Origin of the sequence: Cupriavidus sp. UGS-1, from assembly GCF_021213615.1 — a bacterium.
Classification (GTDB): domain Bacteria; phylum Pseudomonadota; class Gammaproteobacteria; order Burkholderiales; family Burkholderiaceae; genus Cupriavidus.
Genome location: NZ_JAJQJF010000011.1, coordinates 57672 through 114432 on the forward strand (window position 1 = coordinate 57672; position 56761 = coordinate 114432).

52 protein-coding genes (2 of these 52 only partly in view) are annotated in these 56761 nt (G+C 66.9%); 14 read left to right on the forward strand and 38 right to left on the reverse strand.

The features are described from left to right. Nucleotides 1-287: the start of a GlxA family transcriptional regulator gene (locus tag LRR16_RS15345; RefSeq protein ID WP_232206410.1), read on the reverse strand. Its footprint begins 685 nt before the window's first position; 287 of the gene's 972 nt are visible here — the first part of the coding sequence; the start codon lies at nucleotides 285-287; its stop codon lies beyond the left edge, outside the window. Between the two features lie 300 nt (nucleotides 288-587). Here LRR16_RS15345 and LRR16_RS15350 point away from each other — a divergent pair, with 300 nt between their 5' ends. Beyond that, the gene (locus tag LRR16_RS15350) at nucleotides 588-1616 is read left to right on the forward strand and encodes a LysR family transcriptional regulator (RefSeq protein WP_232206411.1); all 1029 of its coding nucleotides are present in this window, start codon (nucleotides 588-590) and stop codon (nucleotides 1614-1616) included. 36 nt (nucleotides 1617-1652) lie between these two features. Here the strand turns inward: LRR16_RS15350 and LRR16_RS15355 are convergent, their stop codons facing one another. Genes LRR16_RS15355 through LRR16_RS15365 form a run of 3 tightly spaced genes read right to left on the reverse strand, consistent with a single transcriptional unit; the run spans nucleotide 1653 to nucleotide 4236 of the window. Continuing rightward, nucleotides 1653-2411 (reverse strand): enoyl-CoA hydratase/isomerase family protein, encoded by a 759-nt coding sequence (locus tag LRR16_RS15355; RefSeq protein ID WP_232206412.1) that lies wholly within the window; start codon nucleotides 2409-2411, stop codon nucleotides 1653-1655. Nucleotides 2412-2464: 53 nt separating this feature from the next. Next, nucleotides 2465-3205: a glutathione S-transferase family protein gene (locus tag LRR16_RS15360; protein WP_232206413.1), complete on the reverse strand. Its 741-nt coding sequence runs from the start codon at nucleotides 3203-3205 to the stop codon at nucleotides 2465-2467. Between the two features lie 50 nt (nucleotides 3206-3255). Continuing rightward, nucleotides 3256-4236, reverse strand: a complete 981-nt coding sequence (locus LRR16_RS15365; RefSeq protein WP_232206414.1) for a quinone oxidoreductase — start codon at nucleotides 4234-4236, stop codon at nucleotides 3256-3258. 213 nt (nucleotides 4237-4449) lie between these two features. On the opposite strand from LRR16_RS15365, the gene LRR16_RS15370 reads away from it, so the two are divergent. Together LRR16_RS15370 and LRR16_RS15375 are read left to right on the forward strand one after the other, a co-directional pair. Beyond that, nucleotides 4450-5649, forward strand: coding sequence for a CaiB/BaiF CoA-transferase family protein (locus LRR16_RS15370; protein ID WP_232206415.1), 1200 nt, complete (start codon nucleotides 4450-4452; stop codon nucleotides 5647-5649). Between the two features lie 96 nt (nucleotides 5650-5745). Continuing rightward, nucleotides 5746-6738 carry a tripartite tricarboxylate transporter substrate binding protein gene (locus LRR16_RS15375; RefSeq protein ID WP_064575481.1) on the forward strand — a complete coding sequence of 331 codons (993 nt, stop codon included), beginning with the start codon at nucleotides 5746-5748 and terminating at the stop codon, nucleotides 6736-6738. Nucleotides 6739-6804: 66 nt separating this feature from the next. Here LRR16_RS15375 and LRR16_RS15380 read toward each other — a convergent pair whose 3' ends face one another. Further along, nucleotides 6805-7488, reverse strand: a complete 684-nt coding sequence (locus LRR16_RS15380) for a GntR family transcriptional regulator (RefSeq protein ID WP_023265109.1) — start codon at nucleotides 7486-7488, stop codon at nucleotides 6805-6807. A 313-nt stretch (nucleotides 7489-7801) separates the two neighbouring features. Here LRR16_RS15380 and LRR16_RS15385 point away from each other — a divergent pair, with 313 nt between their 5' ends. Further along, nucleotides 7802-8440 (forward strand): DUF4142 domain-containing protein, encoded by a 639-nt coding sequence (locus LRR16_RS15385; protein WP_232206416.1) that lies wholly within the window; start codon nucleotides 7802-7804, stop codon nucleotides 8438-8440. On the opposite strand, the gene LRR16_RS15390 is transcribed toward LRR16_RS15385, so the two are convergent. The 3 genes from LRR16_RS15390 to LRR16_RS15400 all read right to left on the reverse strand — a co-directional run bounded on the left by LRR16_RS15390 (nucleotide 8349) and on the right by LRR16_RS15400 (nucleotide 11569). After that, on the reverse strand, nucleotides 8349-8819 hold the full coding sequence (locus tag LRR16_RS15390; RefSeq protein ID WP_232206417.1) for a hypothetical protein: 471 nt from the start codon (nucleotides 8817-8819) through the stop codon (nucleotides 8349-8351). The two genes, LRR16_RS15385 and LRR16_RS15390, sit on opposite strands and share 92 nt — an antisense overlap. A 41-nt stretch (nucleotides 8820-8860) precedes the next feature. Next, nucleotides 8861-10543, reverse strand: coding sequence for a hypothetical protein (locus LRR16_RS15395; protein WP_232206418.1), 1683 nt, complete (start codon nucleotides 10541-10543; stop codon nucleotides 8861-8863). Nucleotides 10544-10606: 63 nt separating this feature from the next. Next, nucleotides 10607-11569 carry a tripartite tricarboxylate transporter substrate binding protein gene (locus LRR16_RS15400; RefSeq protein WP_232206489.1) on the reverse strand — a complete coding sequence of 321 codons (963 nt, stop codon included), beginning with the start codon at nucleotides 11567-11569 and terminating at the stop codon, nucleotides 10607-10609. Nucleotides 11570-11837: 268 nt separating this feature from the next. On the opposite strand from LRR16_RS15400, the gene LRR16_RS15405 reads away from it, so the two are divergent. Continuing rightward, on the forward strand, nucleotides 11838-12536 hold the full coding sequence (locus tag LRR16_RS15405) for a GntR family transcriptional regulator (protein WP_232206419.1): 699 nt from the start codon (nucleotides 11838-11840) through the stop codon (nucleotides 12534-12536). A gap of 92 nt (nucleotides 12537-12628) precedes the next feature. Here the strand turns inward: LRR16_RS15405 and LRR16_RS15410 are convergent, their stop codons facing one another. The 3 genes from LRR16_RS15410 to LRR16_RS15420 form a co-directional block, all read right to left on the reverse strand. Then, complete coding sequence (locus tag LRR16_RS15410; RefSeq protein WP_006576340.1) at nucleotides 12629-13381, reverse strand: amino acid ABC transporter ATP-binding protein; 753 nt, start codon at nucleotides 13379-13381, stop codon at nucleotides 12629-12631. Nucleotides 13382-13421: 40 nt separating this feature from the next. Then, nucleotides 13422-14075 (reverse strand): amino acid ABC transporter permease, encoded by a 654-nt coding sequence (locus tag LRR16_RS15415; protein ID WP_006576339.1) that lies wholly within the window; start codon nucleotides 14073-14075, stop codon nucleotides 13422-13424. 186 nt (nucleotides 14076-14261) lie between these two features. Beyond that, nucleotides 14262-15065: an amino acid ABC transporter substrate-binding protein gene (locus tag LRR16_RS15420; RefSeq protein WP_232206420.1), complete on the reverse strand. Its 804-nt coding sequence runs from the start codon at nucleotides 15063-15065 to the stop codon at nucleotides 14262-14264. A 224-nt stretch (nucleotides 15066-15289) separates the two neighbouring features. Here LRR16_RS15420 and LRR16_RS15425 point away from each other — a divergent pair, with 224 nt between their 5' ends. From LRR16_RS15425 to LRR16_RS15440, 4 genes are all read left to right on the forward strand, one after another. Further along, entirely contained in the window at nucleotides 15290-16171 is an 882-nt protein-coding gene (locus tag LRR16_RS15425) for a Ku protein (RefSeq protein ID WP_006576337.1), read from the forward strand. Continuing rightward, entirely contained in the window at nucleotides 16168-17031 is an 864-nt protein-coding gene (locus tag LRR16_RS15430; RefSeq protein WP_232206421.1) for a tetratricopeptide repeat protein, read from the forward strand. Before LRR16_RS15425 ends, LRR16_RS15430 begins: the two co-directional genes overlap by 4 nt. A gap of 823 nt (nucleotides 17032-17854) precedes the next feature. Continuing rightward, a complete protein-coding gene (locus LRR16_RS15435) occupies nucleotides 17855-18715 on the forward strand; it encodes a FapA family protein (protein ID WP_232206422.1) in 861 nt (286 codons plus the stop codon). Between the two features lie 17 nt (nucleotides 18716-18732). Then, nucleotides 18733-19404, forward strand: a complete 672-nt coding sequence (locus tag LRR16_RS15440; protein WP_370646825.1) for an N-acetyltransferase — start codon at nucleotides 18733-18735, stop codon at nucleotides 19402-19404. Nucleotides 19405-19458: 54 nt separating this feature from the next. Here the strand turns inward: LRR16_RS15440 and LRR16_RS15445 are convergent, their stop codons facing one another. The 3 genes from LRR16_RS15445 to hppD form a co-directional block, all read right to left on the reverse strand. Further along, nucleotides 19459-20661: an amino acid aminotransferase gene (locus tag LRR16_RS15445; RefSeq protein WP_232206424.1), complete on the reverse strand. Its 1203-nt coding sequence runs from the start codon at nucleotides 20659-20661 to the stop codon at nucleotides 19459-19461. Nucleotides 20662-20768: 107 nt separating this feature from the next. Then, nucleotides 20769-22154: an amino acid permease gene (locus tag LRR16_RS15450; protein WP_232206425.1), complete on the reverse strand. Its 1386-nt coding sequence runs from the start codon at nucleotides 22152-22154 to the stop codon at nucleotides 20769-20771. A gap of 196 nt (nucleotides 22155-22350) precedes the next feature. After that, a complete protein-coding gene (gene hppD / locus LRR16_RS15455) occupies nucleotides 22351-23424 on the reverse strand; it encodes a 4-hydroxyphenylpyruvate dioxygenase (RefSeq protein WP_023265103.1) in 1074 nt (357 codons plus the stop codon). A 261-nt stretch (nucleotides 23425-23685) separates the two neighbouring features. Here hppD and LRR16_RS15460 point away from each other — a divergent pair, with 261 nt between their 5' ends. Then, nucleotides 23686-24159, forward strand: coding sequence for an Lrp/AsnC family transcriptional regulator (locus LRR16_RS15460; RefSeq protein WP_006576330.1), 474 nt, complete (start codon nucleotides 23686-23688; stop codon nucleotides 24157-24159). Between the two features lie 169 nt (nucleotides 24160-24328). Continuing rightward, entirely contained in the window at nucleotides 24329-25027 is a 699-nt protein-coding gene (locus LRR16_RS15465) for an SDR family NAD(P)-dependent oxidoreductase (RefSeq protein WP_232206426.1), read from the forward strand. Nucleotides 25028-25143: 116 nt separating this feature from the next. Here the strand turns inward: LRR16_RS15465 and LRR16_RS15470 are convergent, their stop codons facing one another. The 15 genes from LRR16_RS15470 to tcuA form a co-directional block, all read right to left on the reverse strand. Further along, nucleotides 25144-26052: a LysR family transcriptional regulator gene (locus tag LRR16_RS15470; RefSeq protein ID WP_232206490.1), complete on the reverse strand. Its 909-nt coding sequence runs from the start codon at nucleotides 26050-26052 to the stop codon at nucleotides 25144-25146. A 79-nt stretch (nucleotides 26053-26131) separates the two neighbouring features. Beyond that, nucleotides 26132-26620 carry a DoxX family protein gene (locus tag LRR16_RS15475; protein ID WP_232206427.1) on the reverse strand — a complete coding sequence of 163 codons (489 nt, stop codon included), beginning with the start codon at nucleotides 26618-26620 and terminating at the stop codon, nucleotides 26132-26134. A 14-nt stretch (nucleotides 26621-26634) separates the two neighbouring features. Continuing rightward, the gene (locus LRR16_RS15480) at nucleotides 26635-28803 is read right to left on the reverse strand and encodes a xanthine dehydrogenase family protein molybdopterin-binding subunit (RefSeq protein ID WP_232206428.1); all 2169 of its coding nucleotides are present in this window, start codon (nucleotides 28801-28803) and stop codon (nucleotides 26635-26637) included. Beyond that, nucleotides 28800-29267: a (2Fe-2S)-binding protein gene (locus LRR16_RS15485; protein WP_370646826.1), complete on the reverse strand. Its 468-nt coding sequence runs from the start codon at nucleotides 29265-29267 to the stop codon at nucleotides 28800-28802. Before LRR16_RS15485 ends, LRR16_RS15480 begins: the two co-directional genes overlap by 4 nt. Before the next feature lie 212 nt (nucleotides 29268-29479). After that, a complete protein-coding gene (locus tag LRR16_RS15490; RefSeq protein ID WP_232206430.1) occupies nucleotides 29480-32644 on the reverse strand; it encodes a CusA/CzcA family heavy metal efflux RND transporter in 3165 nt (1054 codons plus the stop codon). 14 nt (nucleotides 32645-32658) lie between these two features. Next, the gene (locus tag LRR16_RS15495; protein ID WP_232206431.1) at nucleotides 32659-33894 is read right to left on the reverse strand and encodes an efflux RND transporter periplasmic adaptor subunit; all 1236 of its coding nucleotides are present in this window, start codon (nucleotides 33892-33894) and stop codon (nucleotides 32659-32661) included. 18 nt (nucleotides 33895-33912) lie between these two features. After that, the gene (locus tag LRR16_RS15500; RefSeq protein WP_232206432.1) at nucleotides 33913-35205 is read right to left on the reverse strand and encodes a TolC family protein; all 1293 of its coding nucleotides are present in this window, start codon (nucleotides 35203-35205) and stop codon (nucleotides 33913-33915) included. An 80-nt stretch (nucleotides 35206-35285) separates the two neighbouring features. Continuing rightward, entirely contained in the window at nucleotides 35286-35693 is a 408-nt protein-coding gene (gene czcI, locus LRR16_RS15505) for a cation efflux protein, CzcI family (protein ID WP_232206433.1), read from the reverse strand. 430 nt (nucleotides 35694-36123) lie between these two features. After that, nucleotides 36124-37131 (reverse strand): D-2-hydroxyacid dehydrogenase, encoded by a 1008-nt coding sequence (locus LRR16_RS15510; protein WP_232206434.1) that lies wholly within the window; start codon nucleotides 37129-37131, stop codon nucleotides 36124-36126. Nucleotides 37132-37156: 25 nt separating this feature from the next. Then, on the reverse strand, nucleotides 37157-38137 hold the full coding sequence (locus LRR16_RS15515) for a tripartite tricarboxylate transporter substrate binding protein (protein WP_232206435.1): 981 nt from the start codon (nucleotides 38135-38137) through the stop codon (nucleotides 37157-37159). Between the two features lie 291 nt (nucleotides 38138-38428). Further along, nucleotides 38429-39325, reverse strand: a complete 897-nt coding sequence (locus tag LRR16_RS15520; RefSeq protein ID WP_232206436.1) for an amidohydrolase — start codon at nucleotides 39323-39325, stop codon at nucleotides 38429-38431. A 34-nt stretch (nucleotides 39326-39359) separates the two neighbouring features. Then, the gene (locus tag LRR16_RS15525) at nucleotides 39360-40337 is read right to left on the reverse strand and encodes a tripartite tricarboxylate transporter substrate binding protein (RefSeq protein WP_232206437.1); all 978 of its coding nucleotides are present in this window, start codon (nucleotides 40335-40337) and stop codon (nucleotides 39360-39362) included. Between the two features lie 45 nt (nucleotides 40338-40382). Continuing rightward, nucleotides 40383-41171, reverse strand: a complete 789-nt coding sequence (locus tag LRR16_RS15530) for a class II aldolase/adducin family protein (protein ID WP_232206438.1) — start codon at nucleotides 41169-41171, stop codon at nucleotides 40383-40385. Nucleotides 41172-41211: 40 nt separating this feature from the next. Further along, complete coding sequence (tcuB, locus tag LRR16_RS15535; RefSeq protein WP_232206439.1) at nucleotides 41212-42384, reverse strand: tricarballylate utilization 4Fe-4S protein TcuB; 1173 nt, start codon at nucleotides 42382-42384, stop codon at nucleotides 41212-41214. Then, on the reverse strand, nucleotides 42371-43813 hold the full coding sequence (gene tcuA / locus LRR16_RS15540) for an FAD-dependent tricarballylate dehydrogenase TcuA (protein ID WP_232206440.1): 1443 nt from the start codon (nucleotides 43811-43813) through the stop codon (nucleotides 42371-42373). Before tcuA ends, tcuB begins: the two co-directional genes overlap by 14 nt. 392 nt (nucleotides 43814-44205) lie before the next feature. Here tcuA and LRR16_RS15545 point away from each other — a divergent pair, with 392 nt between their 5' ends. Then, nucleotides 44206-46386 carry a DUF6351 family protein gene (locus LRR16_RS15545; RefSeq protein ID WP_232206441.1) on the forward strand — a complete coding sequence of 727 codons (2181 nt, stop codon included), beginning with the start codon at nucleotides 44206-44208 and terminating at the stop codon, nucleotides 46384-46386. Between the two features lie 99 nt (nucleotides 46387-46485). On the opposite strand, the gene LRR16_RS15550 is transcribed toward LRR16_RS15545, so the two are convergent. Further along, nucleotides 46486-47007, reverse strand: a complete 522-nt coding sequence (locus LRR16_RS15550; RefSeq protein WP_006576476.1) for a hypothetical protein — start codon at nucleotides 47005-47007, stop codon at nucleotides 46486-46488. 13 nt (nucleotides 47008-47020) lie between these two features. After that, nucleotides 47021-48142, reverse strand: coding sequence for an XRE family transcriptional regulator (locus LRR16_RS15555; protein WP_052511357.1), 1122 nt, complete (start codon nucleotides 48140-48142; stop codon nucleotides 47021-47023). 240 nt (nucleotides 48143-48382) lie between these two features. Between LRR16_RS15555 and LRR16_RS15560 the strand changes: the two genes are divergently transcribed. Further along, nucleotides 48383-49303 carry a tripartite tricarboxylate transporter substrate binding protein gene (locus tag LRR16_RS15560; protein WP_156526513.1) on the forward strand — a complete coding sequence of 307 codons (921 nt, stop codon included), beginning with the start codon at nucleotides 48383-48385 and terminating at the stop codon, nucleotides 49301-49303. A 107-nt stretch (nucleotides 49304-49410) separates the two neighbouring features. On the opposite strand, the gene pcaD is transcribed toward LRR16_RS15560, so the two are convergent. The 7 genes from pcaD to LRR16_RS15595 form a co-directional block, all read right to left on the reverse strand. After that, nucleotides 49411-50193 carry a 3-oxoadipate enol-lactonase gene (gene pcaD, locus LRR16_RS15565; protein ID WP_232206442.1) on the reverse strand — a complete coding sequence of 261 codons (783 nt, stop codon included), beginning with the start codon at nucleotides 50191-50193 and terminating at the stop codon, nucleotides 49411-49413. A gap of 139 nt (nucleotides 50194-50332) precedes the next feature. After that, nucleotides 50333-50617, reverse strand: coding sequence for a muconolactone Delta-isomerase (gene catC / locus LRR16_RS15570; RefSeq protein ID WP_006576472.1), 285 nt, complete (start codon nucleotides 50615-50617; stop codon nucleotides 50333-50335). A gap of 45 nt (nucleotides 50618-50662) precedes the next feature. Continuing rightward, entirely contained in the window at nucleotides 50663-51718 is a 1056-nt protein-coding gene (locus LRR16_RS15575) for a cyclase family protein (RefSeq protein ID WP_232206443.1), read from the reverse strand. Nucleotides 51719-51796: 78 nt separating this feature from the next. Next, on the reverse strand, nucleotides 51797-52093 hold the full coding sequence (locus LRR16_RS15580) for a YciI family protein (RefSeq protein WP_232206444.1): 297 nt from the start codon (nucleotides 52091-52093) through the stop codon (nucleotides 51797-51799). A 55-nt stretch (nucleotides 52094-52148) separates the two neighbouring features. Further along, on the reverse strand, nucleotides 52149-53492 hold the full coding sequence (locus LRR16_RS15585) for a short-chain fatty acid transporter (protein ID WP_232206445.1): 1344 nt from the start codon (nucleotides 53490-53492) through the stop codon (nucleotides 52149-52151). 299 nt (nucleotides 53493-53791) lie between these two features. After that, a complete protein-coding gene (locus LRR16_RS15590; protein ID WP_232206446.1) occupies nucleotides 53792-54643 on the reverse strand; it encodes an IclR family transcriptional regulator in 852 nt (283 codons plus the stop codon). Then, on the reverse strand, nucleotides 54640-55425 hold the full coding sequence (locus LRR16_RS15595) for an IclR family transcriptional regulator (protein ID WP_232206447.1): 786 nt from the start codon (nucleotides 55423-55425) through the stop codon (nucleotides 54640-54642). The genes LRR16_RS15590 and LRR16_RS15595 overlap by 4 nt, the downstream gene beginning before the upstream one ends. Before the next feature lie 332 nt (nucleotides 55426-55757). On the opposite strand from LRR16_RS15595, the gene LRR16_RS15600 reads away from it, so the two are divergent. Then, on the forward strand, nucleotides 55758-56761 hold the 5' portion of the coding sequence (locus LRR16_RS15600) for an acyl-CoA dehydrogenase family protein (protein ID WP_232206448.1). It continues 151 nt past the right edge of the window; the window shows 1004 of its 1155 coding nt (coding positions 1-1004); its start codon is at nucleotides 55758-55760; the stop codon falls past the right edge of the window.

Below are 56761 nucleotides of genomic sequence, written 5' to 3' on the forward strand. Positions count from 1 at the left end.
TCGATCAGTGACCCGGAGTCCTTCGCAACCTCCAGGATCTTCGGCGAGCCTGGCACGATCACCGTATCGACGGTGCGCGGGTCCAGGCTGTCGAGCGCGACCGACTGCATCGCCGTGCCCTCGACCGCCGCGACGGCACCGCCACGCTCGCTGGCAACGTGGCAGCGATATTCCGGCATGCCGCGCTCGCGCGCATAGTGGGACGCCGCCCAGAACACGGTCTGCGGACCGGCGAAATCGAGCAGGCTCACGTCGGGATACAGCACGAACACGACGTTGCGTGGCATGTCTTCAACGCGTGCGGCGGGGGAGAATGAGCGAATCAATTGCATGGCACCCGGGATGGCGACAACGGATGGTATGTCCGCCCCAAGATGGCATGCAAGGTCGTGTCGATGCCGCAATGCGGCAATGCGATGCTGTTCCCATTTCCGCACCAATTTCGCGCACATCGGGAAAATCACCGGGAAACAGGCTGGCAGCCTGGCAGAAAATCAGGGAACGCTGTCATTTACGATACAGCCGCGCCTGATTAGCATCCAGGCACGCCATATCTCTGCGCGGCCATGCATTCAGGGAATGCTGAAATGAACGAACCGGAAACAGCGGAACGCGCCTTCCGCCTCAGCCTGCCCAATCGCGCGGACGCGCTGTCCACCAGCTTCGCGGCGAGCTATGCCGGCATCATGGCCTTCATGGCCGTGGCCAGCGAGGGCAGCTTCGCCAAGGCCGGCGAGCGCCTGGGCATCGGCCGCTCGGCCGTCAGCCGCAACGTGCAGAAGCTGGAAACCCAGCTCAGCACGCGGCTGTTTCTTCGTACCACGCGCACCACGCAGCTGACGCGCGAAGGTCAGCGATTCTTCGAAAACTGCCATCAGGGCGTCACGCATATCGTCGAAGCGATGAACGACATGCTGGAGCTACGGGAGGGCCCGCCGCGCGGCCTGATCCGCATCAGTTCGACGGTGGGCTTCGGCCGCAAGATCGTCGCCCCGCTGCTGGAGCGCTTCATGAAGGCCTATCCGGATATCGCGATCGACCTGCTGCTCGACGACAAACCCACGGATTTCGCCTCCGAGCAGATCGATGTGGCATTCCGCAATGGCCGCATCGAGGACTCCAGCATCATCGCCAGGCGGCTGATTCCGATGCAGATGGCATTGTGCGCGTCGCCCGCTTATGCGGCCGCGCGCGGATTGCCGCGGACGCTCGAACAATTGTCGGAGCACGACTGCATCAATTTCCGCTTTGCCAGCGGGCGGATATTCGAATGGGAATTCAAGGTCGAAGGCAATGTGCGCAAGGTCTTGCCGACGGCCCGGCTCACCTTCAACGACGCCGATCTGGTGCTCGATGCGGTGCTGCAGGGCTGGGGCATCGCGCAGATGGCCGGATACCACATCTGCGGCCACCTCGCGAACAAGGAACTGGTCGTCGCGCTGGACCGCCATTCGCCCGACGATCGCGGCCACTACATCTGCTACCTCAGCCGCCAGCACCTGCCGACCCGGATTCGGGTCTTTATCGACTTCATGACCGAGCAGATCCGCGCGCTGGATCTCTATTGCCTGACCCAATTCAACGACCACACGTTGGGACGGGAATTGGCGGCTTGAAACCCGGTGCTTCGGCCCGGCGCGCTTCACTGCTCCCTATCGCCCGACAAAGCGCGGCGCGCGTTTCTCCTTCCACGCCAGCGCCCCCTCCTTGATGTCCTCCGATTGCACCGAGCGCTGCATGTCGGCGGTCAACGCCTCGACGTCGAGCACGCCGCGCGCGATCGCGTTCAGATGCTTTTTCATGCCGAACACCGAGATCGGCGCCAGCGAAGCGATGGTGGAAGACAGCTGCTCGACGCGCTCGCGCAGCGCACCGGCCGGCACCAGCTCGGTCAGGAAGCCGCAACGGAACATCGCCTGGGCATCGATCTTTTCGGCGGTCAGGAACAGATGCTTGGCGGCATTCAGTCCCAGCCGTGAGACATAACGCTCCATGCCGCGCTGGTAGAAATGCAGGCCCAGGCGGGCGGCCGGCATGAACATCTCGGTGGCCAGTGTGCCGATGCGGAAGTCGCAGGCGAGCGCGAGATCGGTGCCGCCGCCATAGACGCCGCCGTGAATCTCGGCAATGGTCACCGGGCGGCAATCCTCGAGCGCATTGACCAGCGGCTCGAACCCGGCGCCGCGCTGCCCCGCGGCCAGCTTGCCGATATCGAAGCCGCTGCAGAAGTACTTGCCGCTGCCGCGAATCCGCAGCACCAGCACATCGGCCTCATTGACCGTGTCGACGTGCTGGCGCAGCGCGGCCAGGTCGTCCGGCCCCAGCCGGTTGGCGACGTCCGGCCGGCTCAGCGTGATGGTGGCGATGCGGTCTTCGATCTGGAGGATGGGGAGCGATCCGGTGTCTGACATGGCTGACCTTGTAATGAGAGGGAGTAATCGAATCAAGGGGAAAGGAATGCCGCCTATGCGCTCGCCAGGGCATCGTCGAAACGGTCGATCCGCGCTTGCGCAAAGGCGGGACGGGCCTGCACCCGCTGCCACCAGTTGGCCACGGCGGGAGCGGAATCCGCTGACAGCGCATTGACATCGAGTTCGGCGAGCCGCGCGACGAACGGCACGGCGGCGATATCGGCCAGCGTGTAGCGATCGCCAAGCAACCAAGGACCGCCATCCGCGAGCATCGCCTCCATCTTCGGCACGATGGTCTTCAACTGGTCCAGCGCGGCGCGCTTCTCGTCCTCGGTATAGGGCTGTCGCGCGACGCGCAGCCACGCCTCGCGCCGTTGCGCGGTCGGCACGCGGGCCAGCCGTTCGGCCAGCTCGGCATCGGTCCATTGCGACGCCTGGGCCTGGAACACCAGGCTCCAGTTCAGGATCAGCAGGTTCGGCAGCGCGCGCTCGTCGGTCCAGCGAATGAAATTGCGCATCACGGCGCGCCGATAGGGATCGGCCGGCCGCAGCGGCGGCTGCGGATGCGTGTCGTCGAGGTATTCGCAAATGGTGCTGCTTTCGTGCAGCGCCCGGCCGTCGTCCAGCACCAGCCCCGGCACCACGCCGTTGGGGTTCACGGCCAGATAGGCCGCGGAGTGATGCTCCTGCCGGCGCATGTCGACCGGCACGCTGTCGTAGCGGATGCCCTTCTCCGCCAGGCACAGGCGCACCCGCCGCGACGCGCTGGACAGCCAGCTGTGATAGAGCTTCATGCCGGTTCTCCTCGCTACACCGGCGATGCCGGTTCCATTGATCGTTGGGCCTAAGGAATCAGCACCACGGCGCCGCTGGTCTGCCTGGCTTCGAGCTGACGATGGGCCTCGCGCGCATCGGCAAAGGCAAAGCGCTGCCCCACTTCGAGCCGGACATGGCCGGCGGCAACCGCGTCGGTCAGCGCCGCCATGCCCTTGCGTAACGAGGCGGCGTCGGCAATGAAGGTGCGCAACGTGGGACGACAGACCATCAGCGATTTCGCATGCAGCAACTGCAGGTCGAACGCCTCGACGTCGCCGGACGCGGTGCCGTAGTTGATCGCCATGCCGAGCGGCCGCAGGCACGACAGCGACGGCACGAACACGTCCTTGCCGACCGCGTCATAGACCACCGCGACGCCGCGGCCATCCGTCAGTTCGAGCGTGCGCGCGACGAAATCCTCGCGGCGATAGTCGATCGCGTGATGGCAGCCATGGGCCAGCGCGATCTCGCGCTTGGCCTCCGAGCCCACCGTGCCGATCACTGTCGCGCCCAGCGCCCGTGCCCATTGGCAAAGGATCACGCCCATGCCGCCGGCCGCCGCATGCACCAGCACCGCATCGCCGGCTTGAACCGGTGAAATCCGGCGCAGCAGATATTCCGCGGTCAGGCCACGCAGCAGCGTGGCGCCCGCCACGTCCTCCGGGATCTGCGGGGGTAATGGCACCACGCGTGCCGCGGGAACATTGCGCACCACCTGGTAGGCCCCCGGCTGGAAACACGCCACCGATTGGCCGACCTGCAGTCCGCTGACGCCCGGCCCCACCGCTTCGATACGCCCTGCCCCCTGCGAGCCGAGAACGACCGGGAACGACGTCGGCTGATGCGGGCCGTGGCTGCCGCGCCGTTGATAGATGTCGGCGAAATTGACCCCGATCGCGCGCTGCCGGATCCGGACCTCGCCCTCGCCGGGCGGCGGCACGGCGACCTCGATGAACTCCAGTTCGTCCGGGCCGCCGTTTCTCTGTATTTGTATTGCCGCCGAATGCATACGGTTCCTTGAAGGGAAAAACGCGTCCGCGTACTGAACGTCACTTGCTGGCGCGGGGCCTTGACCGAATCGCAAAGTGTGGACGGGCTGCCGCCAGCCGCACAGCGCAAAGTCTAGGACACGATGTGGTCGTCCGCATCCATATAACCCCTTATTCGTATACACACGATTCTTGTGCGTATACTCGCCGCACCCTCTCATTCCTTCCGCGCCATGGCCCAATCCGACTCCCGACTCCCCCTGCACGGCATCAACGTCCTGGACCTCACTGTCGCCCGCGCCGGCCCGGCCGCGGTCCGGCTGCTTTCGGACTGGGGCGCCAATGTGATCCGGCTCGAGCCTCCGCCGCCGAAGGACCACGGCTCGGTGACGGGCCAGCGCCGCGGCTCGGACGAGCAGAACCTTCACCGCAACAAGCGCAGCATGTGCGTGGACCTGAAGACGCCGGAAGGCGCGCAGATCCTGGCGCGGCTGCTCGAGAACACCGACGTGGTGGTCGAGAACTTCCGTTCGGTGGTCAAGGCGAGGCTCGGGTTGACGTACGAGGCGCTGAGCGCGCGCAATCCGCGCGTGATCCTGGCCAGCATCTCGGGCTTCGGCCAGGACGGCCCGTACAGCGAACGGCCCGGGGTCGACCAGATCGTCCAGGGCATGTGCGGCCTGAGCTCGGTGACCGGCGAGCCCGGGCGCGGGCCGGTCCGTGTCGGCATCGCGATCTCCGATACGACGGCAGGCATGTTCCTGGGCCAGGGGATCTTGCTGGCGCTGTTCCATCGCGAACGGACCGGGCGTGGCCAATGGGTCCATACCTCGCTGATCGAGTCGATGCTGAACAAGCTCGATTTCCAGGCGGCGCGCTACACGGTCGACGGCGAAGTGCCGACGCAGCAGGGCAACGCGCATCCGACCCTGGTGCCGATGGGGACCTATCGCGCCAGCGACGGGCTCGTCAATATCGCGGCCAGCACGCAGCGGATGTGGGCCAATTTCTGCCAGGCGCTGGAGGCGCACGATCTGCTCGACCACGCCGACTATCGCGACGCGCGATCGCGTGCCCGCCACCGGACGCGGCTCGACGAAGCGATCGAGGCCTACACCTCGCGCTTTACCTGCGCGGAACTGATGGCGCGGCTCAATCCGGCCGGCGTGCCTTGCGGCCCCGTCCTCGATATCGGCCAGGCGTTCGAGGACCCGCAGGTACGCCATCTCGGCATGACGCGGTCCGTGCGTCATCCGGTGCTCGGCGAACTGGACCTGCTGCGCTCCCCGATCAATCTGTCCGCCGCGCCCCACCCGGAGCGCTTTGCGCGCGCTGCGCCGGACCCGGGCGAGCAGACCGACGAGCTGCTCGGCGAGTTGGGCTTTGCGCCGGAGCTGATCGCGCAGTGGCGCGACAAGGGCGCGATTGCCTGACGAATAGGCCTGACGAATAGGCCTGACGATCGCCCTGACGATCGACGCGGGGCCGCAGAGCCCGATCGACCCATACAACACGACAAGGAGACACCGATGCACAGCCATTCCACCCGGACTGTCACGTCCTTCGCGGCCCTGGCGGCCGTGGGTCTGATCGGCACCGCCGCATCCGGCCACGCGATGGCCGACGGCTATCCGAACAAGCCGATCCGGCTGGTGATTGGTTACACGCCGGCAGGCGCGGCCGACTTCGTTGCACGCGTCGTCGGCGAGGCGATGTCCAAGGAGCTGGGGCAACCGGTCGTCGTCGAGAACAAGCCCGGCGCCGGCAGCACGCTCGCATCGGCATGGCTGGCGCAGGCGCCGGCGGACGGCTATACCCTCGGGCTCGCTACCGCGACGATCTATGGCATGGACCAGCACCTGTACAAGGTCAAGTACAAGCCCGACAGCTTCACGCCGATTACCCGGCTGACCATCTCGCCGCTGATCCTGGCCGTCAACAAGGACCTCGGCATCGCCGATGTCAAGACGCTGGCCGCCAAGGCAAAGGCGAATCCGGGCAAGTTCAACTATGCGTCTTCAGGCATCGGCGGCTCACCGCATGTCGCGGGGCTGTCGTTCGCGAATGCGATCGGCGTCGACATGACGCACGTGCCGTACAAGGGCGGCGCGCCGGCCTTGCAGGCGGTGGCCGCGGGCGAAGTGGAGTTTTCCTTCGGCACGGCATCGTCGGTGCTGCCGCTCGGCACGCAGGGTGTGGTCAAGATGATCGGCGTCACCACGCCGCAGCGTTCCGCGGTGGCGCCGGGTCTGCCGACCATTGCGGAGTTGGGATTGCCGGGCTTCGACTACACCTTCTGGTTCGGGCTGTTCGGACCGGCGGGACTGCCCAAGGACGTGACAGACAAGCTCTATGCGGCCGCTACCAAGGTGCTGGCCGACCCGGCGATTCGCACGCGTCTTGTCGACAACGGCAGCGAGCCCGCGCCGTCGCGCTCGCCGGCGGAGTTCAAGCAATGGGCGCAGCAGGATGGCAAGGTCGCGCTGCAACGCACGGTGCAGGCCGGTGTGAAGATCGACTGAATGGTCGATTGAATGGCCAATTGAATGGTCGACTGAATCGCGGCGCGCATCCAGGCGCGCCCTCCTTCAGCGCGGCGCCTTGGCGCCGACCGCCTCGTCCGGCATCGACGCGATCATGTCCGCGTAGACGTTGCCGCCGGTCGAGATATGCTCGACCATCGCGCGCGCCGCCGCTTCTTCATCGCCGCGCAGGATCGCTTCCATCACCGCGCCATGCTCTTCGAGCGAGGCGCGAATGCGCGCGGGCTTCTCGAAGCGGTAGTCGCGCATGCCGCGCATGCGGGCCCGCATCGTGCGGATTTGCGCGCTGAGGATCTCGTTGCGGCAGGCATCGTAGATGACCGCGTGGAACCCGTCGTTGGCCTCGCGATAGCGGTCCGCGCTGGCCTGCGCGGCGGCCTGCTGGCACGCCGCGTAGGCCTCGCGCAGTGCCTCCCGTTCGGATTCGGTGATGCGCCGCGCCGCCAGCTGGGCCGCCAATGCCTCGAGCTGGACCAGGATCTCGCTCATCGCGACGTATTCGCGCAGCGTGATCGCCGATACGATCGCGCCGCGGCGCGGCACCAGGTCTACCAGCCCCGCCGACGCCAGCCGGATCAATGCCTCCCGCACCGGCGTACGCGATACCGAGAAACGCGACAGCAATTGCTGCTCGTCGAGTTGGGCGCCGCTGGCCAGCTTGCCGGAGAGGATCTCCTGTTCGATGGTGGCGCGGATCGTTTCCGCCAGACTCGTTCGCTCTTCGGGCATGCGGCAGGGACATCGGTTTGAGTGGGGCCAATTCTACTACGGCGCCCCTCGAAAACGGCTTTTTTGCATGCACTGCGACGCGTTGTGTGTACGGAGCGGAAGACAGCCGCTCCGTACACAGCGGATTCCACGGTTCGAGCGTTTTTACCGCCGCATGCAATTTTTTCGCCGGCGGGCACGCTCGCGAAGGCCGTCGTCGCGGGCGCCCTGCGTTCGCGGGCCTCGTTGCACCGCCTGGCGGCGCGCGGGACCGAGCTGGGCGTGGATATTGCTGAACGAGGCATACCCATCCACGATCAAGGGAGAACATGCCATGCCCATTCGTATCATTCGCACCAAAGCACTCAGCGTCCTCGGTACCGCCGCCTGCTCCCTGCTGCTGTCCTCGGCGGTGATGGCGCAGGGCACCAGCACCGCGCCGAAGAACACGGCGCCCGGCAATATGCCCGCCACGACCGCAACGGATGAGAGCGGCACGCGGGGCACCGCCCGCGATACCAGCAAGCTGGTGCGCGCCGACCGCAGCTTCCTCGAGAACGCAGCACAAGGCGGCCTGGCCGAGGTCGAAGGCAGCAAGCTGGCCGAACAGAAGGCCTCCAGCGCCGACGTCAAAACCTTCGCGGCCCGCATGGTCAAGGACCACACCACGGTCAACGAGGAGCTGACCAAGCTGGCCTCGAGCAAGGGCTATACGCCGCCGACCGAACCGTCGGTCGTGCAGCGCACCGAGCTCAAGGGACTCAGCGCCCTGGACGGCGAGCGCTTCGACAAGATGTACGCCAGCCGGATCGGCGTCGCCGCGCATGAAAAGACGGTCAAGCTGTTCCAGGAAGCAGCCAGGAACGCGAAGGATCCCGACATCAAGGCCTTTGCCGCCAAGCACGTGCCGGATCTGGAGCAGCATCTGCAAATGGCGCGCGACCTGAACAAGAAGGTCGGCAACGACAAGTAAGCTCTCGTCGGGTCAGTAACGCCGGCAGGCCGCCGTCGATGGCCAGCATCGGCAGCCACATCGTCGCCAGATAGGCCGCTACCTGCAAATTCGGCGGCATCGCGGCGGCGGCCTGCAAACCCGGCCCGCACAGCACCGGCATCGCCACGACCATCGCGGCGATCCGCAGCGCCACGCCGATCGTCCCGTCGCGTGTCGGCGCACGCGGCAGTGCGCAACCGAGCATCATTGCGGCGCTGCTGACCGGAAAGGCGCGCAGGTGGTCCACCGTCCATTGCCCGAAGACGGTCGGGTCGATCCACGGCCCCGAGGTGGCGCAGCGCTGCAGATAGAGCGTGGCGCCGTGCCACAGGCCATCGAGAGCGAGATCGGCGGCCATCGCGCCGGCCGCGATGGCAATGGCGAGGGACAGGCGAGCCCTCAATCCGATGCCGCCCCGCCATGGCAGCAGTGGCCGGCCTGAGCCGGCGCGGCATCCTGTACCGCCGAGCCCTCCGTGCCGCAGCAGTTGCCGGGCAGCACCGGCGCCTGCACGCCGCTGTGGTTGCAGCATCCGCCCTTCCACCAGCGCGCGCCCTCGCCTTCGCAGTACTTGGCATCGGCATCCACCATCCGCATGAACATCGGGTGGTAGTTGCGGCAGACCTCCAGCTCCGTCTTGACCCAGTGCAGCGGGTCCTTCGCATAGTGCGACCAGTAGTCGCCCTGCATATTGATGCCGGGCACGGCCGGGTTCCAGCTCTCGTCGAGCCACAGGTCGGGGTCGCCGTACTTCGCGCACAGCTTGCGGATCGCGGGATCGTCGAGCGCCAGCAGCCGGCCGTTCTCGATGATGTTCTCGTTGTCGCCGGACCGTTCGGTCGTGTACGTCGGGAAGTAGAGGTGCAGGTGCCAATGGCCGACCAGGTGCCCCATCCTGGCGGCCTCGCGCTCGGCCATCGACGAGATGATGGTGCCGAAGCCCATATGGATGACGCCGGAGCGCACGCGTTCATACAGGCAATTGACGAAGCCCGACGGAAAGTCCTTGCGCGGCCGATGGATATGCGGATTGGTGCCGATCGACGCCTCCCACCAGTACATCAGGCCCTTGCCCGGGAAGGTCGGATACTGGATGTCCCTGGTCTGCTCCATCACGTTGCGCAGCTTGTCGCCGAAGTCGCCACCGGCGTTGATGCGCGTGATCTTCGAATTCTCGACGACGAGCTGGGTCCAGTCGCACGGCGCGATATGGTTGGTGGTGCCGGCGATCACGCCGCAGCCGTCCTCCTTGAACGGATGGAACATCCACGGACGCCCGGTGATATGGCCCGGCAGATAGGTCTTGCCGAAATGCTCGTTGCCGCGCCAGGTCGCCGCCGTCAGGTCCGGGTGATAGAACTCGCGCCGCGCGTCCCAGTAGTCGTCGTGATTGGTGAAGCTGATGTCGGTGCCTTCGGGGTCCGTAATGCGGGCTCGCCGCGCGGTACGGATCCGATCCCAGGTCCAGCGGTCGATCGCGTTGATCACCTCAATCGGCATCGCGTGCGCCGGTGAGGCGAGGATTTCCGGCGTGATGAACGGCATGCGCTGGATCTTGATGAAGCGCTCGGCCAGCACCGGGCCGCCGTAGCCCATCAGGATCTTGTCGTACTGCTGCTTCTTCTCTTCCTCCTCCCACATGTCCATCCACTGCGCCAGCTCGCGCGTGCGGAACAGGTAGTAGTCGACCTCGTCGGCGCCGACCCAGGTCGGGATCGGACCGCGATCGACCTTCTGGATCTCGTACTTGACCTTGTACGTCTCGAGGATGCGCTGGCACGCCTGGATCGTCAGCTCGCTGTGCCAGTTGTCGACGCGCAGCAGCACGCGCTCGCCCTCCTTCAGGTCCCAGCAGGCATTGAGCCCGTGGTTGTACGGACGACGCGCGACATGCTCGAGATACGGCAGCAGCTGGTCGGCATCGGTGATCTCGACGAACGGCGGGCAGCGCGGACGGCGGCTGTCCTTCAGCGGCGGACGGTCGTAGTGCGGCAGTCCGCTGCGATCGTCGGCGGCGGGCGAGCGGGTATCCGGGCTGGGGCTGAGATTGCGGTCGGCGTTGGTGGTGAGGTTCGCGGTCATGTCTGTCTCGGTTCTTGAGGGATCGAGGGGCGTAGAGGATCGGGCGATGCGAAGATCCGGCGATCAATCGACGCTGGCCCCGGAGCGCTTGACCAGCGCTCCCCAGCGTTCGTATTCGGCGCGGACGAACTGCGCGAAGGCCGCGCTCGATTGCGGTACCGGCTCGGCGCCGCGGTCCAGCAGTTGCTGCCGCAGCGCGGGGTCGGCCAGCGCCTTCTGGATCGCGGCCTGGACCTTGGCGACCACCTCCGGTGGCGTGCCCTTCGGCACGAAGATGCCGTCCCACGCGCTGACCTCGAAGCCGGCCACGCCCTGCTCCGCCACGGTTGGCACATTGGGGAAGCTCGACACGCGCTGTGCCGTCGTCACGGCAAGCCCCTGCAACTTGCCGCCGCGCACCGCCGGCATGACGTTGGGCATCACCTCGATCATCAGGTCGACCTGGCCACCCATCAGATCCGTCAGCGCCAGTGCGCCGCCGCGGTACGGCACATGCACCATCGCAACGCCGGTCGACGCCTTCAGCAGTTCGGACGCCAGATGCGAGGTGGTGCCATTGCCGGCCGACGCGACCGTGTATTTGCCGGGATTGGCCTTGAGCGCCTGCAGCAGCTCCGGGAAGGTCTTCGCGGGAAAGCCGGGACGCGTAACCACCATCGTCGCAATACGCGTCAATTGCGCGACGGGCACGAAGTCCTGCATCGCGTCGAAGCCGGTGCGCTTGTACAGCGCGTGATTGATGGCGAAGGTGCCATTGGTGCCATAGAGCAGCGTGTAGCCGTCCGGCGCCGCCTTGGCGGCGGCCTGCGAGCCGATATTGCCGCCGGCGCCGGCGACGTTTTCGATCACCAGCGTCTGGCCCAGCTCCTTGCCGACGCGGGTCATCACCAGGCGCGCCAGCGTGTCGCCGCCACCGCCGGCCGGAAACGGCACGATCAGGCGGATCGCCTTCGACGGATACGGCTCGGACGCGGCGAGCGAAGGCGCGGCGCCGGCCAGCAGCCCCGACGCGATGGCGATGGCCACCGCTCGGCGGCGCAGGGAAATGGCGGGGAAGCGGGCGAGCAAGCGGGCGGGCGAACGCGAGGCTCGCCGCCCCGGAATCCGGGATGGCACGGTCTTGTCTCCTGTTCGGCATTTAGGCGACGTTTGCATGCAAACATGCTTGCCTATGCCTCGTATTATCGATTCAGCTTTATTTTTGCATGCAGTATTGGCGATGCGGCGAGCTGCGTCAAGCCGTCCCCGTGTCATAATGAAGCCCGGCAAGTTCGCCCTAATGCACTTTTTACCGATGGCCTCTCAGATCGAACGCGTGACGATGGAATTGCGGCGCCGCATCCTGGCGGGCGAGCTGCAGGCCGGCGAACGGATCCGCGAGGTGCAGTTCTCCGGCGAACTGGGCGTGTCGCGCACCCCGCTACGGCTGGCGCTGGGCGAGCTGGAAAAGGAAGGGCTACTGGAGCGGCTGCCCACGCGCGGCTTCCGCGTGCGTCAGGTCACGCTGGACGAAGTGGCGATGGCGATCGACGTGCGCGGCACGCTCGAAGGCATGGCGGCCCGGCTGCTGGCCGAGCACGGCGTCACCAGGGAGGTATTGGCGGAGCTGCAGGCCTGCGTCGGCGAAGGGCGCGTGCTGGTCGAACAGGCGCTGCTCGGCCGCGATACGCCGGTCGATACCGCACGCTGGGCCGCAATGAATGCGCGCTTTCATCGCGCGCTGGTGGAAGGCGCGGCCAATCCCGCGCTGGCCTCGGCGCTCGACCATATCGCCAAGACGCCGATGGCCGGCCCCGGCGCGCTTGGCGCGGCCGGCGTGCAGCCGTCGCTCGAACTGGCCTTCGTGCAGCGGGCCCAGTTCGATCACGAGGATGTGGTGCGGGCCATCGTCGCGCACGAAGGGGCACGGGCCGAAGCGCTGATGCGCGAGCACGCGCGCCGCAGCCGCGACAACAAGCGCGCGCTGGTGCAGGGGCTGCATCCGGCGACGTAGCGGGCCAGCGCCCGCCTCGCCTCGCCTCGCCTCGCCTCGCCTCGCCTTGCTTCGCTCTCGCCGTGCCGTGCCGTGCCGTGCCGTGCCGTGCCTTACAGCATATGGGCCAGAAACTCGCGCGTGCGGGGATGCTGCGGCGCGCGGAAGAACTCCTCGGACGGCGCGCTCTCGACGATGCGGCCCTGGTCCATGAACACGACCCGGTGCGCGACCTCGCGCGCGAAGCCCATTTCGTGCGTGACCACCAGCATCGTCATGTGGTCGTCCGCCAACTGCCGCATCGTGCGCAGCACCTCGCCGGTCAGCTCCGGGTCCAGCGCCGAGGTCGGTTCGTCGAACAGCATGATGTCGGGCTCCATCGCCAGCGCACGCGCGATGGCCACGCGCTGCTTCTGCCCGCCCGACAGCCGCGACGGGTAGTTGTCGCGCTTCTCCAGCAGCCCCACCTTGCGCAGCAGCGCATCGGCGGTCGGCACGATGGCCTCGCGCGCGATGCCCTTGACCGTCATCGGCGCCTCGATGATGTTCTGCAGCACCGTCATGTGTGGGAACAGATTGAACGACTGGAACACCATGCCCATCTTGCGGCAGATGCGGCGTACCTCGGCGTCGGAAACATAACGGCTGCGCTGGTCCGCGCCGGGCTCGGCCAGCGTCTCGCCCTCGATCTCGATGCTGCCGCCGTCGATCGTCTCGAGATGGTTCAGGCAGCGCAGCAGCGTGCTTTTGCCCGAGCCGGACGGCCCGATCACCGCCACCACCTCGCCCTTGCGCAGCGTCAGCGAGACGCCGTGCAGCACGCGATTGGCGCCGAAAGACTTGACGATGTCGCTGGCGCGGATCATCACCGGGCGTTGCTGCCCGTCGCCGTCGCGGCTCTGCGGCTCATTGATCGTGTGCGGCATAGCGTTTTTCCAGGCTTTGGAACATCCAGGTCAGCAGCAGCGTCATCAGCAGATAGAAGGCCGCGGCGACCAGGAACGGCGTGGTGGTGAAGTCGCGCTGCACGATGCCGCGCGCGGTGCGCAGGATGTCGTTCAGCGCCAGCACGTAGATCAGCGAGGTGTCCTTGACCAGCGTGATGGTCTCGTTGCTGACCGGCGGCAGCACGCGCCGCACCATCTGCGGCAGCACCACGCGGCGCATCGTCTGCAGGTAGGTCATGCCCAGCGCCTTGCTGGCTTCGTACTGGCCGCGGTCCACGGACTGGATGCCGGCGCGGAAGATCTCGGCGAAATACGCCGCGTAGTTCAACGCGAAGGCCACCACCGCCGCGGGGAAGTCCGGCAGGCGCACGCCGACCACCGGCAGCAACGGCAGCGCGAAATAGACGAACAGCAGCTGCAGCATCAGCGGCGTGCCGCGCATCAGCCAGATATAGCCGTTGACGGCGACGCTCAGCGGCCGCCATGCCGACAGGCGCGCCAGTGCCAGCGCCAGCCCCAGCGGCACCGACAGCGCCAGCGTGATGAAGAACAGCGAGAGCGTGATCCGCGCGCCCTGCGCCATCGGTCCCAGCAGGGAGAGAACGTAGTCCATGGATCGAAACCCGGCGCGCGGGGGTACAGGAGGAAGAATCGAGACGGCAAGGTCTCGACGACCATCATGTCGTTCCCGCGAAAGCGGGAATCCAGCGTCTGTGGAAGCCGCTGGGTCCCCGCCTTCGCGGGGACGACAGGATGTTACGCCAACAGGCTCTTGCGTTGGCCCGGCGGAACGCCGCGCTTACTTGATCAGATTCGCGCCGAACCACTGCTGCGCGATACGCGCGGCCGTGCCGTCCTGCTTCATCTCGGCCAGCGTCTTGTCCAGTTGGGCCAGCAGCTCGCCGTCGTCCTTGCGCAGGCCCACGCCGTAGTCCTCGGTGCCGAAGTTCTCGTCGAGCACGCGGTACTCGCCGGCGCGCTTGCTGACCAGGTAGCGGCCCACGACCTCATCGACGACGATCGCATCGAGGCGGCCAGCCGACAGGTCCATCAGCGCGGTCACGTTGTCGCCGAAGGTCTTCAGTTCCTTGATGCTGGCGGCGACCTGCGCTTCCTTGCGGATCGCGTCGACCGCGCTGCTGCCGTCCTGCGCGCCGACGATGCGGCCGGCCAGATCGGCCTTGGCCTTGATCGGCGAGGCGCTGCCCACGACGATGATCTGGTGGTTGCTCATATAGGGCGCGGTGAAGCTGATGTTCTTCTTGCGCTCTTCGGTGATGGTCAGGCCGTTCCACAGCACGTCGACGCGCTTGCCGTTCAGTTCGGCCTCCTTGGCGCTCCAGTCGATCGGCTTGAACTCGACCGTCATGCCGAGCCGGCGCGCGGCCTCCTTGGCCATGTCGATATCGAAGCCGACGATCTCATTGTTGGCATCGCGAAAGCCCATCGGCGGGAAGTTGTCGTCCAGGCCGACCACGACGGTCCGGGCGGCCGCGGCCGGGGCGCTGGCGGCACCGGCCGCAGCCGGGGCTTGCTCGGACTTGCCGCAGGCGGCGAACAGGGCCACGGCGGAGACGATCAGGAGGGCTTTCAGTGATTTCATGATGTGAGAGGAGCGGAGCGAGAGAGATCAGAGCAAAGGCGGGCGATGCCCGGGGCCATCCGACATCCCGCTTCGACACGGTGAGATGGCGGCAAACCCGCCATTATACGAAAGACCGATCCGTTCGGAGAATGTGGCGCACAGGCCGGCGTCGCCGGTCCGTGTCGTCTATCCTTTAGCAATGTGCTAAATCCTTTAGCAATGCGAACACGAAAGGTGACGACATGGCCGCACGCTCCATCGCCTCCCTCTCGCTGAGCTTCGGCTTGGTTTCCATCCCGGTCCGGGTCTTTTCCGCGACCGAAAGCAAGTCCGGCGTCGGTTTCAATCTGCTGCACAAGGGCTGCGGCTCGCGGCTGCGGCAGCAGTACATCTGCCAGCGCGAGGGCGTGGTGGTCGAGCGTGCCGACATGGTCAAGGGCTACGAGTTCGAGAAGGACCGCTACGTGGTCTTCACGCCCGAGGAGCTCGATGCGCTGGAGACCGGCGCGCGCCACACCATCGACATCGTCGCCTTCATGCCGACCGGCGCCATCGACCCGATCTATTTCGACAAGGCCTACTATCTGGCCCCCGACAAGCGTGGCGCCAAGCCGTACAGCCTGCTGACCGAGGCGATGCGCAAGACCGGGACCTGCGCGCTGGCCACCTGGGTATGGAAAGGCAAGCAGTACATGGTGCAGGTGCGCGCCAACGACGACGGCCTGGTGCTGCAGCAATTGCTCTATGCGGACGAGGTCCGCTCGATGGCCGATCTGAACGTCGAGCGCACCGACATCCGTCCCGCCGAACTGACGCTGGCCGAGCAGCTGATCGAGCAGAGCACGGTGGAGGCCTACGACCCCGCGGCCTATCAGGACGAGGAGAAGCTGCGCGTGCTGGCCGAGATCGACAAGAAGATCGAGGGCAAGAAGATCACGGTATCGGCGACGGCGGAGCGGCCCAGCGAAGGCGGCGAGGTGATCGACCTGATGGCGGCGCTGAAGGCGAGCCTGAGCAAATCGCAGGCCGCGGCGAAGAAGCCCGCCCGCGAGACGGCGCCGCGCAAGAGCGCCAAGCGCGCCGCGGAGCCCGCGGCCCCGATTCGACGTACCGCCAGGAAATGAGCGCCGTCGGCAAGGACAGCTTCACGCTGAAGGACATCGAAGGCACGTTCGGCGTCTCGCGCGGGACGGTGGCGAGCCTGACGCGCGCGGGCTTGCTCGAACCGGTCAAGGGCAGCCGCGGCGAGCGCCAGTATTCGTTCCAGGACGTGGTGTTGATCCGCACCGCGGATTCGCTGAAGAAGGCCAATGTCCCGCCGCGCCGCGTCACCCGCGCGTTGCAGCGCCTGAAGGCATGGTCGCAGGACCGGCCGCTGTCGGGCGTGCGAATCGCGGCGGTCGGCAATGGCGTGGTCGTCTCGGAAGCGCATCGCCAGTGGGAGGTGGAAACCGGCCAGCTGGTGATGGAACTGCAGCCGAGCCGGTCGCAGCCGGGCGCGGTGCTGTCGATCCAGTCGGCGAGGAAGTCGGACAACTGCGCCGAGGACCGCGCCAATGATGGGACCGATGCCGGCACCGACGCGGGCACGTGGTTCCAGCTCGGCTGCCAGCTCGAAGCGCAGGACATGCGCAAGGCCGAGCAGGCCTACCGCCGCGCGATTGCGATCGCGCCCGACTACGCCGACCCCTATCTGAACCTAGGCTGCCTGCTGACGGAAGCCGGGCGCGTGCAGGAGGCCGAAGCGCTGTATCGGGACGCGGTCGCCGCCATCGGCGATGAGCCGCTGCTCCACTTCAACCTCGGCGTCACGCTCGAGGATCTGGAGCGATACGAGGACGCGCTGCGCAGCTATCACCGCTGCATCGATATCGCGCCCGACATGGCCGACGCGCATTTCAACGCGGCCCGCCTGCACGAGCAACTGGGCGACGCGCATCGCGCGATCCGGCACTTCAATCAGTACCGGAAGTACTGCCGCTGAAGCCCTGTCGCGCACGCTTGGTGCGCCGCAAGGTTGAGACTTCTCAACGGCTATGGGATACTTGCCCTGCTTTCGCCCCTTTTTTCAGGGCCGATGGAGCAAACGCTCCACCGAAAGCCCGCCATTCGCGCCTGCGTCTGGCCAATCTTCCTTCCTTCAAATTCGCGACCGAATGCAAACCGTCCTGCGCCGCACCGCCCTTTTCCAGCATGCCCTGCATGCTGTGGCGGCACGCGCGTACGGCGACGCTTGCGGCTTTGCCGCGCGTCAGGCCATGGTCGCCCGCACATCCCATATTCCCGCCGTGCTTCTCTCAGCCGTGCGGGGAGCCAGGGACTAAGCCACACCACAGTCCCACACCGGTCTCCCTGGCACGGCACATTGCCCGGGGATCGCCATCCATCGATGGCGGTCCACTGTTCAACGTGCAAATGGGAGAGCGCATGTCCGCCAAGACCAAAAAATCCGCCGCCGTCTATTACCGCGCCGTGCTCGCCATGGCCGGGATTGCCGCGCTTTATCTGGCGGTTGAATTTCTCGTGCTGAATCCGCTGTAGGCGGTTTGGGCGTGTTGCCCTCTCCCCCCCAGCCCCTCTCCCGCAGGCGGGAGAGGGGAGCAGGCCATCGGCACGCAGGAATGCAGTCGCGATCCCGGGCTCCCTCTGCCGCTCGCGGGCGCGGGAAGTCATCAGCCGACACGCAAGCCTTGATACCGCGCCGGCCTGCCCTCTCCCGCTTGCGGGAGAGGGTTGGGGAGAGGGCAACCCCCATCGCCCACAGCACGCCAGCCTCCCTTTCACCGACTACCGAGATCCCGATGTCCATGGAACTCACCCAGAATTTCGTCAAGGCGAAACGCCCCTGCGCCGACGGCTACAAATGGTTCCTGCGCAACCGGCATGACGGCAGCGACTACCAGCGGCTGCTCGATGCGCTGGTCGATGCCGGCCGCGTCGGCGACGCATGCTGGCTGCTGGACCAGTTCGGTCCCACCGATGCCGTGCTGACGCTCGATGCGCTGAACGCCGGCGCGCTGGTCTTCGCCGGCACGCTGGTCGTGCGCGGTGCCATCGATGTCGATTCCGTGGTCCGGGCCGGACGCACGATCCGCGTCGGCGGCGGCATTCGCGCCGGCACCGCGATCATCGCCGGTGAAGATATCGATTGCGCGGGCAATTTGTACAGCGGCGGCGCGATCGAAGCCGGCGGCGACATCAAGGCCGCGTGGGGCATCGACGTCGCGACCTTTCTCGATGCCAAGGGCAGCGTGCGCGCGGGCTGGGACATCAGCGCGGGCGAGCATATTCACGTCGGCCGCAATCTGCGCGCGGGCGACAGCATCGCCGCGCAGCACGCGATCCGCTGCGGCGGCACGCTGAAGGCCGACGGCGATCTGCAAGGCCACGGCATCAGTGCCGGCCAGGGCATCGAGGCCGGCGGCACGATCCGCAGCAGCCACCATATCGAAGCCGGCTGGGGCATCAAGGCAAGCGGGTCGATCGTCGCCGATAGCGCGATCAAGGCCGGCGAAGGCGTGCAGACCGACGAAGAGATCGTCACCGGACCGGGATACGGCATTCATGCGGGACTGAACGTGCGGATCGATATCTGGGACGTCAGCGCGCGCATCGTTGCCCGCACCAAGCCGCAGAACCTGGTCAGCGGCGCCTGGCAGACCGGTTGACCGCCGCCATGTCATCGATGCTGGCTCACGCGGCGTTCGGCGCCGTTGCATGGCGCGGTTCCCCGCGCCGGCGGCACGCAAGCCGTCCTGCCCTCGCCCGCCTGCTGCGCGCCATCGAGCTGCGCATCGACGTCGAGCACGCGCCCGACACGCTCGAGGCCGAATTGCAGGCGCTGTACGACCGGCTCTACCAGCCCGGCGACTGCCTGCACGACATCGCGGCAACACCGTCCGCGCTGCCCGGCCTGGTCGTGCGCTACCGCGAAGCGGATGGCGAGTACTACTTCTATGTCGAAGATACGGTGCGGCGCCGCCTGGCTGGCTATACCGTCTTCAACCGGCTGGTCGAACTGGACCGCCGCGCCGACCGCCATCTGCGCGCACCGCATTCGAAGTTCGCCCCGCCCTACCAGCGCCGCGGCCTGGCCTCGGCGATCTATCGCTCGTATCTGGACGCGGGACACTGCCTGATCACCGGCGCACGGCAATCGCCCGGCGCGCATGCGCTATGGGAGGCCCTGGCGCACAACTACGAGCGCGGCTATGTCGATCTGCGCAGCAAGACGCTGTGCTATCTGGGGCCGGAGGTCTGCGAATCGGTGCTCAGCGATCTGCATACCCGGATGGTGCTGCTGGGAAGAGGATGGACAATTCCGGCGCTGGCTTCTGCGACCGGGATGGTGATGTAAACGAAGAAAGGCCAGCGCACTTCCGTACGCTGGCCCTTCCCTGGCGCTGCAGGATCAGCCCTTCGCGCCCATCACGCCGGCGATCGCCTTCGCGACCACCGCCACGTTGCCGTGGTTCAGGCCGGCGACGCACATGCGGCCCGAGCGCACCAGATAGACGCCATGCTCGGTGCGCAGCGTATCGACCTGCTCGGCCGACAGGCCGGTGTAGGTGAACATGCCGCGCTGCGCAAGATAGCGCGACAGGTCCGCACCGCCGGCCAGGCGCTGCAGATTGTCGTGGATTGCCGTGCGCATCGCCGCGATGCGGTCGCGCATGGCGGCCAGCTCGGCCTCCCACGACTGGCGCAGCGCCGGGGTCGTCAGCACCTTGCCGACGATGCGCGCGCCGTGCGTCGGCGGGTTGCTGTAGTTGGCGCGCACCGCGCCGGTCAGCTGGCCCAGCACGCGGCCGGCTTCCTCGGCGTTCGCGCAGACCACCGACAGGCCGCCGCAGCGCTCGCCGTACAGCGAGAAGTTCTTCGAGAACGAATTGGCCACCAGGCACGGCACGCCTTCGCGCACGAGCTCATGGATCACGAAGGCATCGTCGTCCAGGCTGGTGCCGAAGCCCTGGTAGGCCATGTCGACGAACGGCAGCAGGCCGCGCGACTTGAACACGGCGATGACCTCGCGCCATTGCGATTCGTTCAGGTCCACGCCGGTCGGGTTGTGGCAGCAGGCGTGCAGCAGCACCACATGACCCTTCGGCACCTGGCGCAGCGCGTCGATCATCGCGTCGAAGCGCAGGCCGCCGGTGGCGTCGTCATAGTAGGGATAGCTGTTGACCTGGAAGCCGGCGCGCTCGAACACCACGCGATGGTTGTCCCAGCTCGGATCGCTGATCCACACCTGCGCCTCGGGGAAATAGCGCTTCAGGAAGTCGGCGCCGACGCGCAGCGCGCCCGAGCCGCCCAGCGTCTGGATCGTGGCCACACGGTTCTCGGCCAGCGCGGCGCTGTCCGCGCCGAATACCAGCTGCTGCACGGCCTGGCGATAGCCGGGGATGCCGGCCATCGGCAGATACGGGCGCGGCCCCTGGTCGGCGACCAGCGCGGCTTCGGCCTCGCGCACCGCGGCCATCAGCGGCAGGCGGCCTGCGTCGTCGAAGCAGACGCCGATCGTCAGGTTGACCTTGTCCTGACGCGGGTCTTGCGCGAAGTTCTCGTTCAGGGACAGGATGGGGTCGCCGGGGTAGGCGTCGATATGAGCAAACATGAAAACCTCAGGCCAGATTTGAGACCGATCCAAATTCAGTGATGACGCGCGGCGTGGCGAGCGGCGCGGGGGCGCCGCATCGCATTGCCGTCACCGCCATTACTGGTTCAGCGTACCGGCGCGCCTTGCGGCAGCGCTTGCGCGGCGTCCTTGTTCCGCAGCCGGTAGCACACTGCCAGCACGCCCAGCCATACCGGGATCAGATAGACCGAGAGGCGCAGGTCCGGCGTCAGGTACATGATCACCAGGATGCCGGCCATGAAGACCAGGCACAGGTAATTGGTCAGCGGGTAGCCGAAGCTCTGGAAGCGCGTGGTCACGCCGGCGCTGCGCTTGTGGGCGCGGAACTTCAGATGGATCACGCTGATCATCGCCCAGTTGATGATCAGGGCCGACACCACCAGGCCCATCAGCAGCTGAAACGCCTTGCCCGGGATCAGGTAGTTGATCAGCACGCAGACCGCCGTGGCAGCCGCCGAGGCGCCCAGCGCCACGACCGGAATACCGCGCCGATTGACCTTCAGCAGTGCCTTGGGCGCATTGCCCTGGCGCGCCAGGCCGAACAACATGCGGCTGTTGCAGTAAACGCCGCTATTGTAGACCGACAGCGCCGCGGTCAGCACCACCACGTTCAGCACGTTGGCGACCCAGTTGCTGTTCAGCGCATGGAAGATCAGCACGAACGGGCTGCCGCCGCTGGCGACGTTTTCCCACGGGTACAGCGACAGCAGCACGCCGAGCGCGCCGACATAGAAGATCAGGATGCGATAGATGACCTGGTTGGTCGCCTTCGGGATCGTCTTCTCGGGCGAATCGGCTTCGGCCGCGGTAATGCCCACGAGCTCGAGGCCGCCGAACGAGAACATGATCACCGCCATCGCCATCACCAGGCCGGACAGGCCGTTCGGGAAGAAGCCGCCGTGCTGCCACAGGTTGGCCACCGTGGCCTGCGGGCCAGCCTCGCCGGACACCAGCAGATAGCCGCCGAAGCCGATCATGCCGATGATCGCCGCGACCTTGATGATCGAGAACCAGAACTCGGCCTCGCCGAAGGACTTGACGCTGGCCAGATTGACCGCGTTGATGATCAGGAAGAAGGCCAGCGCCGACACCCAGGTCGGAATCTCGGGCCACCAGTACTGGACGTAGATGCCGACCGCCGACAGCTCGGCCATGCTGACCAGGATATAGAGCACCCAGTAGTTCCAGCCCGACATGAAGCCGGCGAAATTGCCGTAGTACTTGTTGGCGAAATAGCTGAAGGAGCCCGCCACCGGCTCGTCGACCACCATTTCGCCGAGCTGGCGCATGATGAAAAAGGCGACGATGCCGGCAATGGCATAGCCCAGCAATACCGAGGGGCCGGCCATCTTGATGGTCTGGGCGATGCCCAGGAACAGGCCCGTGCCGATGGCACCGCCCAGCGCGATCAGCTGGATGTGCCGGTTCTTCAGGCCGCGGTGGAGCGCGCGGTCCGTATTGTCTGCATGCATGAAGTGTTTCCTCTACCCATTCTTTTGGAATGATAGCCGGGCGCCTCTATCGGACGGGCGCTTGTGGCTGTGCGCTGCCGCGGCGCGGGTAGCGCCGGGCAGTCGGTGGATATGACCCTGTGAATAGTCCCGACGCGATCGTCGGGCTCGCAGCCGATCCGTGGAATCAGACCGGCCCGACCGATCGATCAGACGATCAGACGGTCAGCACGCCCCGCTCGATCTGGTCGCGCTCGAGCGATTCGAACAGCGCCTTGAAGTTGCCTTCGCCGAAGCCTTCGTCGCCTTCGCGCTGGATGAACTCGAAGAACACGGGGCCGAGCAGCGGCTTCGAGAAGATCTGCAGCAGCAGGCGGCGCTGACCGCCTTCGGTGGTGCCGTCGAGCAGGATGCCGCGGGCCTGCAGCTGGTCGACCGGCTGGCCATGGCCGGGCAGGCGCTTGGCCAGGTTGTCGTAGTAGTACTGGTTCGGCGCGGTCGCCAGCGGCACGCCCGACAGTTGCAGGTTGTCGATGACCTCGATCAGGTTGTCGCACAGGAAGGCGATGTGCTGGATGCCTTCGCCGTTGAACTCCATCAGGAATTCCTCGATCTGGCCGCCGCCCTTCTGCGATTCCTCGTTCAGCGGAATGCGGATCTTGCCGTCCGGCGCGGTCATCGCCTTCGAGGTCAGGCCGGTGTACTCGCCCTTGATGTCGAAGTAGCGGATCTCGCGGAAGTTGAACAGCTTCTCGTAGAAGTCAGCCCAGTACGCCATGCGGCCACGGTAGACGTTGTGCGTCAGGTGGTCGATCAGCTTCAGGCCGTGGCCGACGGGGCGGCGGTCCACGCCTTCGACGAATTCGAAGTCGATGTCGTAGATGCTCTTGCCGTCTTCGAAGCGGTCGATCAGGTACAGCGGCGCGCCGCCGATGCCCTTGATCGCCGGCAGGCGCAGCTCCATCGGGCCGGTCGGGATCTCGATCGGCTGCGCGCCCAGCTCGAGCGCACGGGCGTAGGCCTTGTGCGAGTCCTTGACGCGGAACGCCATGCCGCAGGCGCTCGGGCCGTGCTCGGCGGCGAAGTACGCGGCCAGGCTGTTCGGCTCGCGATTGACGATGAAATTGACGTCGCCCTGGCGATACAGCACCACGTCCTTGGAGCGGTGGCGGGCCACCAGCGTGAAGCCCATCTGTTCGAACAGGGGCTCGAGCACGTTCGGCGTCGGCGAGGCGAATTCGACGAATTCAAAGCCCATCAGCTGCATCGGGTTGTCAAAGAGATCGCTCATATCGTCTTCTGGCAAGTGGGTTGTGGGTCCGGGATGCCGGGGCATCCCCCGGGGAAATATTATTTCGGCTTCGCATGCGTCCGGCGGCACTGGCGCGCGTCGGCCCCTCGGGGCCTCGGCATGTACCCGGGACAGTCGGCGGCATGCAGCGATGCGATGCAGTTTATATTTCGGGGCGCCAAATTGGATTTCGTTAAAACCACAGGGAAACCCTAGGATGTGAGATAACATTTCATCCATACGCGCCTTGGAGAAATAAAGATGCATTCGATCGAACTGGACCGTACCGACCGCCGCCTGCTGGACGTTTTGCAGGAGCACGGCCGCGCCTCCAACCTGGAACTGGCCGAGGCCATCAACCTGTCGCCGGCGCAGACTTTGCGGCGTCACCGGCGCCTGGAGGAAAGCGGCATCATCAAGCGCTACGAGGCGCGGCTCGACGGCGCCATGCTCGGCTTCGGCGTAGTGGCATTCATCCATGTGACGATGGAACGCGGCCATATCCGCGACCTGTCCAAGTTCAAGGGCCTGGTCACCGAGCTGGCCCAGATCCAGGAGTGCTTCTCCGTGACCGGCGATATCGATTACGTACTGAAGGTGGTCGCGCGGGATCTGAAGTCGCTGTCGGATTTCCTGCTCGATACGCTGATGCGGATTCCCGGCGTCAGCGGCGTTCGATCCAGTGTATGCCTTGACGAGATCAAGTGCACCAGTGCGATGCCGCTGGAGCTGTAGGCGGGCCCTCGGCCCCGATATCGGCGCCATGCCGCAATTTTCTGCCGCGACACAGGGTTAGCCCGAGCCGCAATCGCAACATCCTGTTGGGCGCCCCGCCATACACTGGGCGCCGACCGCATCGGCGCCGGCCGTCGGCGCCACGCAACGTATATCCAGGAGATCCGACATGGCATTCGACTTCCACGACAAGACCGTCCTCATCACCGGCGCGGCCGGCAACCTCGGCCGCGCCGTCGCCGACGCCTTTGCGCGTGCCGGCGCACGGCTGGTGCTGGTCGACCGCCCCGGTGTGAGCCCCGCCCTTCCCGCCGGCGAGCATCTCGCGGTAGAAGCGGACCTGCTGGACGCGGCCGCGGTCAAGCGCGCGGTCGAACAGGCGATCGGCAGCGCCAACCGTATCGACGTGGTGTGCAATCTGGCCGGTGGATTCGGCATGGGCCCGGTCGTCGGCGAAGGCGCGGATGCGCAGTGGGAGCGGATGTTCGACCTGAACCTGCGCACCGTGCTGAACGTGTCGCGCGCGGTGGTGCCGCACATGATCGCGGCCGGCGGCGGCAGGATCGTCAATGTCGGCGCGAACTCCGCCGCGCGGGGGCTCGCGCAGATGGGTGCCTACTGCGCGTCCAAGGACGCGCTGGCGCGGCTGACCGAGGCGCTGTCGGCCGAAGTGCGCGACCAGGGCATCCATGTCAACGCGGTGCTGCCCAGCGTGCTCGATACCCCGGAAAACCGTGCGGCGATGCCGGACGCCGACGCCTCGCGCTGGGTCGACCCCGCGGCGCTGGCCGACGCAATCCTGTTCCTGGCCTCGGACGCCGCCCGCGCGATTCACGGCGCGCTGCTGCCGGTGGTGAATCGGGCCTGAGGCCGGGCCCAGGCTTGCCTGGGGCGATGCAGTCGCCTGCGCCGCTTGCACCGCCGCGCCCTCTCCCCAGCCCTCTCCCGCAAGCGGGAGAGGGCCGCCCCGCGCGCCAACCGTCGCTACTTCAGCGGCCCGAAGCGCTCCTCGTACAGCGCCGCGACCCAATCGACGAACGCGCGTACCCGCGGCGCCAGCTGGCGCTGCGACGTGTACATGACCGAGATCGGCAGTTCCGGGCACGGCCAGTCCGCCAGCACCTGCACCAGCCGCCCCGCGCGCAGATGCTCCTCGAGACGGAAGCGCGGCACCTGGATCAGCCCGCAGCCGGCCAGGCCGGCCTGCGTATAGCACTCGGCGTCGCTGACGGTGATCCAGCCTCGCGGCAGGTATTCCACGACCTCGCCGTCGATCCGTACGGTGAACGGGTAGCGATAGTCGTGATTGCGCGAGAAAAAGCCCACGCCCTGGTGCTGCGCGAGCTCGTCGGGATGGCGCGGCGTGCCGTGCCGCTCCAGATAGGCCGGGCTGGCACAGATGATCTCGGGCAGATTGGCCAGGCGGCGCGCGACCAGCGACGATTCTCGCGGCACGCCGGCCCGCACCACGCAATCGATGCCCTCCCCGACCAGGTCGACCAGCCGGTCGCCGCTGCTGATCACCAGCTCGATATGCGGATAGCGCCGATGGAAGTCGTCGATCCGCGGCAGGATGATCATCGCCGCGTGGATGCCATGCAGATCGAGCCGCAGCGTGCCGCGCGGATCCGATACGTGGCTGCTCAGCGAGGTCTCCGCATTTTCGAGCTCGGCCAGCACGCGCTTGCTGCGCTCGTAGAACGCCTGGCCGTCGAGCGTCGGCCGCACCTGGCGCGTGGTCCGTTCCAGCAAGCGCACGCCGAGCCTGGCTTCCAGTTCCTTGATCGCATGCGTGGCGGTCGCGCGCGGAATATTGAGCGCGTTGGCGGCACCGGAGAAGGTGCCCAGTTCCACGATGCGGGTAAACAGTTGCAAGGCGTCGAAGCGGTCCATGCCGTTGGGATCGATCTGCATTGAAGGTCCGGCAGAATTAACAGATCGATCCGCGCCGCGTCAATCCCGCCATGCCAGCCTATGATCGGCGGCGCGCCGCCAGCAGGGCGTCCACCGACCAGCGCCCGCCGCCGCGCGCCGCCACCAGCAGGGCCACCGCGAGCAGCACCAGCGGGTACTCCATGCCCCGATCGATCCAGGCGAAATGCTGGCGGTGGATATAGCAGATCGCGATCATCTGCAGCGTCATCAGCGCGGCCAGCGGGCGGGTCAACGCCCCGGCGATCAGCATCGCGCCACCGAAGGTCTCGAGCACCGCCACCAGCCACGCCAGCACCGGCGCACCAGGCAGGTGCAGCACGTCCGCGATCAGCCGCGTCGCCCCGGCCATCGGGTCGGCCATCGAACCGTGGCTGGTGCCCAGCAGCTTCGGCACCCCGTGCGTCATCATCACGATGCCGAACACGGTCCGCATCAGCAGGTAGGCCAGCGGTTCGAGCCGGGAGGCCGGCAGGCTGGCAATGACGCCGCTGGGCGCCTGGGCATGCGAAGGAACTTGGTTGGACATGGAAGGCTCCTGGTTCAGGCGTTCGGTCGAGTCCGAGCGCGCGGGGGCAAGGTCAACGGCAGTTCGCGCAGCCTGGCGCCGGTCAGCTGGAACACCGCATTGGCAACCGCCGGCGCGATCGGCGGCGTGCCGGGCTCTCCGGCACCACCGGGACTCTCCGCACTGTCGACGATATGGACTTCGATTACCGGCATCTCGGCCATCCGCAGCGCCGGGTAGTCGTGGAAGTTGGATTCGCGCACCGCGCCGTCGACGATCGTCACGCGGCCATGCAGCGCCGCGCTGAGCCCGTAGACGATCGCGCTCTCCATCTGCGCGCGCACGTTGTCGGGATTCACCGCCACGCCGCAATCGATCGCGCAGACCACGCGATGGACGCGGATGGCGCCGTCCCGCACCGAGACTTCGACGGCCTGCGCCGCCACGCTGCCGAAGCACGCGTGCACGGCAATACCGTGCCCTCGACCGGCTTGGGGCCGACGCCCCCATCCGAAGCGCTGCGCGGCGAGTTCCAGCACGCGCCGATGGCGCGGTGCGTCCTTCAGCAGTCGGAGGCGATAGGCGACCGGGTCTTGTCCGCTGGCGTGCGCCAGTTCGTCGACCATCGACTCCATCGCAAAGGCCGCATGACTATGACCCACCGAACGCCAGTACCACACCGGCACCGCGGTGCGCGGGGAATGCGCGACGACGCGGTGCGCGGTGGCACCGAGCACATAGGGGGAGTCGACCACGCCCTCGACCGAGGTCGGATGCACGCCTTCGCGTTCGGGATGGTTGGACTGCCCGGCGATGCCGTGCCGCCACGCCAGTGGCCGGCCGTCGCGATCGAGGCCGACGCGGATCCGATGCACGAAGCCGGACCGGTAATAGCCGCCGCGGACATCGTCTTCACGCGACCACACGGTCTTGACCGGCGCGCCCGCGGCGCGGGCGACGTGCGTGGCCTCCGCGATGAAGTCCTGCACCGCCCGCCGCCCGAAACCGCCGCCCAAAAACGTGGTGTGGATCCGTACCTGCGCGGGCTCGACCCCGGCGATCTGCGCCACCGTGCGCTGCGCCAGCGTCTGCATCTGCGTGCCGACCCAGACATCGCAGCCGTCGGGCCCGAACCGCACGGTGCAATTGAGCGGCTCCATCGGGGTGTGCGCGAGATATGGCAGCCGGTACTCGGCCTCGACCGTGCGCCGCGCCTGCCCCATGCCGGCGTCGACATCGCCGGCCTCCAGCGCGATCGGCCCCGGCTCGCGCGCCAGCCTTGCGAAGTGTGCCATCAGCGCGGCGCTGCCCAGCGCCTTGTCGCCGCCCTGCCATTCGACCTTCAACGCATCGCGCCCACGCTTGGCGGCCCAGTAATGGTCCGCCAGCACGGCCACGCCGCTGGGCACTGCCAGCACCTGCCGGACGCCAGGCACGGCGCGCGCAGCGCTGTCGTCGAAGGAGACCAGCTTCGCGCCGAACATCGGCGCACGCGCGACCACCGCGGTCAGCAGGCCGTCCAGCTTGACGTCGATGCCGAAGCGGGCACGGCCGGTAATCTTGTCGGCGGCATCGAGGCGCCGTGCCCCCTTGCCGATCCACTTCCAATCGCCCGCGTTCTTCAAGCGCAGCGCCTCGGCGGCAGGCACCGGCAGTGCCGCGGCCTCGTGAACCAGTTCGCCATAGCGCAGCCGCCGGCCGTCATGCACGACCGCCCCACTGTCGGTGCGCAGCACGTCCACCGGGACCTGCCAGCGCACTGCCGCCGCCTGCACCAGCATCGCGCGTGCCGCGGCGCCGGCCTGCCGGTAGCGCAGGAATTCGCTGCGCACGCTGCGTGAGCCGACCGTGCCCTGCATGCCGCCGAGCATCGCAATGCCATAGGCCGGTGCAGCAGGAGCATGTTCGACGCGAATGCGGGTCCAGTCCGCATCGAGCTCTTCGGCGATCAGCAGCGCGAGCGAGGTCCAGACGCCCTGCCCCATCTCGGAATGCGCCAGCAATACCGTCACGCTGTCGTCGGCACCGATGCGGAGGAAGGCGTTGGGTGTCCACGGTGCCGGCTCCGCAGCCATGGCATCGTCGACGGCCCCATCCGCCAGCCGGCGCATCGACGGCACCGAAAATCCGATCACCAGCCCGCCGCCGAGCACCGCGCCGGCGGCCAGGAAACGGCGCCGCGAAACGTCGAGCGGGGCCTTCACGATGTCCGCTCCCGCGACAGCTTGGCGGCCCGGTGAACCGCCGCGCGGATGCGCTGGTATGTCCCGCAGCGGCACAGGTTGCCCGACATCGCCGCGTCGATGTCCGCGTCCGTCGGCGCGGGGTTCTGACGCAGCAGCGCCGACGCCGACATGATCTGACCCGACTGGCAATAGCCGCACTGCACCACGTCCAGCTCGGCCCAGGCCCGCTGCACCGGGTGATCGCCGCCCGCGGACAGTCCCTCGATGGTGGTGATCCGCGCTCCTTGCACCGCCGAGATCGGCAACACGCAGCTGCGCTGCGCCACGCCGTCGACGTGAACGGTGCAAGCACCGCACTGCGCCATCCCGCAACCAAACTTGGTCCCGGTCAGGCCGGCCACGTCTCTGAGGACCCAAAGGAGGGGCATGTCCGGGTCGACCTGCAGGTCGTGCTCGGTGTCGTTGATCGTCAGCTTCATGATTCCGTTCTCCGCCGCGGCACCCTGCCGTCGTTGGCGCATTCTGTCGGCTGCGCCGCGGGCCCACAATCCGGCTGCCGTTGCCAGGTCTATTCAATGGAGACGAACAATGGCGAGCGGCCCTCGGATGACGCCGATATCAGGAAACGGATATGGGAGATGCCGCCGGCGATCGCCAGCGGCTTGCACAGAAGGAAGACGGAGGGCCTTCGCGCTCAGGCCGGGTGGGACACCGCCGCGGCCGCCAGAGCCTCATCGCGCCGGTGTGCCAGGCGATACAACACCGGCAGCACCAGCAGCGTCAGCGCCGTCGATGACAGGATGCCGCCGATCACCACGGTGGCCAGCGGCCGTTGGACCTCGGCGCCGGTGCCGGTCGCGATCGCCATCGGCACGAAACCGAGCGAGGCGACCAGTGCCGTCATCAGTACCGGCCGCAGCCGCGTCAGCGCGCCGAGCCGGATCGCCTCGTCGAGGGGCTTGCCGTCTTCGCGCAGCTTGCGGATGAACGACAGCATCACCAGTCCATTCAGTACCGCGACGCCCGACAGCGCGATAAAGCCGACCGCCGCCGTGATCGACAGCGGCAGGCCGCGCAGCCACAACGCGAGGATGCCGCCCGTCAGCGCGAACGGGATGCCCGTAAACACCAGCATGCCGTCCTTGATGTTGTTGAACATGACGAACAGCAGCACGAACACCAGCAGCAAGGCCACAGGCACGACGATCTGCAAGCGTTCCGTGGCGGAGCGCAACTGTTCGTAGGTACCGCCCCAGCTCATCCAATAGCCGGTGGGCATCCTCACCGCGCTGTCGATCGCCGCCTGCGCCTCGGGCACGAAGCTGCCGATGTCGCGGCCCCGGACATTGGCGCTGACGACGACGCGCCGCTTGCCGTTCTCGCGCGATATCTGGTTGGGCCCCGGCGAGATCTCCAGCGTGGCGACCTCGGCCAGCGGGATATAGCTGACCCGCGCGTCGGCCCCGCCGCCCTTCGGCAACGCGATCGGCAGCCGGCGCAGCGCCTCGATGTCCTGCCGGACCGCATCGGGCAGGCGCACGATGATGTCGAACCGCCGATCGCCCTGATAGAAGATGCCGGCCTCCTTGCCGCCGATCGCAATCGCCACGGCGTCCTGGATATCGCTCAGGTTGAGCCCGTAGCGCGCCGCCTTGTGGCGGTCGATGTCGACGGTCAGCATCGGCAGCCCGGTGGTTTGCTCGACCTTGACCTCGGACGCGCCCGGCACGTTGCGCAGCACTGCCGCGATGCGCTCGCCCGTCTGGTCGAGCACCGCCTGATCGTCGCCGAACACCTTGACCGCCACGTCGGACCGGACACCCGAGATCAGCTCGTTGAAGCGCAGCTGGATCGGCTGCGAGAACTCGTAGCGGTTGCCCGGCAGCTTCGCCACCTCCGCCTGCATCGCTTCGAGCAGCGCCTCCCGGGTCCTGACCGGCTTGGGCCACTCCGATTGGGGCTTCAGCATGATGTAGCCATCGGAGATATTGGGCGGCATCGGGTCGGACGCCACCTCCGCGGTGCCGGTACGCGCAAACACGCGCTCGATCTCGGGGAATTTCACCATCAGCGTCGTTTCGAGCTGCTTCTGCATCTCGACCGACTGCGACAGGCTGGTGCCCGGGATCCGCAGGGCCTGGATGGCAATATCGCCTTCGTTCAGGTTCGGGATGAACTCGCTGCCCAGGCGCGACGCGATGGCCAGGCACAGCACGACGGCGACGCCGGCAAAGGTCAGCACGACCGGCGCGTTCGCCAGCGACCGCTCCAGCCAGTCCGCATAGCGCTGCTTCGCCCATGCCATCAGCCGGTTTTCCTTCTCGGCGATGCGCTCGCCGATGAACAGCGCAACGGCGGCGGGCACGAAGGTCACCGACAACAGCATCGCGCCCAGCAAGGCCAGCACCACGGTGAAGGCCATCGGATGGAACATCTTGCCTTCCACGCCGGTCAGCGCAAAGATCGGCAGATAGACGATCATGATGATCAGCTGGCCGAACAGCAGCGGCCGCCGTGCCTCGCGCGCGGCGGCGAACACTTCTTCGAAGCGTTCGGAGCGCGTCAGCGGCCTGCCTCGATGCGCCTGCGCATGGGACAGCCGCCGCACGCAGTTCTCGACGATCACCACCGCGCCGTCGACGATGATGCCGAAGTCCAGTGCGCCCAGGCTCATCAGGTTCGCGCTGATCCGGTAGCTCACCATGCCGGTGAAGGTGAACAGCATCGACAACGGAATCACCAGCGCCGTGATGATCGCCGCGCGGATATTGCCGAGGAACAGGAACAGCACGACGATCACCAGCACCGCGCCCTCTAGCAGGTTCTTCTTGACGGTGGCGATCGCCTTGTCGACCAGCCGGGTCCGATCGTAGACCGGCACGATGCTGACGCCCTTCGGCAAGGTGCGGTTGATCGCCTCGACCCGCTCGCCGACCGCCTGCGCCACCGCGCGGCTGTTCTCGCCCATCAGCATGAAGACGGTGCCGAGCACCACCTCCTTGCCGTTCTCGGTGGCGGCGCCGCTGCGCAGCTCCCTGCCGATGCCGACCTCGGCGATATCGCGCACGCGAATCGGTTGTCCTTGCGCGCTGCCGACGATCACTTCGCCGATCTCGGCCTCGCTGCGGACCTGCCCCGGGGCGCGCACCAAATACTGCTCGCCGCTGCGCTCGATATAGCCGGCCCCGACATTGTCGTTGTTGCGATAGAGCGCGCTGACGACGTCGGCCAGCGTCAAGCCGTACGAGGCCAGCTTCTCCAGGCTCGGCGCGACCAGGTATTCCTTGTCGAAGCCGCCGATCGAGTTGACCTCGGTGACACCCGGCACATTGCGCAGTTGCGGCTTGACGACCCAGTCCTGCAGCTCGCGCAGATCGGTCGGCGTGTAGGGCGAACCGTCCGGCTTGCGCGCGCCCTCCTTGGCCTCGACGGTCCACAGATAGATTTCGCCCAACCCCGTGGAGATCGGGCCCATGGCCGGCGACACGCCGGCGGGCAGCCTTTCCTTTGCCTCCTGGATCCGCTGGTTGACCAGCTGGCGCGCGAAATGGATGTCCGTGCCTTCGTTGAAGATCACGGTGACCTGCGACAGCCCGTAGCGCGACAGCGAACGGGTCTGCTCGAGGCCCGGCAGGCCCGCCATGGCGGTCTCGATCGGATAGGTGATCCGCTGCTCGGTCTCCAGCGGCGAATAGCCGGGCGCCGAGGTATTGATCTGGACCTGGACGTTGGTGATGTCGGGCACGGCGTCGATCGGCAGGCGCGTGTAGCTGTACGCGCCCAATGCCGCCATGCCAAGCACCGCGAGCAGCACCAACCAGCGCTGTGCGATGGCGAAACGGATGACACGTTCGAACATGGCGATCTCCGGTGTCAGTGCTGGTGCCCGGCAGCGTCCTTGCCGAGATCGGACTTCAGCACGAAGCTGTTGCGCGCGGCATAGCGCGTGCCAGGGCGAAGGCCTTCGCGGATTTCGACCAGTTGGCCATCGCTGCGTCCGGGCACGACGCGCTGCGCGACAAAGCCCTTCGGACCGGCAACGAAGACCACGCTGTTGCCGTCGACGTCCTGCACCGCATCGGCCTGTACCGCGACCGGTACCGTAGCCTTGTCGGTCAGCACCTCGACGGTGACGAACAGCCCTGGCCGCCAGGCCAGGTTCGGGTTCTTCAGCGTGACGCGCGCCTTGGCCGTGCGGGTCTGCTCGCCCAACAGCGAGCCGACATACGAGACCTTCCCTTCCGCCTTGCCGTCCGACGCGGCCGAGCGGATCAGCGCGGTCTCGCCGACCCGTACGCGCTCCAGGTCCCTGGCCGAGACGACGAACTCGGCCCAGACCGTCGATAGATCCGAGATCGTGAAGATATTGGCGTTGTCGGCCACCGCCTCGCCCAGCGCCAGATGCTTCTCGACGATGACGCCGTCGAAGGGCGCGCGCAGCTCGAACTGATTGAGCCGCGCCGACGAGGCCTTCGCACCGACCGCGGTCAGCTTCTGCTGCGCATTCTGCACGGCGATGCGGGCCTCCTCCAGCGCCGCCTTGGCCTGCAGATAGTCCTGCTCGGCGGAGATCTTCTCCTCCCACAGCTTGCGTTCGCGCTGATAGGTCGCGCTGGCCAGCTCCATGCGGCGTTGCGCGGCCAGCAGTTCGCTGCGCTGATCCGACAGCGCGGTGCTGGCGATCACCGCCAGCAATTGCCCCTTCGTGACCCGCTCGCCCAGCGTGGCCGGCACGCTTTCGGCAACGCCAGCCAGACGCGGCACCACATGCGCGGTGCGGTCCTCGTTGAAGCGGATTTCGCCGGGAAACTGCAGGCCCGACTGGATCGTCGCAGGGCCTGCGGTCTCGATGGTGATGCCGGCGCGCTGGATCTGTTCGTCGGTCAGCGCGATCGGGGCATCGTGGTCGGCATGCTTGTCGGCTGCCGCGGTTGCGGCTGGGGTTGCCGCCGCTGTGGATGCCTGCTCGCCACCATGTCCATGCCCGTCGCCATGGGCGTCGTGCGTGTCCATGCCGGCGCGGCCGGACAGCAGCACGGCAGCCGTCGCCAGCGTACCGACCGCGAGAATGGCCGCGATGGCGGCCTTTTGCTTCGATGTGATTGCCATGATCGAAATCGGTCCTGGTTAGCGTCCGACGATGCGGTCGATGGTGGTGGCCGCCTGATAGGCGCGGGCCAGCACGCCGAGATAGCGAATGCGCGCCTGGAACAGCGTCCTCTGGGCGTCGAGCACGTTCAGGAAGTCGAACTTGCCGGCTTCGAAGCCACGCGTCGCGGCGTCGTAGGCACGCTCGGCCGCGGGCAGTACCGTTTCCTTCAGCGCCTGTGCCGAGCTGCGCGATACGGCCAGCTGGTTGCTCGCCTGTTGCAGTTCGTTGGCCAGACGGATCCGGTTGGCCAGGAATTCGTCCGCGGCCTTGTCGGCGCGCCGGATCGATTCGTATAGATTGCCCTGGTTGCGGTCGAACAGCGGCAGCGGTATCGCCACGCCGAGCACCGGCATGGTCCGATTGGCCTCGTTGTCGCGCTTGGTGCCGACGCTGACGGTGATGTCCGGATAGCGGCGGCTGCGTTCTACGTCGACCAGCGCCTGCCGGCGGCTCACTTCGAGACGGCTTGCCAGCAGCAGCGGCGAGTCGTCGAGCGCGGCCAGCAACTGCGCCGGCGCGGGACGCGACGGCAGCGCATCGAGGTCGCCGCGGACTTCGGTGAATTGTGGCGAGGCATTGCCCCACAGCGCGGCCAGCGCCTGCCGGGACGACTGCAGTTCCGCCGTGGCGTCGGCCAGTTCGAGCTCGGCATTGGCCTGCTCCACCGCGGCGCGCGTCTCCTCCAGCGGCGAGACCTTGCCCGCGGCGACGCGCCGTGCCGCGGCATCGGCGCCCTTGCGCGCGATATCGACCGAGGCGGCGGCCAGCCGTACGCGCTCCTGGGCCACCGCCACGCCAAAGAAGGCGGCGATCACGGTCGCACGCAGATCGGCCTGCGTGCTGCGCCATTGCGCCTGGGCGACGTCGCGGCCCCGCTCCGCTGCCGATAGTCGTGCGGCACGTTTGCCGCCCAGTTCGATTGGCAGATTCAGTTGAGCCGTGGTGGTGCGGGATTCGCGCCGCGTGTCCTCCATGGCAACCGCCACTTCGGGATTGGGAATGGTCCGCGCCTGCCGGATCGCGCCTTCGGTGGCGTCGATCTCCCTTGCCGCGGCGGAAAGAGAGAAATTGCCGGCCGCGGCCAGCGCCAGCGCTGTCTCCAGCGTCAGCGGCTCAGCGGCCTCGCTTGGCCGCGCGGAAGCTTCGATCGCGGGCAGCGGTGGTTGCGGATATGGCTGCTGGAATGGCTGTGGGTATGGCTGTGCCCCAGCCCGGCCGGGGCCGAAGAGAATGGCCGCCATGCACAGCGGCACGATGTATCGTCGCATCGAATTGCACCTGGAAAAGACACCAAGGGAATTCGGCGAGACGGGAAATCAGGAAGGAATCGATCCGGTCGTCTCGCCGCTCAAGCGAGACGAAGCCACTGCGGGCGATCGGGGGCGCGGGGATGGAGCGAGGTGTAGTGGAAATCGTGCGTCACCAGCACGGTCCGCGGCAGCCGCAACACCGGCACGTCGGTCGGTTCGGGACGCGCGAACGGCAGCGAGGCCAGATGGCAGGTGCCGCAGTCGGCATCGAACAGGCCTGCGGCGTCAGTGTCCTTGGCGGCGTCGGCCTTGGCGCTGGCCTTGTTATCGGCCTTGTTGTCAGCCTGGAAGCTGGTGCTGCCCTCGCCGCGATGTTGATGCTGATGATGGCCCAGGTGCCATTGCGCCGCCGGCCGCTGTTCGTGCCCGCAATAGGCGGCGGCCGCTGCCCAGACGGACTGGAGCGGCAACAGCATGACCAGCAGGATCAGGAAAAACCGGCGCATCGCGAACAGGATCTTGGGGCGGCTCGCCGCCGGCAATGAATGCCGGTCAGCACGATGGACGGGCCGCGCGCCGCACAGTGTACCGCAAGCGCCAACCTGTCGTCCCCGCGCATGCGGGGACCCAGTGGCTTTGATCTACCGTCGAACGAGAGTCGCTGGGTCCCCGCCTTCGCGGGGACGACAGCGTTTTGACGCTCGACTGGCCGATCCCCCGTCGTCCCCGCGCATGCGGGGACCCAGTGGCTTTGATCTACCGTCGAGCGAGAGTCGCTGGGTCCCCGCCTTCGCGGGGACGACAGGATTTAACGCTCGACTGCCGATCCCCCGTCGTCCCCGCGCATGCGGGGACCCAGTGGCTTTGATCTACCGTCGAACGAGAGTCACTGGGTCCCCGCCTTCGCGGGGACGACGGGGTTTCCATTGCGCAGGGTCAGAGCCGCGCGTCGGGATCGCCGTGGGCAGCCCAGGCGCGCAGCTTGCCAAGAAAGATATCGACGACCCTGGCCGCGTTGCCATCGGAGAAGCCGGCGCTGTGCGGCGTCACGATGACGTTGGGCATGTCCCACAGCGGCGAATCCGTTGGCAGGGGCTCGTGGGCGAACACATCGAGATAGGCGCCGGCCAGCCTGCCCTCGCGCAGCGCCGCGATCAGGGCCGGCTCGTCGACGACTTCGCCGCGTGCGACGTTGACGAGGTGCGCGCCCTGCGGCAGCCGGGCCAGCGCTTCGGCGCCGATCAGGCCGCGGGTGTCTTCGGTCAATGGACATGCCAGCACCAGCCAGTCGGTGCGCGGCAGCACCTCGCCAAGCGTCCGGTATGTCACGGTCTGATAATCCGGGCCGGCGGAGTCGGGACGTTGCCGCACCGCCACCACGCGCATGCCCAGCGCGTGCAGCACCGCGCCGATCTGCTGGCCGATCGGTCCCCAGCCGACGATGGCCGCCGTCTGGCCATGCAGATCGCGCGGCATGCCGGTCGCAATCAGCGGCACCCATTGCCGTTCGCGCTGCGCCGCCAGCATCCGCGGGAAATGTCGAGCCAGCGCCAGCAACCCGGCCAGAGCAGTCTGCGCCACCACGCTGGCATTGGCCCCCGATGACGTGGTGACCTTGACCCCGCGTTCGCGCAACTGGACATAGACCGGGCGGTCGGCGCCGGCGGAATGCACATGGGTCCAGCGCAGCGACGGCGCTTCCAGCAGTGCGGTATAGAAGCGCTGCGTCGACGGCAATACCTCGTGCTTGGTCGACAGGCCAGTGACATCGCGCGAGACGAACGCGATATCGGCATCGATCGCGTGGGTATCGTCGATGGCGGGCGCCAGCACCGCGGTCCACGGACGGTCCTGCAGCACCGCGGCGATGGCGTCGCCATGGGCCCGCAGGGCCGGCTCGGACAACAGGATGCGCAAGGGCGCGGGACGCGAGGAAACGGTCATGGTGTCGAGATATCCAGCCAGGGCGTCAGTCTACCGAAGCGCCCGAGGCGCGCACGACGGCCTTCCACTTCTCGTATTCGGCGCGCGTGAACTTGCCGAACTGCTGCGGCGAGCCGCCGACCGGATCGGCGCCCTCACGGATCATCTGTGCCTGCAGCGACGGCAGCACCTCGTTGACCGCCTGGTTGATCTTCATCACGACGTCCTGCGGCGTGCCCTTGGGCGCGAAGAAGCCGAACCACGAGCCGGCCTCGAAGCCGGGGAAGCCCTTCTCCGCGACCGTCGGCAGGTCGGGCAGCGAGCGCGAACGCCTGGCGCTGGTCACCGCGAGCGCACGCAGCTTGCCGCTCTGGATATGCGAGATCACGGACGGGATGGTCGCGAACATGAACTGCACGCGGGCGGACAGCAGGTCGTTCAGCGCATCGGCGCCCTTGTAGGGAATATGCGTGGCCGGCGCGCCGACCCGCTCGGTCAGCATGAAGCCCGACAGATGCGACGACGTGCCGACGCCGGTCGAGCTGTAGTTGAGCTTGCCGGGATTGGCCTTCAGGTAGGCGACGAACTCGTCCAGGTTCTTGACCGGCAACGAGGGATGGACCACCAGCACGTTCGGCACATCGGCGATCTGCACGACCGGCACCAGATCGGTCAGCGGGTCGTAGCTGAGCCGCTTGTACAGCGTCTGGTTGATTGAGATCGGCCCGACCGAATTGACGAGTAACGTATAGCCGTCGGCCGGCGCGCGGACGACGAATTCCGTGCCGATATTGCCGCCGGCACCGGGACGGTTGTCGACGACGAACGACTGCTTGAAGCGCTGCGCCAGCTGCTGGCTCACATTGCGCGCCAGGATGTCGGTGGTGCCGCCCGGGGTAAAGGCCACGACCACACGCACCGGCTTGGTCGGATAGTCGGCCGCATGGACTTGCGGGGCAAGGGCCGCGGTGGCGGCGATCATCGCTGGCGCGATGGCTCGGACGAATGGGTTGGCGAAGCGGAACATGGATGTCTCCTCGTTGCTTGTTGTGTATGGTTGCCCGTTGCAGGTCACGGGTTTGAAGCGGTTGCGGCTCTCAGGCGGCAGCGGCTAGCCGGCCGCAGGGGCTGCCCTCTCCCCAACCCTCTCCCGCAAGCGGGAGAGGGAGCAGACCTGGGGCATTCGATGGGGCTGCCCTCTCCCCGGCCCTCTCCCGCAAGCGGGAGAGGGAGAAAACACGAGGCACAGGCGGCACGTTGAGGCGGCTCCCCTCTCCCGCTTGCGGGAGAGGGGTTGGGGGAGAGGGCAAGCGTGTCATCACGGAAAGCCGTAAAGCCGCGCCGGATTCGCGACCAGCACCCTTTCGCGCGCCGCCGCATCCGGCAGCCAGCGCGCCAGCAGGTTGAACAGCACGCCGTCGTCCGGCATCAGATGCGGCTCGAAGTAGTTGATATGCGGCCAGTCGGAACCCCAGACCACCTGGTCCGGATTGGCCTGCAGCAGCGCCGCGGCGAACGGGTCCACCTCGTAATAAGGCGCCCCGCCGGGGTTGAGCCGATCGGCGCCGGAGATCTTGGTCCACGCCGTGCCCTCGGCCAGCATTGCGCACAGCGCCTGGAAACCAGGGTCCGCAGCTCCGCGCGCGGTCGACATGCGGCCCATGTGGTCGACCACCAACGGCAAGCGAAGCGCTTTCAGCCGTGGGCCGAGTTCGACCAGGTCCGGCGCGTGAATCCAGATCTGCGCGTGCCAGCCGCGTTCGCGCAGGCGCGGCGCGATCGCCTCAAGCACATCGATGCCGACACCGTTGCGGTACACCGCATGGCCATCGACCTGATACAGGTTGATGCGAACGCCCCGCACGCCGGCCTCGTGCCAGGCATCGAGTTCGGTGTCCGTGGTATCGGCGGCCGGCACGGCGATCCCTCGCAGCCGCGCCGGATAGCGCCGCAGCGCGTCGAGGACCACGGCATTGCCGGCGCCGGTGCCGCTGGCGCTCGCGGTCACCAGCACGCCCCGCGACAGGCACAGCGCATCGAGATGCGCGATGAACGCCTCGGCCGGATAGGCCGCCGGCGTATAGCTGCGATCGTCAGCCAGCGGAAAGCGCTCGAACGGGCCGAAGACATGGGCGTGGCTGTCGCAGGCACCCGGCGGCGCCCGGAAGGCCGGCGGCGTGATGCGTTCGAGGACGGGGAGACAGGGGCGCGTCATCGCAGCGGCTCGCAATACAGAGAAATGCCGGCGCTCATTCGGCCGCCTTCAGCCGGCCCGCGGACGCCAGCGTCTGCGCTCGCGCGTCCTCACGCTGCAGCAGCGTCGACAGTTCCTGCGGCGACGACGGATGAGCCACGCTTCCGACCGTCAGCAAGCGGCTCTTCACCGCGCCTTCCGCCAGGGCCTTGCGCAACGCCGCATTGATGGTGTCGACCACCCCTGCTGGCGTGCCGGCCGGCGCCAGCAGTCCAGTCGCGGTGGTCGCATCGAAGTTGGCCAGGCCCGCCTCGCGCAGCGTCGGCACCTTGGGCAAGGCCCCATCGCGCTCGCGCGACATCACGGCCAGCGCGCGCAGCGCGCCCGACTGGATATGCGGCGCCGAGCTGGTCAGCTGGTCCACCACCATGTCGATCTGCCCGCCCATCAGGTCGACCAGCGCCGGCGCCGATCCCTTGTAGGGCACCTGATTGAGGCGAATGCCGGCCGCGTCTTCCAGTTGCAGCATCGCCATATGATTGGTCGTGCCGGGACCGGCATGGCCGGCCGCGAGCTTGCCCGCGTTGCCCTTGGCGTAGGCCAGCAGCGAATGGATATCGCCAAAGCGCTTGTCGCCGCCCTTGACCACCACCACCAGCGCGGTGGTCGACACCAGGCCGACCGGGTTGAAGCTGGCCAGCTTGAAGTTGGTTCGCGTCATGCGCGGCAGCACCACGATGGCGTTGGGCGTGGTGACCAGCAGCGTGCTGCCGTCGGGCTCGGCCCGCGACACCAGCGTGGCGCCGATCACGCCGCCGGCACCGGGCCGGTTGTCGACGATCACGTTGCGGCCCAGGCCCTGCTCCAGCGCCGGCGCGATCGCGCGCGCGACGACATCGAGATTGCCGCCGGGCGCAAACGGCACGACCAGGGTCACCGGCTTGTTGGACAGCGACTGCGCACGCGCGGCGCGCATCACCATCGGGGCGGCGCCAAGCGCCAGCATCTGCGCCAGCAGGCGTCTGCGGTTCATCGTGGTCTCCATCCTGCGAAGTGGTTCTTGTGGGGTGCGCGGCGCTCAGTCGCGGTAGCTCGGGTCGATCCGGTCGAGCTTGCGCAGCAGCGCCGGCCACTCCATCACGCCATAAGGCCGGCGCGTGCCGGGCTGATAGTTGTTCCAGGTGGCCTCGAGCACGTCCTGCCCGACCTGCCGCAGTGGCGTGTTGCACGACAGCGCGCCGATCTGCGCGCGGCAGGCCAGTTCGAGCCGGTGCATCCAGTTGAAGGCCTCGCCGACGGTATTGCCGACGGTCAGCGCGCCGTGATTGCGCAGGATCAGCGCCTCGCTGTTGCCCAGATCCTCGATCAGCGAGGCCTGCTCGGCGGTATCGAGCACCACGCCCTGGTAGTCGTGGTAGCCGATCTTCAGGAAGCGCATCGCGGTCTGCGTGATCGGCAGCAGCCCGCATTCCAGCGCCGACACCGCCATCGAGGCCCAGCTGTGGGTGTGGATCACGCAGGCGACTTCGGGGCGCGCCTCGTGCACGGCGCTGTGGATCACATAGCCAGCCTTGTTGATGCCGTAGTTCAACGCGCCGAAATCGGGCTTGGACAGGATGTTGCCGTCGTGATCGACCTTGATCAGGCTCGATGCGGTGATCTCCTCGTACATCATGCCGTAGGCGTTGATCAGGAAGGCGTTCTCCTCGTCGGGCACGCGCACCGAGATATGATTGGCCATCATGTCGGCCATGCCGTAGAGCTCCACCAGCCGGTAGCAGGCCGCCAGATCGACGCGGGCCTGCCATTCGGCGTCGCTGCAACGGTCGCGCATCGAGGGGATGTTCAACACGCCGGGTTTGGTCATGGTCTCTCTCTCCTTGTGTTCGTTCGTTCGTTCGCCGGGATCAGTCCGACCCCAGGGCCAGATCGCTGGGCCGGCGTTTTTCGATATGCCATTTCAGCAGCGCGGCGCTGCGATAGATGGCGTGCGCGAACTTGCCGTAGGGCAGCGTCAGGAACAGCGCCATCACGATGCCCAGATGGACGGCCAGCAGCGCCGCCATCGCGCCGGTATCGCGCCAGGCCAGCAGCGCCAGGCCGCTCGCGCTGGTCAGGAACAGCAGCGCGATGAAGCCGCGGTCCATCGGGCGCTGGTCCGGATCGCCGGTGCGCGGATCGCGCCGCAGGTTAAGCCACAACAGCCCCGCGGGCCCGATCAGCAGTCCGATGCCGCCCAGCGTGCCGAGCACGACCGGCAGGCTGGTATACGCGTACGGCGCATGCAGGCCCAGCGCATAGTGGTAGAACGTGGCCACCGTCGTCGCGGCAAAGCACAACATGAAGCCGTAGAACGTGAAATGGTGGAAGCGCCGGCGGGCCAGCGTGAAGGCGTCGTCCTCGTTGTTGCAGCCCTCGCCATGGCCGCCGTCGAGATAGCGCAGGCGCAGCGCGTCGCCGGCGGCGCCGGTGGCAGCCGCGGCGCGTGATTCTCCCGGCCGCGTGCCCGGTGAGACCTGCCGCCAGAACCGCGTCACGCCGACGCCGAGCGCGAGGATCGCGAATAGGAAGACGATGCCGAACATCGCCGCCAGCAGGTTGTGCGGGAAGATCGCGTAGAAATTGCCCGCCATCGGCGCGTGCCACAGGCCGCCGCCCATCGCCACCGCCATCAGCAGGAACAGCGCGAGGCCCGCGGCCAGCGCCAATGACGTGGCCAGCCCCGCGCGGCGGTACAAGCCGCCCAGTGCGGCCGGAAACGCGTAGTCGCCATAGGTCTGCACACGGACCTTGGCCATCGCCTGCGGAATATTGACGGCGAACTCATGCGGCGGCGCGTACTGGCACGCATGGAAGCAGGCGCCGCAGTTGTGGCACAGGTTCGACAGATAGTGGATGTCGGCCTTGCCGAACTCCAGCCGGCGCGTCATTGCCGGGAACACCGCGCAAAAGCCTTCGCAATAGCGGCAGGCATTGCAGATCTGCAGCGTTCGCGCGACTTCGTGTTCGTCGGCGGTCAGCGGCAGCGCGGCCTGCGCCAACGCCGCCGCCTCGCGCGTCAGCGCTTCAAGATGTTGCATGTTGCTGTTCCAGAGATTCGCTACGAACGGGCACGGTGGCGCCCCGTAGTGCGACGGCGGCCTGCGCGGCCTGGGTGCCGGCGATGCGGCCGAACGCGGTGCCGATCGACATGCCGACGCCGGCGGTATAGCCCTTGCCGAGCACGTTGCCCGCCATCATTTCGCCGGCCACGAACAGGTTGGCGCTCGGCTTGCCGCCGAAGTGCACCGCGGCCTTGTCGTCGACCTTCAGGCCGAGATAGGTAAAGGTGATGCCCGGCCGCAGCGCATAGCCGTAGAACGGCGGCGTGTCGATCGGACGGGCCCAGTGGGTCTTCGCCGGCGTCAGGCCCTCGGTATGGCAGTCATCGAGCACCGTGTGGTCGAAGGTGCCGACGCGGCAGGCCGCGTTGTAGTCGCCGACCGTGCGCATGAAGGTCGCCTCGTCCAGGCCCAGCTTGCGCGCCAGCTCGGGCAGCGTGCGGGCCGTGACGCCGGGAAAGACCGGTGGCATGAAACGGCCGATCGCCTTCGCATCGATGATCGAGTAGCCGATCTGCCCGGGCTGCTGCGCCACCAGGCGGCCCCAGATCGCATAGCGCTTGGGCCAGAAGTCCTCGCCTTCGTCGTAGAAGCGCTCGGCGTTGGCGTTGAGCACCACGCCCAGCGACACGCAGTCGATGCGCGTGCAGATGCCGCCGTCGTACAGCGGCGCCCGCGCGTCGATCGCCACGCAGTGCGATTGCGACGGATCGCCGATGGCGTCCGCGCCGGCGTCGATCATGTACTTGAGCAGCACGCCCTGATTGAAGCGCGTGCCGCGGATCAGGAAATTGTCGGCCGGCCATTCGCCGCGCTCGTTCTGGCCCCAGGCCTCGCGCAGCCACTCGCGGTTCGATTCGAAGCCGCCGGCCGCGAGCACGCAGGCGCGCGCTTCGATGCGTTCGCTGCCAATGCGGGCGGCAACGAAGCGGTCGCCGTCGAGCTCGATCGCGTCGACCGGTGCCTCGTAGCGGATCTGCACGCCGAGCCTCTCCGCGCTTCGGTAGTAGGCATTGACCAGCGCCTTGCCGCCGCCCATGAAGAAGGCATTGGTGCGCGCGACATGCAGCGCGCCCGACAGCGGCGGCTGGAAGCGGACGCCATGGCGGCGCATCCAGTCGCGGCAGTTCGACGACGCGCGGATCACCAGGCGGGCCAGGTGCTCGTCGGTGATGCCGCCGGTCACCTTCAGCAGGTCCTGCCAGTACTCCTCTTCGGGATAGGCGTCGACGAGCACGTCCTGCGGCGCGTCGTGCATGCAGCGCAGATTGCGCGTGTGCTGCGAATTGCCGCCGCGCCATTCGCGCGGCGCGGCCTCGAGCAGCAGCACGGAGGCGCCGGCTTCGCGCGCCATCAGCGCGGCGCACAGGGCGGCATTGCCGCCGCCAATGACCAGGACGTCGATCATGCGGCGTCCTTGAACGAGGGCATGGGGAAGAAAGGCACGGTTCGGTCGTATCGATGTTTGACGCGACTGTACCGATACCTTTGGGCGCTGCTAAGGCGCCGGACGGAATGGGGGCTTCACGAATCGTGAAGGGGTACGCCCGGGAGGCGCCCCCGGCCGTTCAGCGGCCGGCCTCGGCGCCCCGGAGGCGCGCCATGTACCGTCCCCGATATCCGCTGTTGGTCAGCTTTCCTCGACATTGTATTTGGCAGGACCGGACACTAAGCTCGTCGTACGCATGCATGTCGGCGCAAGCCCCGAGCGGCTTGCAACCCCCCACGACTCACTACGAAAGAGGAGTCGACGACATGAACATCCTACGGCGATGGCCCAGGATGGCGCTCGCATGCGCCATGCTTGCGGCCCTGACGGCATGCGGCGGCGGCCACGACGATGACGACGGCCCCGAAGCGGCACCGACCATCCAGCTGCTTTCCTCCTCCCCCGACCACGTGACCGGCGGCAACGCGTTGATCGATATCACCGTGCCGCGCCAGATCAAGCTGGACCGCCGCCCGCTGCGGATCGAGCTCAACGGCAACGACATCACGCGGGAATTCCGTCCGCTGCTGGACGACCTTCGCCATCTGCAGGCCGTCGTGACGGGTCTGCGCGACGGCGAGAACACGCTGACGGCCAAGATCGGCCGCGAAACGGCCACGCTGCGGATGACCAACTATCCGATCACCGGCCCGGTGATTTCGGGGCCGTGGCAGACGCCGTTCATCTGCCAGACCGAGAGCTTCGTGCTGCCGGACGGCTCGCGCCTCGGTCCACCGCTCGACGCCAACTGCAGCGTCGCCACGCGCGTGCACTACCTCTATCAGAAGAACACCGGCGGCGCGCTGGTGCCGATGCCGAGCACGACCTCGCTGCCCGCCGACGTCGCCAACACGACCACGCTCGATGGCCACACCGTGCCGTTCGTGGTACGCGTGGAAACCGGCACGGTCAATCGCGGCATCTATCAGAACGCGGTGCTGCACGATCCGACCAGGGAGTCGGCCCCCACCCCGCTGAAGCCGCCGAAGGCATGGAACAAACGGCTGATCGCGGTCGAGGGCTTCGGCTGTACGGGCGGCTGGTACATCCAGGGAGCGGCGCAGGGCAATATCTCGGTCGCCGGCTTCGACTTCACGCTGCTCAATGTCAGGCGGCTCGGCGAGGGCTACGCCACGTTCGCCAATACGCTGCAGCACGCGTCGAACAACTGCAACGCGGTGCTGGCCAGCGAGGCGGCGATGATGTCGAAGGAGGCGGTGATCGAGACCTTCGGCGTGCCGGTCTTCACCGTCAGCGCGGGGTGCTCGGGCGGATCCTATGGCAGCTCGCAGCCGGCCGACCGCATTCCCGGCCTGTTCGACGGCGTGCTGATCGCCTGCACCTTCCCCGACCCGCTGTCGATCGCCCTGTCGGGTTCGGACGGGCACCTGATCACGCATTACCTGATGGGCAATCCGAACGCCCTGACCGACGCGCAGATCGCCGCGGTCACCGGCTACAAGAGCCGCAAGGCCTTCGAGGACGCGGCCAATCAGGCCGGGCGCATCGATCCGGTGCCGGCAAGGCAGGACTTCCCCGGCTACAACTCGGGCGTGTTCAATCCCGCCGTGCCGCAGGAGCTGCGCTATCACCCGGTCAATAACCCGACCGGTGCGCGGCCGACGTTGTACGACGCCGCCAGAAATATGTACGGCATCGACAAGGCCACCGGCTTCGCATTGCGTCCGTTCGACAATGTCGGCGTGCAATACGGGCTGGCGGCACTGAACGGCGGCGCGATCACGATCGACCAGTTCCTCGACCTGAACGAGAAGGTGGGCGGCTACGACCAGGATGCCAACTACGTCCCCGCCCGCTCCCTCGGCGACCTGGGCGCGATCCTGCGAGCGCAGCAGTCCGGCCTGCATCTGGGCGGCAACGGCGGGCTGGCTTCGATCCCCGTGTTCGACGTGACCGGCGTCTATAACGAGGACGCCGCCTATCACTACCAGTGGTTCCATTTCGCGCAGCGTGAACGGATGCTGAAGGCCAACGGCGATACCGCCAACCACGTGATGTGGCGCGGCAACCCGGTGCCGGCCGATACCGCGTGGGACACCTTCATCCGCTGGGTCGCGGCCTACAAGGATGACAAGTCGCCGGCCTCGCAGAAGCAACGGGTCGTCGCCCACAAGCCGCAGAACGCGGTCGACGGCTGCTGGCGGTCCCAGACGGATTTCGTGGCCGAGCCGCAGACCCTGAGCAGCACGCCGGACACGACCTGCAATTCGCTGTTCCCGTCGTGGACCGCACCGCGCATCGCCGCCGGCGGCCCGGTCTCGGCCGACGTGATGAAATGCACGTTGAAACCGGTCAATCCCGCCGACTACAGCGTGCCGTTCACCCCCGATCAGCTGAACCGTCTGCGCGCGATCTTTCCGAGCGGCGTGTGCGACTGGACCAAGCCCGGCGTCAACCAGACGGGCGTCGTGCCGAACGGATCGTTCGGCCCTTCGCCGGTGAATCTGGTGTTTGACATCACGAAGTCGTGAGGTTGGCGGCCGGTACGGGAGCGAGGCCACTCGGCCGCTCCCGTATCGAGCCGTATGCTGGTTTATTGCTGGCCGGCTGGCAGACCATGGGGAACACCGCTACGGAAGGATACCGAGGCGTATCTTCATCTTGATTTCCCCCAGCCAATCTTCCCTGTAATGCCGGGCGAGGTGGCCAGTCTGCGCCGGCGTGATGCCCGACGTTCTAGCGAGATGTTCGAGGGACGTTAGTGAATCGATCCACCCCAGACGTTCCGCTGCAACGATTGCCGCCTTGTCAGCGGTTGACAGCAGGATCAGCGCTTTCGGCACCAGCTTGTTTGCATGCAGCCAGGCGAGCAAATGCAGTTCTCCGTCGTCCAATGCCTGGCAGTGGGGATAGGCTAGTACCAGGTCAACCAGCTCCCGCTTTCCGACGACATGCCGTCCACTGAGCCCAGACACCAGCGCGTTGCGGTCCACCGGAATGCGGCGCGGTTGGGAAAGATCACCGGTAAGCGCCTCTTCCACGCACTTCTCTACCGTCTCAATTGCGTAACGCTCGCAGATGGGGGACCAGCACCCGGCCCGGAACGCTTCCAGGATGATGTTGGTGTCGACGAACACCCGGACCTTCGCCATGCGATGTTGGGCCTCATAGCTCGAACGGCGCCGGCAGTGAGTGCTCGGCGAACAGGTCGCTCAGCATCGGCAGGCTCATTCCCATCGCCTTTGCCGCCTTGCGGGCGGAAAGCTGCCCGCGGTCGATGGCCGTATGAAGCATGCTGACGAAGCTGTTCGAGAAACGCTTCGGTTTGCGACCCGCGCTGGATCGTTGCCGCACCTTGCGAAGCTGGTCTCGCGTAGCGGCGTCGATGCGCTTCATGTTGTACAAACGCCAGGCCAACGCAATGGGACAAACGCGCAATTGATCGGCAACATCCGCGAGATGGCGAATATCCGAGCCTCTCCGCGGGTCGATCAGTTGCTCGAGAGACGGCCTGGGCATCAACAATGCCGCGGCGAAATTGTCCGCAAGTTGTTCGACGCGCTTTGCCCTGCCGCGCGCTTCGAACGAGTTCGACTCTCGGTGGTCCGGCTTCATGGCGTCCCATGTCAACGCATGGAACAGTTCGTGGGCGAGATCGAAAAAGCGGCGAGCCTCGGATTCATTGCGATTGATCAGAATCACCCCGAGATCCTGCAGGTGACAGGTGGCGCCCGAGATGGTGTCGCCTCGAGCCGAGTCTACGGCCTCGACGAAAAGAACCGGGATGTCCAGTTCACGCTCGATACACTGTGCAAGCTGCTCCGCTGGAACCGTGCCCAATTCCAGCGCTGCAACCAACGCCTCGGCCCGCGCGGCGGCATCTTCGAACGATGCCTGCGCGTTCAGCCGCAGACTGTGCTTGAGCGGACTGGTACCACCGCCCTGCCCTTCGCGCAGCCAGCGCAATAGGCCGATCCATTTTCCCGCCCTCGATTCGAAGCTGTCGAGCTCCTGTTCCGGCACGCTCGACGCCGCCCGCCAGGAAAATTGGGCCTCGCCCGCGACCGCGAACGGGTCGAGAAAAAAATCGACGTCCCGGTCCAGCAACTCTGATAAAGCCAGCATCTCGTCCGACTTCAGGGCACGCTTGCCATTTTCGATGTCGGACACTGACTGCCGGTCGTTGAGGCCGAGCACCTGGGTCAGCTGATCCTGGGTCCAGCCCTTCGCCTCGCGGGCCGCCTTGACGCGGTAGCCGATCAACTTTTGCGAGATCCGTTCGACCATCGTCCTCTCCGTGTGGCATTCCATTCTATTCTTGCGAATGGCCGTTCGCAAGATTTCCCGGCGATCCTTTATTCGCAAGAGCGGCCGATGCAGCGGGCCACGGCCCGTTCCGGCGGCAACTTGGCCAAATCGGAGGGCAGGTGCTATCGTCGCCACTTGGCCTTTCAGGCCGTGCATAGAACCTGTTGGAAGGAGACAACCTTGAAGCCACGCATCACGTGCCTGGCGGCGATCGCCTTGATGGCGAGCGCCGCGGCACACGCCGCCTACCCTGAACGCCCGATCAAGCTGATCGTGCCCTTTCCGCCCGGTCAGGCGACCGACATCTTTGCGCGGGCGCTCGGCGAGCGGCTCGGCAAGCAGCTTGGGCAGTCGGTGGTGGTGGAGAACCGTGCCGGGGCCGGCAGCAATATCGGCATGGAACTGGCCGCTCGCGCCGCGCCCGATGGCTATACGCTGGTGATGGCCGGCAGTGCGATGGCGATCAACCAGACGCTCTATGCGTCGATCGGCTACGATCCGCGCCGCGATTTCCAGGCGATCTCGGGCGTGTTCTCGGTGCCGCTGGTGTTCCTGTCGACGCCGGCGTCGGGCATCACGTCGCTGCGCGATCTGGTCGGCAAGGCCAAGGCGGCGCCGGGCAAGCTCAGCTACGCGAGCGCCGGCATCGGCGGCACGCAGCATCTGTCGGCCGAGATGCTGAAGGCGCGCGCCGGCATCTTCATGGTCCATATCCCGTACAAGGGCAGCGGCCCGGCGCAGGCGGACTTCCTGGGCAACCAGATTCCGGTGATGGTCGACTCGATCACCGCCGCCCTGCCGCTGATCCAGTCGAAGAAGGCCGTGCCGCTGGCCGTGACCGCGGGCAAGCGCGTGCCGCAGCTGCCGAACGTGCCGACGGTGCAGGAGCAAGGCGTGCCCGACTTCGAGGCACTGGGTTGGGCGGTGCTGATGGCGCCGGCCGGCACGCCGCCGGCCATCGTGTCGCAGCTCAATGCGGAAACGGTGAAGGCGCTGCAATCGCCGGAGCTGCAGAAGTTCATCGTCGACCGCGGATCGGAGCCGATGCCGATGTCGCCGGAGCAGACCGCGCGGTTTGTCGACAGCGAGATCCGCAAATGGTCGACGGTGGTCAAGCGTTCGGGCGCGAAGGTCGACTGAGTCTGCCCGTCGCCACTACGAAGGCGGAGCCGGCGGCCGCTGAAGCCACCGAGTCCCCGCCTTCGCAGGGACGACGGTGAACCGTCGGCGCCGTACCCCCGTTACGCTCAGGCCGCGGTCAGAAAATCGACCACCGCCTGCGTGAAGCGCTCCACCTGCTGCAGATTCGACAGGTGGGCCGCCTCCAGTTCGACATAGGACGCGCCCGGAATCGTCTCGGCCATGTAGCGGCCATCGGCCGGCGGCGTCGGAATATCGCCCGAGCCGGCGATCACCAGCGTCGGCACCGCGATCCGATGGATCTCGGCGCGCAGGTCGTTGTCGCGGATCGCGCGGCAATTGGCGGCATAGCCCGCCGCGTCCGTCGCGCTCAGCATGGCGCGCAATTGCTGCACCAGTTCCGGATGCGCGGCGGCGAAGTCCGGGGTCAGCCACCGGTCGACGACCGCGGCCGCGATCGACCCCACGCCATCGCGCTCGACCGCCGCGGCGCGGTTGGTCCAGTTCTCCGGCGGGCCGATGTAGGCCGCTGTATTGCACAGCACCAGCTTGCCGAGCCGCTTGGTGTGGTTCAGGCCCAGCCACATGCCCGTGATGCCCCCCATCGACAGCCCACAGAAATGCGCGCGCTCGATGCGCAGCGCATCAAGCAGCGCGATCACGTCGCCACCGAGCTGGGCGACGGTATAGGGACCGGCCGGCACCGACGAGCCGCCGTGGCCGCGCGTGTCATATCGCAGCACGCGGAAATGCTGCGTGAAGGCCGCGATCTGCGGCTGCCACATATCGAAGTTGGTACCCAGCGAATTGGACAGCACGAGCACCGGCAGGCTCGGGTCGCCATCGAGCTGGTAGTGGAGGCGGACGTCGGAAAGGTCGGCGAAGGGCATGGCGGAAGCGGATCTCAGCGGTTGACGGCGGTACTCAGTGATCCTCATCGGTACCGGGCAGTACTCGGCAGTACTCGGGACGAGGATCGATCGATGCCCCGCGCGGCGCGGCATGCGCCCGCGCGGAGCGGCACAGGCATCAGTTCTGCGCGATCGCGGAACCGTGCTGCGCCAGCGGCGTGACCTTCATCTCCATGAACGGATACAGCGGCAGCGAGGTCAGCAGCGTGTGCAGCTCGTCGTTGTCCTTGACGTCGAAGATGCTGACGTTGGCGTACTGGCCCACCACGCGCCACAGGTGGCGCCACTTGCCTTCGCGCTGCAGCTGTTGGGACAGCGCCTTCTCGTCGGCCTTGAGCTTCTCGACGGCTTGCGGGTCGGCGGATTGGGGAATGCGGACGGTCATTTCAACCATGAACAGCATGGCGATCTCCTTGTTGTAGCAGTACGGTCAATGGGGTAAGCGAGGTCATACCGTGGCGATCGGCGTCACGGGAGAGCCCATCGCGCCGGGCAGGCGCAACGGCGGCGCGGTCAGAAAAAAGCGCGAGCGCCGCTCGGCGCGCAGGCAGGCGGCAAGCTCGCGCAGATACCACAGCTCGCCCAGCGGCAGGCCGAGCTTGAACAGGCAGTGATGATGCAGCGGCAGCATCGGCACCGCCCGCTGCCCCGGCTCCGGGGGCCGTGCCGGGAAGCGTTCGACCGCGTAGTTGTCGGCGGCCAGCGCGGCGATGCCCGCCTCCGCGATCCATTGCAGCAGCCGCTCGTCGCGGCCGTCGAGCGCGCAGCAGCTGTGATGCAGCGCATGCGCATCGGGCCTGCCGCCCATCTCCAGCACCATCTCGGCGAAGCCGGTGCGCAGCACCAGGATATCGCCGGTCTCGACGGCGACCCGATCGGCGTCCATCACGCGCATCAGGTCGTCGTAGCCGACGGTGCGGAACTCGCGGCCGAAGTGCTCGGCCAGATCGACCAGCACGCCGCGGCCCTGCACACCGTGTACGGCCAGTGTCTCGATGCCGAGCGCGTCGGCGTGGCTGTGGTCATGTCCGCACGGATGCGCGGCGAAATCGTCGGCCTCGGCATAGTCCACCGGTCCGACGATCTCGGCGTTGGGCCGGAAGCCGTTGTAGTAGACGCGTTCGGCCACACCGTCGCCGTCGGCATCGAACAGCGCACCGACATGGGCCAGCGAATCCCATTGCGTCGAATACTGCAGGGACAGCAGCACCTGGTCGTCGCTGAGCACGTCGAGCGCATTGGCGTCGACCTTGGCCAGCGGGAAATTGACGTAGGGAATGTCGTCGCGATAGGTGGGCCGAAGCACCGGCGGATGCCGGCGCACGTTCAGCGCATTGCCGCCCGGCAGATCGAGTGGCAGCGACAGGCAGAACGTGCGGCCGCTGCGAATCTCCTGCGCGGCGGCGCGTACCTTGTCCGTGGTGATCAGATTCAGACGGCCGAGCTGGTCGTCCGGGCCGAAATCGCCCCAGTTGGAGCCTTCCGGTCGTTGTTTCCATCGCATCGGGGATAACCTCCGGCACGGACGCGCCGCGGTGCCAGCGTGAATGCACCGGCCCGCGCGGTCCGATCGATCGGGATGTCAGAGACAGCAGACGCCGTCGAGATAGGCCTTGCGCCAGCGCGTGATCCGCACTTCGGCGAACAGGCCCGCCTTGTGGAACGGATCGGCCTCGATCAGCGCCTGCGCGGCCTCGCGGCTATCGACATCGACGATATAGACACCGCCGCCGGCATCGCTGCCATCGTCGTTCAGCTTGGCGCCGCAGGCGAGCAGCAGCGACTTGTTGGCTTCGAGGAAGTCCAGATGCGCCGGCCGCTCGGCCTTGCGCACGTGCTGGTGGTCGGGCTTGTCGAACGTCTCGATGATGTACGGCATGGTGTCTCCTGTGTTGTTGTCGGGAAAGCGTTTATCGATGATCAACCGGGGATCGTCAGATCTGCGCGCCCCACGCCAGCATGGCGACGATGTAGATCAGGCCGACCCAGAACATCATGATCACGGTGTAGCCCATCACGTCCTTCAGCTTCAGCTTCGACAGCGCCAGCGCCGGCAGAATCCAGAACGGCTGCACCAGGTCGTTCCAGGCGTTGCCCAGCATCACCGACATCGACGTCTGCGCCACCGAACTACCGATGGCCTTGGCCGCATCGATCATGAACGGACCCTGAATCACCCAGTGCCCGCCGCCCGACGGCGCGAAGAAGTTGATGAAGAACGAGCTGACCAGGCCCCAGAACGGCAGCGTCTGCGGCGTCGCGATATCGACGAACACGCGCGAGATCGTGTCGACCAGGCCCGATCCGGCCATCACCGCCATGATGCCGGCATAGAACGGATACTGCAGGATGATGCCCGAAATCGTCTTGATGCCCTCGTTCAGCCTGGCCACGTAGTTGGCCGGCGTGCCGAGCAGCAGCACGCCGATGAACAGGATCAGGAAGTTGATCAGATTCAGGTCCAGCGTGCCGCCCTGCGTGAAATAGAGCCCCGCATAGACCAGACCGCAGACACCGATCACCAGGCTCAGCAGCCGGCTGTTGTTCATCCGCGTGGCCAGCGTGTTCTCCAGCCCCATGCTGTGGCCGCCGGCAGCGCCGCCCCGCTCTCCGCGCGTTTCGGCTTCGACGTTGATTTCGGTGATGTCCTTGGGGTCGCGCGGGTGCAGCATCGCGTTGAGCAGCGGCAGCGTGATGATGACCGCCAGGCTGGTCAGCAGCATCGGCGTCGAGAAGATCGTGTCCTTCAGCGCGATCACGCCCATCAGCTTTTCCATCGGATGGCCCGGCGTGGAGATCAGTACCGGGATGCTGGCCGACAGGCCGAGGCCGTACAGCGTGAAGCCGCTATACGCCGCCGCGATGATCAGCGGATAGTGGACGCCCTTGACCTTTAACGCGAGCTTGCGCGCGACGATGCCGCCGATCACCAGCCCGAAGCCCCAGTTCAGGTAGCTGCCGATGCCGCCGACCAGCGTGGCGACGATCACCGCGCCGCGCGGCGTGGCCACGCGCTCGACGATGCGATCGAGGAAGCGGTCGATCAGCGGCGCGGTAGCCAGCACGTACCCCATCGCCAGGATCACAGCCATCTGCGTGGTGAACGCCAGCAGGTTCCAGAAGCCCTTGCCCCATTCGAGAATCACGGCCGGCGCGGCCTGTCCTTGCACCAGCATGGCCATCGCCATGCTCAGCAGCGTCAGTCCGATGGCGAAAACGAAAGGGTCCGGCAAATACCGGCGCATCAGTTCGGTAAAGAACCCGGCGACCTTGCTCAAGATCTGTCTCCCAAAAACATGCCGAATGGCATCTTGAATTGCCGCACTTCGAACTATCGTTCTACATACGAACACGTTGGCTATAGGGAGGCGATCGTAGAGGCGTGTTTGCGCAAGGTCAAGTCAATGAATGGGCTTATTGAATCGGATTCCGCAATGACCGCGCCCACGCAGAATCCGCCGCGCCATTGCTGCGATGCAGAATAAAAACGCGGTGACCGGGGCCCCGGCCATGCCAGTTTGAAAGCGGACGCTTGCCGCGCTGCAGCAGGCCGGACTACGAAACGGTTCGTTCCGGTCTATCGCAACCCCAGCATGCGTTCGATATCGAGCATCAGCGCCCGCAACTGCGGCCCGGCCTGTTTCTCGATCGCTCCGAAGCTGCCCTGCCCGACCGGCACGCCGCAGTTCAGCACGAACAGCTGCGAGCCGACCGGCTGGCACATCGGTACCGCGAAGCCGTAGACCTCGGGCCGCCATTCGGCGCGGTTCGAACAGTACCCTTGCCGCTCCAGATCGCGGCGAGCGTCCGCCAGCCGCGGTTGGGCGTAGGCGAAGGCTTTCGGATCCTGCAGCCGCAGCTGGTTGAGCACCGCATCGCGTTCGTTCGCCGGCGCGCGGCACAGCCAGGCGCGGCCGATGGCGGTGGTCAGCATCGGCAGCGCGGCGCCGATCTCCGGCGTCACGATCAGGCTGTCTGTCGAGCGCGCGGTCTCGACATAGATCATCTGCGTGCGGTCGCGGATGCCCAGCGACACGGCGCCGCACAGCCGGTCGGCCAGCGCCTTCATCATTGGCCGCGCCAGCTGGCGCAGATGCATGCTGGCCAGCAGCGGATAACCCATCGACAGCACCGCCGCACCGAGCCGGTATTTGCGCAGCACGGTGTCGTGGCGCAGATAGCCCAGCGCCGTCAGCGTATGCGTCAGCCGGGCCACGGTCGTCTTGGACAGCCCGGTACGCTCGGCGAAATCGCGATTGCCGAGCATCGCGTCGCCGCTGTCGAAGGCCAGCAGGATGTCGATGCCGTTGGCCAGCGTGGCCGCGTACTGGCGGTCCTTGTCGGCCGGCTCCTTCGTGCGCGAAAGAGATTGCGGCACGGATTGCGCCGCGCTGGTACGCGAACCGAGGCGCGAACCGGGGCCGTTCATCGGCTCTTCCTCAGCGCGGCCTCGATCCTGGCGACCATTCGCAGAAGGCGCGGCCCCATCTGCCGCTCGAGCTTGCGCGGCGTCATCCGCGCGCCCAGCACGCCGCAGTTGAACACCATGACCTCGCCATCGATACGCGTCGGCAGCGGCGCCGCCACGGCATGGATGTCGCTCTGCCATTCGCCGCGAGACGTGCAGAAGCCGAACTCGGCCATCTCTTGCCGTGCGTGTTCGAACGCAGGCGCATGTCGACGGAATTCCGCCGGATCGGTCTTGCGCAGCGCCGCCAGCACCGGCCCGCTTTCCTGCTGCGACGCATGGCACAGCCAGGCCCGGCCAATCGCGGTGGGCAGCATCGGCAGCGTCGCACCGATATCCGGCCGGAACGCCATCGCATCGTGGCCGCGGCTCGTCTCGACATAGACCATCTGCGTGCGGTCGCGCAGGCCCAGCGACACGGAGCCATCGATCTCGTCGGCCAGCTGCTTCATCAGCGGCCGCGCCAACTGACGGATGCGTAGCGTGGCCAGCAGCGGGTAGCCCAGTGCCAGCGTGGTTGATCCGAGCCGGTAGCGGCGCAGTTGCGCGTCATAGCGCAGCAGGCCGCGTGCGGCCAGCGTGTACGTCAGCCGGCTGACCGTCGCCGGCGACAGGCCGGTGCGCTCGGCCAGTTCCTTGTTGCTGAGCACGCTGTCACCAATGCCGAAGCACTGCAGCAGCGACAGCCCGTGCGCGAGCGTAGTGGCGAAGGCCGGATCGGGATGATGAGAGCGTGGAGCCATCGGGGGCGGCGTTCGGGGATGAATCGAAATGTTGGGTTTCAGCAGGGCATCGACATCGCTGTCGCCCCCGCGAAGGCGGGGGCCCAGTGTCTTTTCTCACTCGCGGCCAAACAAGTCGCTGGGTTCCCGCTTTCGCGGGAACGACAGGATGTACGGCATCTGGTCGGCGTCGATCATAACGCGCCGGGCCCGTGGGCAAACACCATGTCGTTCAAGATAGCGAAACAACGATCCACTATTTCGCCCCTTATTGCTACGCTGCCTCTCCATCCGATGCCGGTCCGCGGGCATGGCCCGCGATCCGCCGCCAACCGCAACAGGAAGCCGTAGCGATGATCCGAGACCCCGACACCTATCCCGCATTTCTGGCGCAACTACGCCGCTTCGTGCAGCAGCGACTGGTGCCGCGCGAGGCCGAGGTCGCATCGCGCGACGAGGTGCCGGCCGACCTGGTCAAGGAGATGGCCGACATCGGGCTGTTCGGCTTTTCGATCCCCGAGTCCTATGGCGGCGCCGGGATGACGACCGAAGAGCTGGTGCTGGCCGCGATCGAACTGTCGCAGTGCTCGGTGGCCTTCCGCGCACGGGTCGGGACCAATACCGGCATCGGCTCGGAAGCGCTCGTCGCCGACGGCACGCCCGAGCAGAAGCAGCGCTATCTGCCCCGCCTGGCCAGCGGCGAGATCACCGGCTCGTTCGCGCTGACCGAGCCGGAGGCCGGATCGGATGCGACGGCACTGACCACGTCGGCGCGCCGCGACGGCGACCACTATCTGATCAACGGCACCAAGTGCTTCATCACCAATGCGCCTATCGCCGGGCTCTTCACAGTGATGGCCCGCACCGATCCCGATACCACCGGCGCATCCGGCATCTCGGCCTTCCTCGTCGAGCGCGACACGCCGGGCCTGCGCACCGGGCCGGCCTACCGCAAGATGGGCCAGGAAGGCTCGCCGGTGTCCGAGGTGCATTTCGACGATTGCCGCGTGCCGGCCGCCAACCTGATCGGCGGGGTCGAAGGCCAGGGCTTCCGTACGGCGATGAAGGTGCTGAACAAGCAGCGCATCCATCTGTCGGCGCTGTGCATCGGCCCGGCCATCCGCATGCTGGACGATGCGATCCGCTTCGTCAGCACGCGCAACCAGTTCGGCGAACCGCTGTCGAGCTTCCAGCTGGTGCAGGCGATGATCGCCGACTGCCAGACCGAGATCCATGCGGCCCGCGCGCTGGTGCTGGAGACAGCGCGCCAGCGCGACCGCGGCGAGGACGTGACGATGCAGGCTTCGATCTGCAAGTACTTCGCCTCGGAGATGTGCGGACGCGTCGCCGACCGCTG

Coding starts and splice junctions, on each gene's coding strand:
- LRR16_RS15350 (WP_232206411.1), top strand. CDS start 588: ATGAACGAACCGGAAACAGCGGAACGCGCCTTCCGCCTCAGCCTGCCC.
- LRR16_RS15355 (WP_232206412.1), bottom strand. CDS start 2,411: ATGTCAGACACCGGATCGCTCCCCATCCTCCAGATCGAAGACCGCATC.
- LRR16_RS15360 (WP_232206413.1), bottom strand. CDS start 3,205: ATGAAGCTCTATCACAGCTGGCTGTCCAGCGCGTCGCGGCGGGTGCGC.
- LRR16_RS15365 (WP_232206414.1), bottom strand. CDS start 4,236: ATGCATTCGGCGGCAATACAAATACAGAGAAACGGCGGCCCGGACGAA.
- LRR16_RS15370 (WP_232206415.1), top strand. CDS start 4,450: ATGGCCCAATCCGACTCCCGACTCCCCCTGCACGGCATCAACGTCCTG.
- LRR16_RS15375 (WP_064575481.1), top strand. CDS start 5,746: ATGCACAGCCATTCCACCCGGACTGTCACGTCCTTCGCGGCCCTGGCG.
- LRR16_RS15380 (WP_023265109.1), bottom strand. CDS start 7,488: ATGCCCGAAGAGCGAACGAGTCTGGCGGAAACGATCCGCGCCACCATC.
- LRR16_RS15385 (WP_232206416.1), top strand. CDS start 7,802: ATGCCCATTCGTATCATTCGCACCAAAGCACTCAGCGTCCTCGGTACC.
- LRR16_RS15390 (WP_232206417.1), bottom strand. CDS start 8,819: ATGGCCGCCGATCTCGCTCTCGATGGCCTGTGGCACGGCGCCACGCTC.
- LRR16_RS15395 (WP_232206418.1), bottom strand. CDS start 10,543: ATGACCGCGAACCTCACCACCAACGCCGACCGCAATCTCAGCCCCAGC.
- LRR16_RS15405 (WP_232206419.1), top strand. CDS start 11,838: ATGGCCTCTCAGATCGAACGCGTGACGATGGAATTGCGGCGCCGCATC.
- LRR16_RS15410 (WP_006576340.1), bottom strand. CDS start 13,381: ATGATCCGCGCCAGCGACATCGTCAAGTCTTTCGGCGCCAATCGCGTG.
- LRR16_RS15415 (WP_006576339.1), bottom strand. CDS start 14,075: ATGGACTACGTTCTCTCCCTGCTGGGACCGATGGCGCAGGGCGCGCGG.
- LRR16_RS15420 (WP_232206420.1), bottom strand. CDS start 15,065: ATGAAATCACTGAAAGCCCTCCTGATCGTCTCCGCCGTGGCCCTGTTC.
- LRR16_RS15425 (WP_006576337.1), top strand. CDS start 15,290: ATGGCCGCACGCTCCATCGCCTCCCTCTCGCTGAGCTTCGGCTTGGTT.
- LRR16_RS15430 (WP_232206421.1), top strand. CDS start 16,168: ATGAGCGCCGTCGGCAAGGACAGCTTCACGCTGAAGGACATCGAAGGC.
- LRR16_RS15435 (WP_232206422.1), top strand. CDS start 17,855: ATGGAACTCACCCAGAATTTCGTCAAGGCGAAACGCCCCTGCGCCGAC.
- LRR16_RS15440 (WP_370646825.1), top strand. CDS start 18,733: ATGCTGGCTCACGCGGCGTTCGGCGCCGTTGCATGGCGCGGTTCCCCG.
- LRR16_RS15445 (WP_232206424.1), bottom strand. CDS start 20,661: ATGTTTGCTCATATCGACGCCTACCCCGGCGACCCCATCCTGTCCCTG.
- LRR16_RS15450 (WP_232206425.1), bottom strand. CDS start 22,154: ATGCATGCAGACAATACGGACCGCGCGCTCCACCGCGGCCTGAAGAAC.
- hppD (WP_023265103.1), bottom strand. CDS start 23,424: ATGAGCGATCTCTTTGACAACCCGATGCAGCTGATGGGCTTTGAATTC.
- LRR16_RS15460 (WP_006576330.1), top strand. CDS start 23,686: ATGCATTCGATCGAACTGGACCGTACCGACCGCCGCCTGCTGGACGTT.
- LRR16_RS15465 (WP_232206426.1), top strand. CDS start 24,329: ATGGCATTCGACTTCCACGACAAGACCGTCCTCATCACCGGCGCGGCC.
- LRR16_RS15470 (WP_232206490.1), bottom strand. CDS start 26,052: ATGGACCGCTTCGACGCCTTGCAACTGTTTACCCGCATCGTGGAACTG.
- LRR16_RS15475 (WP_232206427.1), bottom strand. CDS start 26,620: ATGTCCAACCAAGTTCCTTCGCATGCCCAGGCGCCCAGCGGCGTCATT.
- LRR16_RS15490 (WP_232206430.1), bottom strand. CDS start 32,644: ATGTTCGAACGTGTCATCCGTTTCGCCATCGCACAGCGCTGGTTGGTG.
- LRR16_RS15495 (WP_232206431.1), bottom strand. CDS start 33,894: ATGGCAATCACATCGAAGCAAAAGGCCGCCATCGCGGCCATTCTCGCG.
- LRR16_RS15500 (WP_232206432.1), bottom strand. CDS start 35,205: ATGCGACGATACATCGTGCCGCTGTGCATGGCGGCCATTCTCTTCGGC.
- czcI (WP_232206433.1), bottom strand. CDS start 35,693: ATGCGCCGGTTTTTCCTGATCCTGCTGGTCATGCTGTTGCCGCTCCAG.
- LRR16_RS15510 (WP_232206434.1), bottom strand. CDS start 37,131: ATGACCGTTTCCTCGCGTCCCGCGCCCTTGCGCATCCTGTTGTCCGAG.
- LRR16_RS15515 (WP_232206435.1), bottom strand. CDS start 38,137: ATGTTCCGCTTCGCCAACCCATTCGTCCGAGCCATCGCGCCAGCGATG.
- LRR16_RS15520 (WP_232206436.1), bottom strand. CDS start 39,325: ATGACGCGCCCCTGTCTCCCCGTCCTCGAACGCATCACGCCGCCGGCC.
- LRR16_RS15525 (WP_232206437.1), bottom strand. CDS start 40,337: ATGAACCGCAGACGCCTGCTGGCGCAGATGCTGGCGCTTGGCGCCGCC.
- LRR16_RS15530 (WP_232206438.1), bottom strand. CDS start 41,171: ATGACCAAACCCGGCGTGTTGAACATCCCCTCGATGCGCGACCGTTGC.
- tcuB (WP_232206439.1), bottom strand. CDS start 42,384: ATGCAACATCTTGAAGCGCTGACGCGCGAGGCGGCGGCGTTGGCGCAG.
- tcuA (WP_232206440.1), bottom strand. CDS start 43,813: ATGATCGACGTCCTGGTCATTGGCGGCGGCAATGCCGCCCTGTGCGCC.
- LRR16_RS15545 (WP_232206441.1), top strand. CDS start 44,206: ATGCTTGCGGCCCTGACGGCATGCGGCGGCGGCCACGACGATGACGAC.
- LRR16_RS15550 (WP_006576476.1), bottom strand. CDS start 47,007: ATGGCGAAGGTCCGGGTGTTCGTCGACACCAACATCATCCTGGAAGCG.
- LRR16_RS15555 (WP_052511357.1), bottom strand. CDS start 48,142: ATGGTCGAACGGATCTCGCAAAAGTTGATCGGCTACCGCGTCAAGGCG.
- LRR16_RS15560 (WP_156526513.1), top strand. CDS start 48,383: ATGGCGAGCGCCGCGGCACACGCCGCCTACCCTGAACGCCCGATCAAG.
- pcaD (WP_232206442.1), bottom strand. CDS start 50,193: ATGCCCTTCGCCGACCTTTCCGACGTCCGCCTCCACTACCAGCTCGAT.
- catC (WP_006576472.1), bottom strand. CDS start 50,617: ATGCTGTTCATGGTTGAAATGACCGTCCGCATTCCCCAATCCGCCGAC.
- LRR16_RS15575 (WP_232206443.1), bottom strand. CDS start 51,718: ATGCGATGGAAACAACGACCGGAAGGCTCCAACTGGGGCGATTTCGGC.
- LRR16_RS15580 (WP_232206444.1), bottom strand. CDS start 52,093: ATGCCGTACATCATCGAGACGTTCGACAAGCCCGACCACCAGCACGTG.
- LRR16_RS15590 (WP_232206446.1), bottom strand. CDS start 54,643: ATGAACGGCCCCGGTTCGCGCCTCGGTTCGCGTACCAGCGCGGCGCAA.
- LRR16_RS15595 (WP_232206447.1), bottom strand. CDS start 55,425: ATGGCTCCACGCTCTCATCATCCCGATCCGGCCTTCGCCACTACGCTC.